The 56,027-nt window shown below is 74.8% G+C and carries 58 protein-coding genes, 1 tRNA gene and 1 riboswitch (2 of these 60 cut by a window edge); of the genes, 15 read left to right on the top strand and 44 right to left on the bottom strand.

Going from position 1 to position 56,027, the window contains the following annotated elements; translation table 11 throughout:
* On the top strand, positions 1-107 hold the end of the coding sequence (locus tag ACA361_RS16825) for an aldolase (protein WP_375012907.1). Its footprint begins 1,120 nt before the window's first position; the window shows 107 of its 1,227 coding nt (coding positions 1,121-1,227); its start codon lies beyond the left edge, outside the window; it ends in the stop codon at positions 105-107.
* Positions 108-132: 25 nt separating this feature from the next.
* Here ACA361_RS16825 and ACA361_RS16820 read toward each other — a convergent pair whose 3' ends face one another.
* The gene (locus ACA361_RS16820) at positions 133-1,023 is read right to left on the bottom strand and encodes a nitroreductase/quinone reductase family protein (protein ID WP_375012906.1); all 891 of its coding nucleotides are present in this window, start codon (positions 1,021-1,023) and stop codon (positions 133-135) included.
* 91 nt (positions 1,024-1,114) lie between these two features.
* Here ACA361_RS16820 and ACA361_RS16815 point away from each other — a divergent pair, with 91 nt between their 5' ends.
* Positions 1,115-1,579 (top strand): MarR family winged helix-turn-helix transcriptional regulator, encoded by a 465-nt coding sequence (locus ACA361_RS16815; protein ID WP_375012905.1) that lies wholly within the window; start codon positions 1,115-1,117, stop codon positions 1,577-1,579.
* Here the strand turns inward: ACA361_RS16815 and ACA361_RS16810 are convergent.
* From ACA361_RS16810 to ACA361_RS16765, 10 genes are all read right to left on the bottom strand, one after another.
* A complete protein-coding gene (locus ACA361_RS16810) occupies positions 1,557-2,150 on the bottom strand; it encodes an NTP transferase domain-containing protein (protein WP_375012904.1) in 594 nt (197 codons plus the stop codon). The two genes, ACA361_RS16815 and ACA361_RS16810, sit on opposite strands and share 23 nt — an antisense overlap.
* An 18-nt stretch (positions 2,151-2,168) precedes the next feature.
* A complete protein-coding gene (locus ACA361_RS16805; RefSeq protein WP_375012903.1) occupies positions 2,169-3,287 on the bottom strand; it encodes an XdhC family protein in 1,119 nt (372 codons plus the stop codon).
* Positions 3,280-4,395, bottom strand: a complete 1,116-nt coding sequence (locus tag ACA361_RS16800; RefSeq protein WP_375012902.1) for a VWA domain-containing protein — start codon at positions 4,393-4,395, stop codon at positions 3,280-3,282. Before ACA361_RS16800 ends, ACA361_RS16805 begins: the two co-directional genes overlap by 8 nt.
* Positions 4,396-4,397: 2 nt before the next feature.
* Positions 4,398-5,285, bottom strand: a complete 888-nt coding sequence (locus ACA361_RS16795) for an AAA family ATPase (protein WP_375012901.1) — start codon at positions 5,283-5,285, stop codon at positions 4,398-4,400.
* Between the two features lie 129 nt (positions 5,286-5,414).
* Positions 5,415-5,861 (bottom strand): PH domain-containing protein, encoded by a 447-nt coding sequence (locus ACA361_RS16790; RefSeq protein ID WP_375012900.1) that lies wholly within the window; start codon positions 5,859-5,861, stop codon positions 5,415-5,417.
* Between the two features lie 10 nt (positions 5,862-5,871).
* Positions 5,872-6,747 (bottom strand): ATP phosphoribosyltransferase, encoded by an 876-nt coding sequence (hisG, locus tag ACA361_RS16785; protein WP_375012899.1) that lies wholly within the window; start codon positions 6,745-6,747, stop codon positions 5,872-5,874.
* Positions 6,748-6,959: 212 nt separating this feature from the next.
* A complete protein-coding gene (gene ribH / locus ACA361_RS16780; RefSeq protein WP_375012898.1) occupies positions 6,960-7,445 on the bottom strand; it encodes a 6,7-dimethyl-8-ribityllumazine synthase in 486 nt (161 codons plus the stop codon).
* Positions 7,442-8,686, bottom strand: coding sequence for a bifunctional 3,4-dihydroxy-2-butanone-4-phosphate synthase/GTP cyclohydrolase II (locus tag ACA361_RS16775; RefSeq protein ID WP_375012897.1), 1,245 nt, complete (start codon positions 8,684-8,686; stop codon positions 7,442-7,444). The genes ribH and ACA361_RS16775 overlap by 4 nt, the downstream gene beginning before the upstream one ends.
* 104 nt (positions 8,687-8,790) lie before the next feature.
* Positions 8,791-9,438 (bottom strand): nicotinamide riboside transporter PnuC, encoded by a 648-nt coding sequence (locus ACA361_RS16770; protein WP_375012896.1) that lies wholly within the window; start codon positions 9,436-9,438, stop codon positions 8,791-8,793.
* A gap of 13 nt (positions 9,439-9,451) precedes the next feature.
* Complete coding sequence (locus ACA361_RS16765) at positions 9,452-10,045, bottom strand: riboflavin synthase (protein ID WP_375012895.1); 594 nt, start codon at positions 10,043-10,045, stop codon at positions 9,452-9,454.
* An 84-nt stretch (positions 10,046-10,129) separates the two neighbouring features.
* Positions 10,130-10,260, bottom strand: a riboswitch (FMN riboswitch).
* Positions 10,261-10,450: 190 nt separating this feature from the next.
* Here ACA361_RS16765 and ACA361_RS16760 point away from each other — a divergent pair.
* On the top strand, positions 10,451-10,858 hold the full coding sequence (locus ACA361_RS16760) for a DoxX family protein (protein ID WP_375012894.1): 408 nt from the start codon (positions 10,451-10,453) through the stop codon (positions 10,856-10,858).
* A 24-nt stretch (positions 10,859-10,882) separates the two neighbouring features.
* On the opposite strand, the gene ACA361_RS16755 is transcribed toward ACA361_RS16760, so the two are convergent.
* Both ACA361_RS16755 and ACA361_RS16750 read right to left on the bottom strand, forming a co-directional pair.
* Entirely contained in the window at positions 10,883-11,596 is a 714-nt protein-coding gene (locus ACA361_RS16755; RefSeq protein ID WP_375012893.1) for a hypothetical protein, read from the bottom strand.
* A 16-nt stretch (positions 11,597-11,612) separates the two neighbouring features.
* On the bottom strand, positions 11,613-12,029 hold the full coding sequence (locus ACA361_RS16750; protein ID WP_375012892.1) for a DUF6069 family protein: 417 nt from the start codon (positions 12,027-12,029) through the stop codon (positions 11,613-11,615).
* A 77-nt stretch (positions 12,030-12,106) separates the two neighbouring features.
* Here ACA361_RS16750 and ACA361_RS16745 point away from each other — a divergent pair, with 77 nt between their 5' ends.
* Positions 12,107-12,574 carry a MarR family winged helix-turn-helix transcriptional regulator gene (locus ACA361_RS16745; protein ID WP_375012891.1) on the top strand — a complete coding sequence of 156 codons (468 nt, stop codon included), beginning with the start codon at positions 12,107-12,109 and terminating at the stop codon, positions 12,572-12,574.
* A gap of 30 nt (positions 12,575-12,604) precedes the next feature.
* Here ACA361_RS16745 and ACA361_RS16740 read toward each other — a convergent pair whose 3' ends face one another.
* From ACA361_RS16740 to ACA361_RS16705, 8 genes are all read right to left on the bottom strand, one after another.
* A complete protein-coding gene (locus tag ACA361_RS16740; RefSeq protein WP_375012890.1) occupies positions 12,605-13,258 on the bottom strand; it encodes an HAD-IA family hydrolase in 654 nt (217 codons plus the stop codon).
* Positions 13,255-13,917: a ribulose-phosphate 3-epimerase gene (gene rpe / locus ACA361_RS16735; RefSeq protein WP_375012889.1), complete on the bottom strand. Its 663-nt coding sequence runs from the start codon at positions 13,915-13,917 to the stop codon at positions 13,255-13,257. Before rpe ends, ACA361_RS16740 begins: the two co-directional genes overlap by 4 nt.
* Positions 13,918-13,929: 12 nt before the next feature.
* On the bottom strand, positions 13,930-14,886 hold the full coding sequence (locus ACA361_RS16730) for a phosphatase PAP2 family protein (RefSeq protein ID WP_375012888.1): 957 nt from the start codon (positions 14,884-14,886) through the stop codon (positions 13,930-13,932).
* Between the two features lie 115 nt (positions 14,887-15,001).
* Complete coding sequence (locus ACA361_RS16725) at positions 15,002-16,435, bottom strand: RsmB/NOP family class I SAM-dependent RNA methyltransferase (protein WP_375012887.1); 1,434 nt, start codon at positions 16,433-16,435, stop codon at positions 15,002-15,004.
* Positions 16,435-17,364 (bottom strand): methionyl-tRNA formyltransferase, encoded by a 930-nt coding sequence (gene fmt / locus ACA361_RS16720; protein WP_375012886.1) that lies wholly within the window; start codon positions 17,362-17,364, stop codon positions 16,435-16,437. Before fmt ends, ACA361_RS16725 begins: the two co-directional genes overlap by 1 nt.
* A complete protein-coding gene (gene def / locus ACA361_RS16715; protein WP_375012885.1) occupies positions 17,365-17,910 on the bottom strand; it encodes a peptide deformylase in 546 nt (181 codons plus the stop codon).
* Between the two features lie 82 nt (positions 17,911-17,992).
* Entirely contained in the window at positions 17,993-19,855 is a 1,863-nt protein-coding gene (locus tag ACA361_RS16710) for a hypothetical protein (RefSeq protein WP_375012884.1), read from the bottom strand.
* Positions 19,856-19,872: 17 nt separating this feature from the next.
* Entirely contained in the window at positions 19,873-21,951 is a 2,079-nt protein-coding gene (locus ACA361_RS16705; protein WP_375012883.1) for a primosomal protein N', read from the bottom strand.
* Between the two features lie 279 nt (positions 21,952-22,230).
* On the opposite strand from ACA361_RS16705, the gene ACA361_RS16700 reads away from it, so the two are divergent.
* Complete coding sequence (locus ACA361_RS16700; protein ID WP_375012882.1) at positions 22,231-23,790, top strand: ankyrin repeat domain-containing protein; 1,560 nt, start codon at positions 22,231-22,233, stop codon at positions 23,788-23,790.
* 13 nt (positions 23,791-23,803) lie between these two features.
* Positions 23,804-23,875: transfer RNA gene (locus tag ACA361_RS16695), tRNA-Arg, on the top strand.
* A 74-nt stretch (positions 23,876-23,949) separates the two neighbouring features.
* Here ACA361_RS16695 and metK read toward each other — a convergent pair.
* From metK to pyrR, 13 genes are all read right to left on the bottom strand, one after another.
* Positions 23,950-25,155: a methionine adenosyltransferase gene (gene metK / locus ACA361_RS16690; protein WP_375012881.1), complete on the bottom strand. Its 1,206-nt coding sequence runs from the start codon at positions 25,153-25,155 to the stop codon at positions 23,950-23,952.
* A 219-nt stretch (positions 25,156-25,374) separates the two neighbouring features.
* On the bottom strand, positions 25,375-26,595 hold the full coding sequence (gene coaBC, locus ACA361_RS16685; protein WP_375012880.1) for a bifunctional phosphopantothenoylcysteine decarboxylase/phosphopantothenate--cysteine ligase CoaBC: 1,221 nt from the start codon (positions 26,593-26,595) through the stop codon (positions 25,375-25,377).
* A 70-nt stretch (positions 26,596-26,665) separates the two neighbouring features.
* A complete protein-coding gene (gene rpoZ / locus ACA361_RS16680) occupies positions 26,666-26,920 on the bottom strand; it encodes a DNA-directed RNA polymerase subunit omega (RefSeq protein ID WP_026405772.1) in 255 nt (84 codons plus the stop codon).
* Positions 26,921-26,964: 44 nt separating this feature from the next.
* Positions 26,965-27,513, bottom strand: a complete 549-nt coding sequence (gene gmk / locus ACA361_RS16675; protein ID WP_375012879.1) for a guanylate kinase — start codon at positions 27,511-27,513, stop codon at positions 26,965-26,967.
* 136 nt (positions 27,514-27,649) lie between these two features.
* On the bottom strand, positions 27,650-27,976 hold the full coding sequence (gene mihF, locus ACA361_RS16670) for an integration host factor, actinobacterial type (RefSeq protein ID WP_197011061.1): 327 nt from the start codon (positions 27,974-27,976) through the stop codon (positions 27,650-27,652).
* A gap of 369 nt (positions 27,977-28,345) precedes the next feature.
* Positions 28,346-29,056: an orotidine-5'-phosphate decarboxylase gene (pyrF, locus tag ACA361_RS16665; RefSeq protein WP_375012878.1), complete on the bottom strand. Its 711-nt coding sequence runs from the start codon at positions 29,054-29,056 to the stop codon at positions 28,346-28,348.
* Positions 29,053-30,084 carry a dihydroorotate dehydrogenase gene (locus ACA361_RS16660; RefSeq protein WP_375012877.1) on the bottom strand — a complete coding sequence of 344 codons (1,032 nt, stop codon included), beginning with the start codon at positions 30,082-30,084 and terminating at the stop codon, positions 29,053-29,055. The genes pyrF and ACA361_RS16660 overlap by 4 nt, the downstream gene beginning before the upstream one ends.
* Before the next feature lie 22 nt (positions 30,085-30,106).
* Positions 30,107-30,994 (bottom strand): dihydroorotate dehydrogenase electron transfer subunit, encoded by an 888-nt coding sequence (locus ACA361_RS16655; protein WP_375012876.1) that lies wholly within the window; start codon positions 30,992-30,994, stop codon positions 30,107-30,109.
* A 50-nt stretch (positions 30,995-31,044) separates the two neighbouring features.
* Positions 31,045-34,374, bottom strand: a complete 3,330-nt coding sequence (gene carB, locus ACA361_RS16650; protein WP_375012875.1) for a carbamoyl-phosphate synthase large subunit — start codon at positions 34,372-34,374, stop codon at positions 31,045-31,047.
* Complete coding sequence (carA, locus tag ACA361_RS16645; RefSeq protein WP_375012874.1) at positions 34,374-35,513, bottom strand: glutamine-hydrolyzing carbamoyl-phosphate synthase small subunit; 1,140 nt, start codon at positions 35,511-35,513, stop codon at positions 34,374-34,376. The genes carB and carA overlap by 1 nt, the downstream gene beginning before the upstream one ends.
* Positions 35,510-36,799, bottom strand: coding sequence for a dihydroorotase (locus ACA361_RS16640; RefSeq protein ID WP_375012873.1), 1,290 nt, complete (start codon positions 36,797-36,799; stop codon positions 35,510-35,512). The genes carA and ACA361_RS16640 overlap by 4 nt, the downstream gene beginning before the upstream one ends.
* Positions 36,800-36,902: 103 nt before the next feature.
* Positions 36,903-37,844 carry an aspartate carbamoyltransferase catalytic subunit gene (locus tag ACA361_RS16635; RefSeq protein ID WP_375012872.1) on the bottom strand — a complete coding sequence of 314 codons (942 nt, stop codon included), beginning with the start codon at positions 37,842-37,844 and terminating at the stop codon, positions 36,903-36,905.
* A complete protein-coding gene (gene pyrR / locus ACA361_RS16630; RefSeq protein ID WP_375012871.1) occupies positions 37,841-38,425 on the bottom strand; it encodes a bifunctional pyr operon transcriptional regulator/uracil phosphoribosyltransferase PyrR in 585 nt (194 codons plus the stop codon). The genes ACA361_RS16635 and pyrR overlap by 4 nt, the downstream gene beginning before the upstream one ends.
* A gap of 477 nt (positions 38,426-38,902) precedes the next feature.
* Between pyrR and ACA361_RS16625 the strand changes: the two genes are divergently transcribed.
* The gene (locus ACA361_RS16625) at positions 38,903-39,397 is read left to right on the top strand and encodes a transcriptional regulator (protein ID WP_366622183.1); all 495 of its coding nucleotides are present in this window, start codon (positions 38,903-38,905) and stop codon (positions 39,395-39,397) included.
* An 89-nt stretch (positions 39,398-39,486) separates the two neighbouring features.
* Here the strand turns inward: ACA361_RS16625 and ACA361_RS16620 are convergent, their stop codons facing one another.
* The 7 genes from ACA361_RS16620 to ACA361_RS16590 all read right to left on the bottom strand — a co-directional run bounded on the left by ACA361_RS16620 (position 39,487) and on the right by ACA361_RS16590 (position 46,884).
* Positions 39,487-41,586 carry an MMPL family transporter gene (locus ACA361_RS16620; RefSeq protein ID WP_375012870.1) on the bottom strand — a complete coding sequence of 700 codons (2,100 nt, stop codon included), beginning with the start codon at positions 41,584-41,586 and terminating at the stop codon, positions 39,487-39,489.
* 2 nt (positions 41,587-41,588) lie between these two features.
* On the bottom strand, positions 41,589-41,825 hold the full coding sequence (locus ACA361_RS16615) for a hypothetical protein (RefSeq protein WP_375012869.1): 237 nt from the start codon (positions 41,823-41,825) through the stop codon (positions 41,589-41,591).
* 120 nt (positions 41,826-41,945) lie between these two features.
* Positions 41,946-42,605: a response regulator gene (locus ACA361_RS16610; RefSeq protein WP_375012868.1), complete on the bottom strand. Its 660-nt coding sequence runs from the start codon at positions 42,603-42,605 to the stop codon at positions 41,946-41,948.
* Positions 42,602-43,657, bottom strand: a complete 1,056-nt coding sequence (locus tag ACA361_RS16605) for a sensor histidine kinase (RefSeq protein WP_375012867.1) — start codon at positions 43,655-43,657, stop codon at positions 42,602-42,604. The genes ACA361_RS16610 and ACA361_RS16605 overlap by 4 nt, the downstream gene beginning before the upstream one ends.
* A gap of 10 nt (positions 43,658-43,667) precedes the next feature.
* Entirely contained in the window at positions 43,668-45,068 is a 1,401-nt protein-coding gene (locus ACA361_RS16600; RefSeq protein WP_375012866.1) for an MFS transporter, read from the bottom strand.
* Positions 45,069-45,434: 366 nt separating this feature from the next.
* The gene (locus ACA361_RS16595; protein ID WP_375012865.1) at positions 45,435-45,926 is read right to left on the bottom strand and encodes an SAV_6107 family HEPN domain-containing protein; all 492 of its coding nucleotides are present in this window, start codon (positions 45,924-45,926) and stop codon (positions 45,435-45,437) included.
* 193 nt (positions 45,927-46,119) lie between these two features.
* Positions 46,120-46,884, bottom strand: coding sequence for a L,D-transpeptidase family protein (locus ACA361_RS16590; protein ID WP_375012864.1), 765 nt, complete (start codon positions 46,882-46,884; stop codon positions 46,120-46,122).
* Positions 46,885-46,956: 72 nt separating this feature from the next.
* Here ACA361_RS16590 and ACA361_RS16585 point away from each other — a divergent pair, with 72 nt between their 5' ends.
* Genes ACA361_RS16585 through ACA361_RS16565 form a run of 5 tightly spaced genes read left to right on the top strand, consistent with a single transcriptional unit; the run spans position 46,957 to position 49,624 of the window.
* Positions 46,957-47,430, top strand: coding sequence for a YbaK/EbsC family protein (locus tag ACA361_RS16585; protein ID WP_375012863.1), 474 nt, complete (start codon positions 46,957-46,959; stop codon positions 47,428-47,430).
* Positions 47,427-47,786 carry an arsenate reductase family protein gene (locus ACA361_RS16580; RefSeq protein ID WP_375012862.1) on the top strand — a complete coding sequence of 120 codons (360 nt, stop codon included), beginning with the start codon at positions 47,427-47,429 and terminating at the stop codon, positions 47,784-47,786. The genes ACA361_RS16585 and ACA361_RS16580 overlap by 4 nt, the downstream gene beginning before the upstream one ends.
* Positions 47,787-47,828: 42 nt before the next feature.
* Positions 47,829-48,680: a hypothetical protein gene (locus tag ACA361_RS16575; RefSeq protein ID WP_375012861.1), complete on the top strand. Its 852-nt coding sequence runs from the start codon at positions 47,829-47,831 to the stop codon at positions 48,678-48,680.
* Position 48,681: 1 nt separating this feature from the next.
* A complete protein-coding gene (locus ACA361_RS16570) occupies positions 48,682-49,014 on the top strand; it encodes a hypothetical protein (RefSeq protein ID WP_375012860.1) in 333 nt (110 codons plus the stop codon).
* A gap of 10 nt (positions 49,015-49,024) precedes the next feature.
* A complete protein-coding gene (locus tag ACA361_RS16565; RefSeq protein WP_375012859.1) occupies positions 49,025-49,624 on the top strand; it encodes a GNAT family N-acetyltransferase in 600 nt (199 codons plus the stop codon).
* Here ACA361_RS16565 and metF read toward each other — a convergent pair.
* Complete coding sequence (metF, locus tag ACA361_RS16560) at positions 49,561-50,496, bottom strand: methylenetetrahydrofolate reductase [NAD(P)H] (RefSeq protein WP_375012858.1); 936 nt, start codon at positions 50,494-50,496, stop codon at positions 49,561-49,563. The two genes, ACA361_RS16565 and metF, sit on opposite strands and share 64 nt — an antisense overlap.
* Positions 50,497-50,614: 118 nt before the next feature.
* Between metF and ACA361_RS16555 the strand changes: the two genes are divergently transcribed.
* From ACA361_RS16555 to ACA361_RS16545, 3 genes are all read left to right on the top strand, one after another.
* The gene (locus ACA361_RS16555) at positions 50,615-51,673 is read left to right on the top strand and encodes a polyprenyl synthetase family protein (protein WP_375012857.1); all 1,059 of its coding nucleotides are present in this window, start codon (positions 50,615-50,617) and stop codon (positions 51,671-51,673) included.
* A gap of 131 nt (positions 51,674-51,804) precedes the next feature.
* Entirely contained in the window at positions 51,805-54,105 is a 2,301-nt protein-coding gene (locus ACA361_RS16550; RefSeq protein ID WP_375012856.1) for a beta-glucosidase, read from the top strand.
* A 91-nt stretch (positions 54,106-54,196) separates the two neighbouring features.
* Positions 54,197-55,573, top strand: a complete 1,377-nt coding sequence (locus tag ACA361_RS16545; RefSeq protein WP_375012855.1) for a protein kinase — start codon at positions 54,197-54,199, stop codon at positions 55,571-55,573.
* Between the two features lie 67 nt (positions 55,574-55,640).
* Here ACA361_RS16545 and ACA361_RS16540 read toward each other — a convergent pair whose 3' ends face one another.
* Both ACA361_RS16540 and thiE read right to left on the bottom strand, forming a co-directional pair.
* Positions 55,641-55,805 (bottom strand): hypothetical protein, encoded by a 165-nt coding sequence (locus ACA361_RS16540; RefSeq protein ID WP_375012854.1) that lies wholly within the window; start codon positions 55,803-55,805, stop codon positions 55,641-55,643.
* 38 nt (positions 55,806-55,843) lie between these two features.
* On the bottom strand, positions 55,844-56,027 hold the final stretch of the coding sequence (gene thiE, locus ACA361_RS16535) for a thiamine phosphate synthase (protein ID WP_375012853.1). 491 nt of this gene lie beyond the right edge of the window; 184 of the gene's 675 nt are visible here — the last part of the coding sequence; its start codon lies off the right edge, out of view; its stop codon occupies positions 55,844-55,846.

Raw genomic sequence — 56,027 nt, 5'->3', positions numbered from 1 at the left:
TGCTCGACGAGCCCGCGACGATCCGGGCGCTGACCGCCCGCCTCCAGCGCGCCGTCGACTGCGGCGCCCTGGACCCGGGCGTCCTCCCCGCACCCGCCGAACACTGACCGCCCGGACGGTCCGCGACGGGGGTCAGAGCCGGAGCGCGTTGAGGGCGGTGACGAGTTCGGCCTCCTCGTAGGCGTAGTGGGCCTCCAGGCCGGCCGTCACCCGGTCGAGCTCCGCGCGGACCCGGGCGGGGTCGGCCGTCCCGGTCGTCCCGATGTCCTCGAACAGCGCGGCCAGCTCGTTCTTCATGCCGGTCACGGCGGTGTGCTCGCGGCGGAGCCGGTCCAGGACGGGGGCCAGCTCGGGGTGGTGCTTCTCCAGCAGCGGGAAGCCGCGGGCCTCCTCGTTGCCGTGGTGCTCGCCGAGGACGTCGCAGAATCCGACGCAGCGGGCGCGCAGCTGGTCGGCCAGATCCGGCCGCGGCCGTTCGGTGCCGCCGCCGAGGTACGCCTCGGTCTCGGCGCGGAGCGCGGCGAGGTCGCGGCGCAGCGTCTCGTGGATGCGGACCAGCTCGTCCCCGATCGCGGGGGCGTTCCCGGGGGCGGCGCGGCGCAGCGACACGACCGGGATCGTGCGCGCGGTCATCCGCTGGTACTCGGCGTACGCGGGGACGAGCGCGCTCTGCTCGGCGTAGAGCCGGTCGCGCTCCTCGCCGTGGACGGCGAGCGCGACGGCGTCGTACGACTCGACGCCGCCGCCCGCGCCGATCTCGACGGTGACGCGCGGATGGGCCAGGACGTTGGCGTACCAGGCGGGGTCGCGGTCGGAGCCCGCGTTGGAGGCGAAGACGAGCAGGCGGTCGCCGCCGTCCATGTAGGTGAGCGGTGTCGTGTGCCGGCGGCCGCTGCGGCGGCCGGTGGTGGTGAGCAGGACGAGCGCCGCGCCCTCGAACATGCCGCCGACGCGGCCGGCGTTCGCGCGGAACTCCTCGATGATCGCCCGGTTGAGGTCAGCGGGCGAGAACTCCTCCGCCATGGCGGTCCCCTTATCCTTGAGCAGGCCGAAGAAAGACTTTGCTTTGCAAGCAAAGTAACTTTAGATGCAAAGGTATTGGAGGTGCGCGCGCGTGTCAACGGACGGCGGGCTCAGCGTGGACGACGGCGTCCGGACGATGCTGCTGCTGATGCCGCGGCTGGTCGGCCGGGCGAAGAAGATCAAGGTGCCCGCGGCGCTGCGGGCGTTCGACCTGGCCCCCCGCCACCTGTCGCTGCTGTCGTACCTGCTGTTCGACGGGCCCCTCGGGGTGAACGAGCTGGCCGCGCGGCTGGAGGTCGCCCCCGCCACGGTCAGCCTCATGGTCAGCGACCTGAACCGGCAGGGCATCCTCGACCGCGGCGCCGACCCCGCCGACCGGCGCCGCGCCATCGTCAGCATCGCGCCGGCGCACGAGCCCGCCATCAAGGACTGGCTCGCCCAGGGCGCGGGCGCGTGGCGGACGGCCCTGGCGCCGCTCACGCCGGAGCAGCGCCGGCTGGTCGCCGACACGCTGCGCGCTTACGAGGAGGCGGTCACCGGGGAGGCCGGCGGGTGAACGCCTCCAGGTCGGCGGGCGTGTCGATGTCGTCGGGCGCCGCCACGTCCGCGCACGGCACCGGCGTCACCAGCTCCGGGTGCGCGCGCAGGAACGTCCGCGCCCCCGCGTCGCCGCGCGCCGCCTCGGCCACGGCCGCGAAGTGCTCCCGCGCGATCAGCACCGGGTTGCGCGGCCTGCCCGCGTAGGTCGCCACGGCCACCCGGGCGCCCTCGCCGTACGCCTCGATCAGCCGCCGCACCGCCTCCGGCGTGATCCGCGGCTGGTCGACCAGCGCGACCACCACCGCCGGGCAGCCGGGCGGGAGCGCCGCCAGCCCGGCGCGCAGCGACGACCCCATGCCGGTGCGCCAGCCGGGGTTCGGGACGACCACCGCGCCGATCACCTCGACGGGGGCCGCGCCCGCCACCACCAGCACCGGCCCGCAGCCGCCGTCGCGCAGCGTCCGCACGCCGCGGTCGACGAGCCGCTCCCCGTCCAGCTCCAGCAGGGCCTTCGGCCGGCCGAGCCGGCTCCCCGCGCCCGCGGCCAGCAGCAGGCCGGCCGGGCCGTCCGCGCCACGCAAGGTCATCCCGCGAGCGTAACCCGGTCAGCCGTCCCCGCCGTGGATGCGGCCCGCGGTGTCGGTCAGCGGCCGGCCCGACCCGCCCCAGCGCAGCTGGATCAGCTCCGCGGCGATCGACACCGCCGTCTCCTCCGGCGTGCGGGCGCCCAGGTCCAGCCCGATCGGCGAGCGCAGCCGGGCCAGCTCCTCCCCGGTCAGCCCCGCCTCGCGCAGCCGCGCCATCCGGTCGTCGTGCGTGCGCCGCGACCCCATCGCGCCCACGTACCCGGCGGGCGTGCGCAGCGCCGCCTCCAGCAGCGGCACGTCGAACTTCGGGTCATGCGTCAGGACGCAGATCGCGGTCCGCTCGTCGACGTCGGTGCCGTCCAGGAACTTGTGCGGCCACTTCACCACGACCTCGTCGGCCTCCGGGAACCGCTTGGGCGTCGCGAACACCGGCCGGGCGTCGCACACCGTCACGTGGTAGCCGAGGAACTTGCCGACCCTTGCCACCGCCGCGGCGAAGTCGATCGCGCCGAACACCAGCAGCCGCGGCGGCGGCGCGAACGCGTGCACGAACACCGCCAGTTCGTCCAGCCGCCGCTCCCCCTCCCGGCCGTAGTGCCGCCGCCCGGTGAGGCCCTGCGCGAGCATCCCGCGCGCGTCGTCGTCGGCCGCCGCGTCGAGCCGCTCCGCGTACGGGGCGCCCGGGGCCAGCGAGCCGCTCGCCCGGTCCGGCCAGATCACCCGGCGGGCGCCGACCGTCCCCGGCCCGGACACCACCGTCGCGACCGCGACCGGCTCCCGCGCCGCGATCGACGCCGCCACCTCCGCGAACTCCGGGAACGTGGCGGGGCCGACCGGCTCGACCAGCACGTCCAGGATCCCGCCGCAGGTCAGGCCGACGGCGAACGCGTCGTCGTCGCTCACCCCGTACCGCTGCACGACCGGCCGCCCCGACTCCATCACCTCGCGCGCCAGCTCGTACACCGCGCCCTCGACGCAGCCGCCCGACACGCTCCCCGTCACCTCGCCGGACGGCGCCACCGCCATCGCCGCACCGGCCGGGCGCGGCGCGCTGCGGAACGTGCCGACCACGGTCGCCAGCCCGAACGTCTCCCCCGCGGCGTACCACGCCGCGATCTCGTCGAGCACGTCACGCATGGGGGCCTCCGATCAGCCGGGCCAGGTCCTCCAGTGCACCGAGGCTGTGCCCGGAGGTGAAGTCGTCGACGTACGGCAGCGCCGCGGCCATCCCGGCCGTCAGCGGCTCGTACCCGGGCCGCGCCTTGTGCGGGTTGGCCCACACGACGCGGTGCGCGAGCCGGTGCAGCCGCGCCATCTGCGCGCCCAGGAGGCCGGCGTCGCCGCGCTCCCAGCCGTCCGAGGCGATGACGACGATCGCGCCGCGCGCCAGGCCGCGCTGCCCGAACCGGTCGAGGAACTCCTTCAGCTCCTCCCCCAGCCGGGTGCCGCCGCTCCAGTCGGGGATCGCCGCCGACGCCGCCGCCATCGCCGCGTCGGGCTCGCGGTGCCGCAGCTCGCGGGTGATCCGGGTCAGCCGGGTGCCGGCGCTGAACACCTCCACGTTCCGGCCGCCGGAACGGGCGGCCGCGTGGGCGAAGCGGAGCAGGGCGTCGGCGTACGGGCTCATCGACCCGCTCACGTCCACGATCAGCACCACCCGCCGCGGCCGAGACCGGTGCGCGCGGTACTTCGGCAGGGACATCTCGCCGCCGCGCCGCAGCGTCTCCCGCACGGTACGGGCCGCGTCCGGCCGCCCCCTCGGCGCGGGCGCGAACCGCCGCGACCGGCGCCGCTCCGCCGTCGCGTCCAGCACCGCGATGAGCCGGTCGACCTGCGCGCGCTCCTTGGGGCCGAGCCGCGCCACGTCCCGGTGCCGCAGCACCTCCACGCCGCTGGCGGTCACGGCCTGGACCTCCCGCTCCTCGCCGTCCCCGTCCTGCCGCACGGGATCGGCGGCCACGACGGGCGTCCGCCGCACGACCACGGCCGGCGGCCGGGGCGCGGGCCTCGGCAGGGCGCCGGAGAAGTACGCGGCGAAGCAGCGGTCGTACCGGGGCAGGTCGCCGGGGTCGGCGCACAGCGTCAGCCGTCCCGCCCAGTACACGTCGGAGCGGTCGAGGACGTCGAGATGGCCGAGGGCGGCGACCATCGCCTGGACCCGCTCGGGGTCGGCGGTGCCGCCCGCCGCGCGCAGCGTCCGCGCGAAGCCCACGATCGTCTCCGTGGCGTCCCGCCCCGCGGCCACCGTCACCCCCCGTTGAGGAGGGCGGCCAGCCCGCCGGCGACCACCCGCTCCTGGTCCTCGCGGTACTTCAGGACCGTGCCGAGCGTCGCCGCCGCGACGTCCGGGGCCAGCTCGCGGACGCCCAGCGCGACCAGCGCCTCCGTCCAGTCCAGGCTCTCGGCCACGCCCGGCGGCTTGAGCAGGTCGGCGGCCCGCAGCCGCTGCGCCGCGCCCGCCACCTGCCCCGCCAGCCGCTCGGCCGCCCCGGGCAGCCGCCGCCGGATGATCGCCACCTCGCGGTCGAACGTCGGATGCTCCAGCCAGTGGTACAGGCACCGCCGCTTCAGCGCGTCGTGCACCTCGCGGGTGCGGTTGGACGTCACGACCACGACCGGCGGGCGCTCGGCGCGGATCGTCCCCAGCTCCGGCACCGAGATCGTGAAGTCGCTCAGCACCTCCAGCAGGAACGCCTCGAACTCGTCGTCCGCCCGGTCGATCTCGTCGACGAGCAGCACGCTGGGCGCGGTCTCCAGCGCCTGGAGCAGCGGCCGCGCCAGCAGGAAGCGCCGGTCGTACAGCTCCCCCTCCAGCCGCGCCACGTCGGTGACCCCGGCGGCCTCCGCCGCCCGCAGGTGCAGCAGCTGGCGCGGGAAGTCCCAGTCGTAGAGCGCCTGCGACGCGTCGAGCCCCTCGTAGCACTGCAACCTGATCAGGGGCGCGCCGAGCACCGCCGCGAGGGTCTTGGCCAGCTCGGTCTTCCCGACCCCGGCCTCCCCCTCGAGGAACAGCGGCCGGCCCATCCGCAGCGCCAGGAACCCGGCCGTGGCCAGCCCCTCGTCGCACAGGTAGGCGTGCCGGTCGAGCAGCTCCGCCAGCTCCGCGGGCGACGCGATCTCCGGAGACGTCCGCACGCTCACAGGCTACTCACCGATCCGCCACTTCTCACGGCCGGGAAGCACCGATCTCGCGGACGGGCTCCACCGCTCCGGTCCGATCGCCCGCCCTCCTCCGCGGAGGACCGCCGCGGACCGGCGGTCGGGTCAGGACGGGTCGGGGGTCTCGCCTCGGGCGGTGACCAGGGTCTTGAGCTCCTCCAGCTGGCGGGCGGCCAGGCGGCGCTCGGTGCCGTTGATGCCCATCGCGCCGAGGGACGTGCCGTCGGCCAGGTCGAGGGTGGGCCAGGGCTCGCCGGTGTTCATGTTCACGTCGACGATCTCGGCCCATTCGAGGCGGCGGGTACGGAACGCGTTGACGACCGTGACGCCGGCGTCGTCGGCGGTGATGCGGCAGCGGGCCAGCATGTGCAGGATCCAGGCCAGGAACGCGCCGAACGCGACCATGAGGATCCGGTCCCAGAGGCCGAACGGGGGCGCCACCACGATGGCGAGCACGACCATGGCGACCATGATCGTGCCCGCCGTCGCGTAGGCGACCACGCGGGTGGTGCGGGGACGCCACACCGCGGGAAGGGCCGGTACGTCGGTCAACGGTCGCCCGTCAGTCGACGATCTTGGAGATGGGGAGTTCGAGGATGTCGTGGGCGCCGGCCGCCTTCAGCGCCGGGATCAGCGTGTTGACCCCGCGCTTGGCGACCACGCTCTCCACCGCGTTGCTCTCGCCGCCCGCCAGCGAGGTGACGGTGGGCGCCGACATCGACGGCAGGATGTCCACGACGGCCTGGAGGTCGGCGGCGGCGACGTTCAGCTTCAGCAGGACGTTGCCGCGGGCGCGGATGGCGCCCTGGAGGAGGAGCGCGATGTCCTCCATGGCGGCGCGCTTCTCGGGGTTCTCGTACGCCTCGCGGTTGGCGACCAGCTCGGTGTAGCTGGTGAGGAGGGTGTCGAGGATGCGCAGGCCGTTCTTGCGCAGCGAGGAGCCGGTCTCGGTCAGGTCGACGATCGCGTCCACGATGTCGGGGACCTTCGCCTCGGTCGCGCCGTACGAGGGGACGACCGTGGCCTTGACGCCGTGCTGCTCCAGGAAGCGGCGGGTCATGGCCGGGAACTCGGTCGAGATCCGGACCCCCTCGGGCAGGTCGGAGACCTTCTGCCAGGGGGCGTCGTCGGGCACCGCCATGATGACCCGGACCGGGTTGCTGGTGGCCTTGGAGTACTTCAGCTCGCCGAGGGAGACCACGTCGGAGTCGGTCTCGGTGATCCAGTCGCGGCCGGTGATGCCCAGGTCGAACAGGCCCTGCTCGAGGTAGGTCGGGATCTCCTGCGGGCGCAGCACCCGTACCCGGTCGACGCGCGGGTCGTCGATCTGGGCGCGGTAGTCGCGGTCCGAGGTCCGCCGGACGGTGAGGTCCGCGGCGTCGAACAGCGCCATCGTGGCCTTTTCCAGGGAGCCCTTGGGCAGGACGAGAGACAGCACGGTGAAGCCTTTCGTGATGGGAAGCGTACGGAGTGCCGGGGGCGTGCTCAGGAGCTCGGATGCTCCACGCCATGCCCGGCGTGACCGTGATGCCGCGGGCCTCGCAGGGTCAGTGCCAGGTCGAATGCGGCCACCATCGCCTCCCATCCCGTTCTCGCCTTCGCCGCGCCCGTCCGGCGCGGATACCGGAAAGAGCCTACCCGGTCCCCGGCCTAGGCCCGCGCAGGGGAGCGCAGGCGGCGCAGGGTCAGGGCGGTGTCGAGCGCGGCCACGACCGACTCCCAGCCCTTGTCCTCGCTGCTGCCGGGGAATCCGCTGCGGGCCAGCGCCTGCTCCAGCGTGTCGCAGGTGAGGACGCCGTTGCCGACCGGCGTGGCCTCGTCCAGCGAGACGCGGGTGATGCCGGCGGTGACCGAGTCGCAGACGTAGTCGAAGTGAGCGGTCTCACCCCGGACGACCGCGCCCAGGCACACGACGGCGTCCAGGTCGCGGGCCAGCTGCTGGGCGACCACGGGCAGCTCCAGCGCCCCGGCGACGCGCGCCACCGCCGGCTCCTGGACGCCGCACGCCTTGGCCGCGGCGACGGCACGTTCCAGGAGCCGGTCGGTGACCTGGCCGTGCCACCGCGTGCACGCGATGCCGAGCGTCAGCCCGGCCGCGTCGACGACGGTGTCCTCGGGACGTCCCGTTCCGCTCATGAGATCTCCCCGATCTGGTGTCCGAGACGGTCGCGCTTGACCGTCAGGTAGCGGCGGTTGTGCTCGGTGACGACGACGGGCATCGCCTCGCGGCCCCGCACGTCCAGGCCGAAGCCGTCCAGGCCCTTGAGCTTGGCCGGGTTGTTGGTCAGCACGCGGATCGAGCGCACGCCCAGGTCGCGCAGCATGTGGGCGGCGTTGGAGTACTCCCGCGCGTCGGCCGGCAGGCCCAGCTCCAGGTTGGCGTCCACGGTGTCGGAGCCGTTGTCCTGGAGCGCGTACGCGCGCAGCTTGGCCAGCAGCCCGATGCCGCGGCCCTCGTGCCCGCGCAGGTACAGGATCACGCCGCGGCCCTCTTCGGCGATCCGTTCCATGGCGGCGTCCAGCTGGGTGCCGCAGTCGCAGCGCTCGGAGTGCAGGACGTCACCGGTCAGGCATTCGGAGTGGGCGCGGACGAGGACGTCCTCGCCGGTGCCGATCTCGCCGAGCACGAGCGCGACGTGCTCGCCGCCGTCGATGGCGCTGGAGAAGCCGACCGCGCGCCACGCCCCGTACCGGTTGGGCAGCCGGGTCTCCACGACCCGCTCGACCAGCGGCTCGCTGCGCCGGCGGTACTCCACCAGCTGCTCGATCGAGATCAGCTTGAGCCCGTGCTCCTTGGCGAACACCTGCAGCTCGGGCAGCCGGGCCATGGTGCCGTCCTCGTTCACCACCTCGGCCAGCACGCCCGCGCCCGGCAGCCCGGCCAGCCTGGCCAGGTCGACGGCGGCCTCGGTGTGGCCGCGGCGGCGCAGCACGCCGCCCGGGTGGTAGCGCAGCGGGAAGATGTGGCCGGGCCGGACCAGCTCGTACGGCTCCGTCGCCGAGTCGCACAGCGTGCGGATCGTCTTCGCGCGGTCGGCCGCCGAGATGCCGGTGGTGACGCCGTCGCGGGCGTCCACGCTGATCGTGTACGCGGTGCGCATCCGCTCGGTGTTCTGCGCCGTCATCAGCGGGATCTGCAGCCGGTCCAGGTCCTCGCCCAGCATCGGCACGCAGATCACGCCGCTGGTGTAGCGGATCGTGAACGTCAGCAGCTCCGGCGTCGCCTTGGCGGCGGCGAAGATGATGTCGCCCTCGTTCTCCCGGTCCTCGTCGTCGACGACCACGACCGGCCGGCCGGCCGCGATGTCGGCGACCGCCTCCTCGATCGGATCGAAGATCCCATCACTGCCGTCGTTCACACCGTGCACCCCGCTCATACCGTGCACCCCGCTCGCCTCCAGTGCGCCTTCGAGGCGGCGCCTTCCCTCCTCGCTCGTACCTCGCTCGTCAGTCCAGGCGCCGCCGCGCCCCTCCGGCTCGCTCATACCGATACCGCCTCGGGTAGGGGGTCGCGCGCGATCCGAGCCCGGGACTCCCGGTGCCAGTCGCGGAACCCGATCATCACCATCACGAAGAAGACGCCGTACACCGCGGCCGAGACGTACAGCCCCGACTTCAGCGCCAGCGGGACGCCGACCAGGTCGACCAGCACCCAGACGATCCAGAAGTCGACCAGCGCGCGGCTCTGGGCGAACGTCGCCACCGCGCTGCCGACGAAGATGTAGGCGTTCGCCCACGGCGACCAGGCGATCTTCAGCCAGTCGAGGTGGACGAACAGCTGCGCCACCAGCGCCGTGCCGCCCGCCAGCACGGCCAGCAGCACCAGCCGCTCGCGGGCCGTTGCCCGCCGTACGGCGAGCTCACCGCCGGAGCGCCGGCCGCGCGTCCAGCTCCACCAGCCGAACCCGGCCAGCCCGATGAACAGCACCTGCTTGAGGGCGTTGCCCGGGGCGGCGGCGTGCAGCGACGCGGCCAGCAGGAGCAGCGCGCCGGTCAGCTGGACGGGCCAGGTCCAGATGGTCTTGCGCATGGCCAGCCACACGACGGCGAGGGAGAGCACGTTGCCGGTGAGATCGGTCCAGAGGACGTGCTCGCCGAAGAGTTCGAAGCCCGCGTCCAGCCAGCCCATCAGTGTCCCCCGCTCACTTCCGGTCGCCCAGCATGCGCTCGACGTACTTGGCGACCACGTCCACCTCCAGGTTGACGGGGTCGCCGGGGCTCTTGTGGCCGAGGGTCGTCAGGGAGAGCGTGGTGGGGATGAGCGCGACGCTGAACCGGTCGGCGCCCGCCTCGGCCACGGTGAGGCTGATGCCGTCGACGGTGATCGAGCCCTTGTCCACCAGGTAGCGGGCGAGTTCGCCGGGGAGGGAGATCGTGACGACGTCCCAGCGCTCGCCGGGCTCGCGGGAGAGGATCCGGCCGACGCCGTCGACATGGCCCTGGACGAGGTGGCCGCCGAGCCGGTCCTGGAGCCGGACGGGGCGCTCCAGGTTGACCTTGGAGCCGGACTCCAGCGCGCCCAGGCTGGAGCGGTCGAGGGTCTCCTTGATGACGTCGGCGGTGAAGGTGCCGTCCTTGACGTCCACCACGGTGAGGCAGACCCCGTTGACGGCGATCGAGGCGCCGTGCACGGCGTCCTGGGTGACGAGCGGGCCGTGGACGGTGAGCGCGGCCGAGTCGCCCGCGGGCTCGATCGCCACGATCTCGCCGAGCTCCTCGACGATGCCGGTGAACATCTCCCGGGCCTCCAAATCCGTGGGTACGGAGGCTCCGGGGGGTCGTGACGGGTCGAACACACGTCCCCGCCACGCAGGGACGTCTTGCGCGCTGCCTCCCATCCGGACTTTCACCGTCGGTCCCGGAATTCCACCGGATCAACCGGCCGATGGCTTCGGCCGGGTCGCGGACTGTCACCGCCGGTTCGGAATTGCACCGACCCCGGAGCACGCGTTTACTGCTGCCAACCAGTGTGCCATGCCGGGCATTCCCGGTCCTTGTGAGGAACGCCACGGCCACGACAAGCAACCAAGCACTTGCTAGGTTAGCACGTTCCCAACGTTTTAATGTTCAACGAACCGCGGCCCTGGGTAGAGATCCCGCATCGGGGCGGTGCCTGACGGAGACCCACACGGAGGTGTGTCATGGACGTCATCGCTTTGATCGGGCGCATCGTCTTCACGGCCATATTCATCGGGGCGGGGATCGGCCACCTGACCGCCACCGAGGCGATGAGCGGCTACGCGGCCAGCAAGAAGCTGCCCCAGCCCAAGCTGATGGTGCGGCTGTCCGGGGCCCTGATCCTGGTCGCCTCGGTCATGCTCGTCCTGGGCGTCTGGCCGGACCTCGCCGCCCTCGGGCTGGTGCTGTTCCTGCTGCTCACGGCGTTCCTCTTCCACGACTTCTGGACGCAGACCGACCCGGCGGCCAAGCAGAACGAGCAGCTCCAGTTCCTCAAGGACCTCTCGCTCGCCGGCGCCGCACTGTTGATCTTCGCCGTGTACGCCGCCGACCCGCACCCCGGCCTCAACCTGGTCGGGCCGCTCTTCTGACCCGTCCGGCGGGCCGCGCCGGGGTCAGCCCTTGGAGGAGGCCCCGGCCACGCCCCATGCCGCGGGCGAGCGGTAGTGGTTGCGGTGGCCCGCCGCCAGCACGGCACGGAGCGCGTCCAGGTGCTCCGTGCCGGGCGGGAGATCCAGGCTCCGCAGCAGCGCGAGGGCCTCGTCCGGGACGAGGTCGCCGTAGAAGTCGTGGTACGCGGCGAGCAGCGCACGGAAAACGGAGTCCCGCAGAGCGGGATCGGCGGCCGCGGCCCGCAGCACGGGGAGCTTCGTCTCCCACGGCACGGGCCCCGAATGCCTCAGGACGCGCCGCATGCGGCGCTCCCCCGGCGTCCCGGCGAGCACCTCGGCGAACGCCTCGGCGACCGTCTCGCGGTCCTCGAACCAGTCGACCCACAGCGAGTACGTGACGGCGTCGGGCTCGGCGGCCGCCTCCAGCCGGCGGCGGTAGCCGTCCCAGAGCACCGCGCGCGGCACCTTGCCGTTCAGCACGGCGAAGCGCATCTCGCAGGTCACCCAGTACTCGTCGACCAGGTCCAGCAGCCCGAACGCGAGCTCCAGCCGCCCCGCGGGGTCGAGGTCGGGGTCCTCCAGCATCGCGAAGGCGCACTCGTGGGCGAGTTCGCCAGGGGTGAGCGGCCGCCCCTCGGGATCGGTCCAGCCGCCTTCCCAGGTGATGCCCTCCTCGGCCAGCCAGCGGCGCGCGCGCTCCTTCTCGTCCGGTTTCACCGGACGATTCTCGCGCCTACCGGGTGCGCCGGAAACCGAGTATCAGCACGGCCCCCACCACCAGGTGCAGCAGTCCAAGGGTCACCTTGGTGCTGCCCGCCGCCTCAACCTGGAGGACCGGCGAGAACGAGAGCACCAGGACGGCGGCCGCGACGGCCGTCCAGACGACCATGGCGCGGGCCCGGGCCACCAGTTCGAGCAGGGCGAGCAGGGCCCAGCCGGCGAGCGAGGACAGCACCGAGGACACCAGCACCATCGTGATCCCGACCGTCGCCGGCTCCCGGCCGGGGAAGGCGGTGTCGAGTTCCTGGCCGAGGACCGGCACCGCGACCAGCCACACCGCCGCCGCGGCGGCCACGGCCGCGCCCACCGCCGCCGCCCGGCCCCGCAGGCGGGCGCCCCGCCCCGTACGCTCCTGGACTTCTGCCACCATGGGTTGCCTCCATTGTTGAGGTGCTCAAGTAATTACCGTAGCGCGAATACTTGAGAACCTCAACTATGATCGGGAGCATGGACGACCGCCTCGCCGACGAGCTGATGGAGCTGGCCTTCCGCCTCGCCGGGCGGATCCGCACCGGGATCGACCGCACCGCGACCGGCCTCGACCTGCCGCCCGCCCAGGCGCAGGCCCTCATGCACCTGCGCTCCCCCGCCCCCATGCGCGAGCTGGCGGACATCATGGCCTGCGACGCCTCCAACGTGACCGGCATCGTGGACGGCCTGGAGCGCCGCGGCCTCGTCCAGAGGCGGCCCGACCCCAGGGACCGGCGGGTCAAGAACCTCGTCCTGACCGAGGAGGGCGAGGCCAAGCGCGACGCCCTCCGCGCCGGGATCAGCGAGGTCGCCGCCGAGGTCTTCCACCTCCCGGCGGCCGACCGCCGCGCCCTCCGCGACCTCTTCCGCAAGATGCTCGACGACCCCGCCGACGGCCCCGTCGGCGCCCCCACCGGCGCCTCCGCCCTCTCCCGCCCGGAGTAGCGCGAGCGGGCCGCCGGCCGCCAGGCGGGATCAGCGGTCGCGGATGGCGATCCGGAGGCCCTCGGGAACGGGAGTGAACGGCGTCAGGTCGGCCACGATCAGATCGGCGGCGGTGAGCTCGGCGCGGTCGTGGCTGGTGGTGACGGCGACGACCGTCGCCCCGGCCGCCCGGCCCGCCGCGACGCCCGCCGGGGCGTCCTCCACGACGACGCAGGCGCGGGGGTCCACGCCCAGCCGGCGGGCGGCGAGCAGGTAGCCGGCCGGGTCCGGCTTGCCCACATGGACGTCGGAGGCGGTGACGACCACCTCCGGGAGCGGGATCCCGGCGGCCCCGGTACGGGACTTGAGCTGGTCCGGGTCCATCGAGGTGACCACGGCCCACGGCAGGCCGCCCATGGCCGCCAGGAGCTCGCGGGCGCCCGGCAGCGCGGTGACCCCGTCCACCCCGGCCGCCTCCAGGGCGTCGAGGTGCTCGGTGGCCGCGCGGACGCGCTCGGGCGGCAGGAAGTCGGCGATCCGGTCGCTCGTCCGGCGGCCGTGGGCCCCGGCGAGGAACTCGTCGGGGTCGATGTCGTAGTCCGGCGCCCACTGCCGTGCCGCCCGTTCCACCAGGGGCGTCGAGTCGACCAGCGTCCCGTCCACGTCGAACAGGACCGCCGGGCACGGCAGCGTCAGCGTCGTCACGAGGAGGCGGCCCCCTCGGCCTGGGCGCGCAGCTTGCGGACGGCCTCGGCGGGGTCGTCGGCGCCGTACACGGCGCTGCCGGCCACGAAGACGTCCGCGCCCGCCTCGGCGCAGCGCTCGATGGTCTCGGCGCTGACGCCGCCGTCGACCTGGAGCCAGACGGCGCGGTCGCCGATCAGCCGACGGGCGCGGCGGACCTTGGGGAGCACGACGTCCAGGAACTTCTGGCCGCCGAAACCGGGCTCCACCGTCATCAGCAGCAGCATGTCGATCTCGCCGAGCAGGTCCTCGTACGGCTCGATCGGCGTGGCCGGGTTGATGCCCAGCCCGGCGCGGGCGCCGGCGGCGCGGATCGTGCGCAGCGTGCGGATCGGGGCCTTGGCCGCCTCGGCGTGGATGGTCACGCTCCCGGCCCCGGCCTCGGCGTACTGCGGCGCCCACCGGTCCGGGTCCTCGATCATCAGGTGGCAGTCGAGCGGCAGCGCGCTGGTCTTCAGCAGCGCCTCGACCACCGGGAGACCGAGGGTGAGGTTGGGCACGAAGTGGTTGTCCATCACGTCGACGTGGACCCAGTCGGCCGCGTCGGAGATGCGCGCGACGTCGTCGGCGAGCCGGGCGAAGTCGGCGGACAGGATGCTGGGTGAGATCTGCGGAGCCATGATGCCCCGAGTCTATTGCCGCGCCCGCACGGCCTCCTCACCCGCCCGGGTGAGGGAACGGGGGGCACGGGAGGAACGGCCCGCCAGCCGGAGCCGGACGAACAGCTCGGGCGCCCCCGCGGTGGCCCACAGCCCGAGCAGCGCGTGCACGGCGAACGCCTGCGCCGGCTGCGTGCCCAGGAACAGGCCGAGCACGTAGAGGCCCAGCGCGCCCGCGGCGCCGACCGGGATCCGGGCCAGCCGCCGCCACGGCTCGCCGCCCGCGTCGAAGCCGATCCGGTGCGCCGCGTACGAGAGCCCGGCGAGCAGCCCGAACAGCCCGCCCGCGGCGGCCGCCCCCTCGCCCAGATCGATCGGCTCGACGCTGCCGCCCGCCTGCACGATCTCGCGGACCCAGGTGGCCGGCCAGCGCCAGCCGTCCAGCGACTGGACCGCCGCCCACATCCCGGCCAGGAACGCCAGCCCGACCGCCAGGCTCAGCGCCAGCTGCACCGGCAGCGTGCGCCGGAACCACCAGGGCACCACGTACGGCTCCAGCCGCAGTACGAGGACGAGCACGGCCGCGCCGATCCCCCAGCCCGCCAGCACCTGCCCGGCCGAGTGCACGCCGAGGGCGACCCGGGAGACGCCGATGCCGAGGACCAGCAGCAGGGCGCCCGCCCACAGCAGCCGGCGGCGCGTGCGGCTCGCGAGGAACCCCCAGGTCACCGCGGCGTTCTGGGCGTGCCCTGACGGCATCCCGAACGAGTCGCGCGGCTCGTGGCCGGTGACCGACGGGTCGGTCCAGAACGGCCGCGGATCGTGGAACAGCAGCTTCAGCCAGGTGTTGACGATCGAGCCCAGCGAGAGCACGACCGCCGCGCGGGCGCCCAGCCGGGCGTCCACGCACCAGTAGAGGACCACCAGCAGCGGCAGGTAGAAGGCGGCGCTGCCGATGAAGGACAGGACGTGCATCGCGCCCGTGAGCACGAGTCTCCCCCGGGGTGGTTCTGCGGACAGGGCCGGTCAGCCGCCGACGAGGCTACTGACGTACCCCAGGAATACGAGCGTGCGACACGTAAAGGTTCCCGGCCCGCCGCCGGGGTCAGGTACGGCGCAGCAGGGCCAGGAACATCGCGTCGGTGCCGTGCCGGTGCGGCCAGAACTGCGCGTACGGCCCGTCGCCGACCCCGGTCAGGCCGGGCGCGACGGCCGCGAGCGCGGCGGGCGAGTCCAGCGGCTCGACGCCGTCCCGCTCGCGCAGCACGTCGTCGACCACCACGCGCGTCTCGGCCAGGTGCGGCGAGCAGGTGACGTACGCCACCACCCCGCCGGGCCGGACGGCGTCCAGCGCCCGGCGCAGCAGCTCGCGCTGGAGCGGGCCCAGCTCGGCGACCGCCTCCGGGCCGCGCCGCCAGCGCGCCTCCGGGCGCCGCCGCAGCGCGCCCAGGCCGGTGCACGGCACGTCCAGCAGCACGCGGTCGAACGCGCCGGGCCGCCAGGCGGGCGCGGTGCCGTCGGCGGCGACCACCGCGGCCCGGTCGTCGACGGCGCGGGCGACCAGGCCGGCGCGGTGCGGCTGGACGTCGGCGGCCAGCAGCCGGGCGCCGCGCTCGGTGGCCAGCGCCGACAGCAGCCCGGCCTTGCCGCCGGGCCCGGCGCACAGGTCGGCCCACCGCGCGTCGCGGCCGTCGGAGGGCGCGACCGGCGCGGCGGCCAGAGCGAGCGCGACCAGCTGGCTGGCCTCGTCCTGGACGGCCGCGCGCCCCTCCCGTACGGCGGCGATGGCGGCCGGGTCGCCCTCGGGCAGGATCGCGGCGTACGGCGAGTACGGCGCGGGCTCGGCGCCCGCCTCCGCCAGCTCGGCCACGGTGGCGCGGCCGGGCCGGGCGGCCAGCGTGACGCGGGGCCGCAGGTTGTCGGCCTCCAGCAGCGCGGCCAGCTCGGCGCGGTCGGGGCCGAGCGCGTCGCCCAGCGCGTTCACGATCCAGCCGGGGTGGCTGTAGCGGGCCGAGAGCCGGGCCGACTCGCTGCCGCCGGGCGGGGCGATGATCTCGAACCAGCCGTCCAGGTCGCGGCCGGCGACCTTGCGGAGGACGGCGTTGGCGAACTTGGCCTGGCCGGGCCCGGCGACGGTGCGGGCCAGGTCGACGGCGGTGCCGACGGCCGCGTGCGGCGGGATGCGGGTGGCGAGGACCTGGTGCGCGCCCAGCCGCAGCACGTCCAGCAGCGGCGGGTCGATGCGGCGCAGCTCGCGGTCGCTGCACAGCGCGAGGACGGCGTCGTAGGTGCCGCGGCCGCGGAGCGTGCCGTAGGTCAGCTCGGTGGCCAGGGCGGCGTCGCGGCCGGTGAGCTCGCGGTCGCGGAGGCGGGCCGGCAGCAGCAGGTTGGCGTACGCGTCGCGGGTCTCGACGGCGCGGATCACGTCGAACGCGGTGCGCCTGACCAGGTCCTCGGGACGGCCCGTGCGGCGCGGCCCGCCGGGCCTGCGGTTGCGGGACGGGTGGCCGTGGCCGTGGCGGCGGGGTGCGGGAGACATCAGGCGAGCGCGTCCTCACCGGTGAGGGCGGCGCCGCGGGCCCAGTCGAGCGCGCTCATCATCCGCTTTCCCTGGGGCTGGACCTGGCCGAGCGCGACCGGGTGGGTCGCGGTGCCGGCCAGCACCTCCTTCTTGGACGCGCGCAGCTCGCCGGGCTTCAGCGGCCCGGCGCCCGCGGCGAGCCGGACCGGGCCGAGCTTGAGCCGCTCGCCGCGGAACGTCGTCCAGCCGCCGGGCGCGGGCGTGCAGGCCCGCACGAGCCGGTCCACGTGCTGCGCGGGGGCGTTCCAGTCGACCCGGGCGGTCGCCGCGGTGATCTTGGCGGCGTGCGAGACGCCCTCCTCGGGCTGCGGCCGCGGCTCCAGCACGCCGGACTCGATCCCGTCCATCGTGTCGGCCAGCAGCCGGGCGCCCGCGACGGCGAGCCGGCCGAGCAGCTCGCCGGTGGTGTCGTCCGGCCGGATCGGCTCGGTCAGCACCCCGTACACCGGGCCGGTGTCCAGGCCCTCCTCGATCAGGAACGTGGCCGCGCCGGTCACGTCGTCGCCGTGCAGGATGGCGCGCTGGACGGGCGCCGCGCCGCGCCAGGCGGGCAGCACCGAGAAGTGCAGGTTCACCCAGCCGTGCCGGGGGATGTCGAGGGCCTCGCGCGGGAGCAGCGCCCCGTACGCGACGACCGGGCAGCAGTCGGGCGCGATCGCGCGCAGCCGGTCCAGGAACTCGGGGTCGCGCGCCTTGGCGGGCTTGAGCACCTCGATCCCGGCCTCCCGGGCGCGCGCCGCGACCGGGCTCTCCGCCGGCTTCCGGCCCCGCCCGGACGGCGCATCCGGCCGCGTCACCACGGCCGCGACCTCGTGCCGGGGCGACTCCAGCAGCGCCTCCAGCGGCGGCAGCGCGGTCTCCGGCGTGCCTGCGAACACCAGCTTCATCTACAGGGCCTTCCCGAACGTGCGGTGGGGGGACTCCTTGACCACCGGGGCGGGCTCCCCGAACCACTCGGCCTCGCGGATCGCCTTCATCGCCGCCTTGCGCTGCTCGGGGTCCATCCGGTCGATGAAGATGATCCCGTCGAGGTGGTCGGTCTCGTGCTGCACGCAGCGCGCCAGCAGGTGGGTGCCCTCCAGCGTGATCGGCTCCCCGTGCATGTTGAAGCCCTTCGCGACCGCCCGCACGGCGCGCGGGGTCGGGAACGACAGGCCGGGCAGGGACAGGCAGCCCTCGTCGCCGGTCTCCCGCTCGTCCGACAGGTCGAGGGTGGGGTTGACCACGTGCCCGAGCCGGTCGTCGACGTAGTAGGTGAACACGCGCAGGCCCACGCCCAGCTGCGGCGCCGCCAGCCCCGCGCCCGGCGCGTCGATCATCGTGTCGGTGAGGTCCTTGACCAGCTGCCGCAGCTCCTTGTCGAAGTCCTTGACAGGGTCGGCCGCGGTGCGCAGTACCGGGTCGCCGAAGAGGCGGATGGGCTTGACGGCCAACGAGACTCCAATTCCTGATGATCCCCGGCGTTCCCTGAATGATCGGGGACGGACGTCCAGTGTACGAAGGGCGCGGGTCTCCTCAGCCGCCCGAGCGCGCCGAACGCGCCTTGTAGGCGGCGGTGCGGGCGGCCTTGGCGATCGCCTTCTCGGGGTGGTGGTCGCCGAGGGCCTCCAGGACCGCGCCGGCGCCAGGGTGGCCGGTGCGCCACATCTCGTCGACCATCCCGGCCAGGTCGGAGCCGGCCGGCGCGTCGGCGACGGCGGCCGCCACCGCGTCCCGGGGCTCGGCGGTCTCCAGCATCCCGGCGACGGTGTCGACGAACAGCCACAGGAAGTCGTCGCGTTCCAGGTCGGGCGTGCCGTCCAGGCCCTGGAGGCGGTGCAGCCACAGCAGCGCGTACGGCCGTACGGGACGGTCGGCGGCCGCCTCCCGCACGGCGTCCTCGGCCGCCGGGCCGACGCGCTGCAGGACGGCGGCGGCGAGGTTGCGGGCGCCGGGCCCGCCGTCGCGCATGACCGCCAGCAGGTCGCGGGCGGCGGCCGGGGCGTCCCGGCCCTCCAGCCAGCCGTCGATCTCCTCGTCGGCGGTGTCCTGCCGGTGCCAGGTCAGCCCCGCCACCAGGTCGGCGGCGGGCGCGTCCGCGAGGTCGCCGACGACGGGCGCGGTGAAGCCGTCGGCCAGCAGCAGCTCCCGCACGCCCCACACGCCGAGCGGGGTGAGGGCGATGCCGTCGCCCCCGGCGGGCGCGAGGACGCCCCAGCGGGCGAGGTCCTCGACCTCCAGGGCGACCGCCTCCCCGATCGCGGCGGCCAGCCCGCGCGGGTCGGTGACCTCGTACGCCTCGGTGACGTGGCCGGTGAGCGCGGCGGCCAGCTCGGCCGGGCGCGCCGGGGCGTCCTGCTCGTACAGGTGGATCAGGACGCCGGTGAGCTCGTTCTGGACGAGCCGGATCGGGTCGAGGCCGTCGGACGGGTCGTGCTCGGGCACCGCCACGCCGTCGAACAGCCGCAGCCAGGCGTCCAGCGCCGCCCCGTCATCGGCGCCGTCCGCGCCTTCCGCATCGTCGCCGGCGCCGTCGAGCCGGGCGGCGGCCGGGCCGGGCGCCGCGGCGCCGTCGGCGACGGTGATCACCTCGGCGTCGACGGCCGCCCACCACAGCCGGTCCAGCTCGGGCAGGTCCGCCAGCGACTCGACACCGCCGTCCTCGCCGTCCGGGGTGCGGCGCGGGGACGGCAGCTCCATGGCCGCGACCGCGGCCAGCGCGTCGGCGGCGGGCGGCTCGTCGTACTCGTCGACGGCCCGGCCCCCGCCCAGCCAGGAGACCAGCGCGCGGGCCTGCGCGGCCAGCCCCGACGCGCGCGCCGCGGCGGCCAGCTCGGCCCGGGGCGCGAGCCGCACCGGCGGCACGGCGCGGTCGCCGCTCTCGCGCAGGTACTCGTCGGTGCGGGCGAACCGCTCCTCGTCCGGCAGCGCCTCGAAGTCGCTGATCCACCGGCCGACCGCGTCCTCGTCGCCGAGCGGGACGCCCTCGGCGCGCATCATCCCGGTGAGCAGCTCCGCGGCCGCCTGCCGGTCCTCCTCGTCGACCGCCGCGATGACCTCGGTGAACTCCGGGACGATCAGGTCCAGCTCGGCCTCCAGCTCCGCCGCGGCCGGCGCCCCGGCCGCGCCGGTGTCGCGCAGGAAGGCGATCAGGTGGCGGGCGGCGGCGACCATCGCGGGCACCTCGCCGGGCCCCGCGACGACGGACTCGGGCACCGCGTCCAGCATCAGCTCGCGCAGCGCGCCGGGGGTCAGCGCGTCCGGCCCGGGGAGCCGCAGATCCTCCCGGGCGAGGTCGAGCAGGAGCCGCACGCCCCCGGCGTCGACCCGGTCGCCGTCCTGCTTCCCGGCCCAGCTCTCCAGCTCGCCGGCGATGGTGTCCACCCAGTTGTCGGCCACCCGGGAAACCCTAATGGTCAGATCAGTTCCAGGGGGTCGATCTGCACACGTACGCTCTCGGGCGCCTTGCGCGCGCTGCGCACCCCCTGCGCCTCCCGCAGGGCCTTCGCCAGCGCCTGCCCGGCCGGGCGCGGCACCCGGACGAGCGCGCGCTCCTTGTCCGCCGCCGGCACGGGGCCGAGCACCTCCGCGCCCTCCGGCAGCCGGGCGCCCGACAGGAACTCCCGGATGGCGGCGGGCGTGCCCGTCAGCGACGCCATCCGGGCGGCCGGCGGGAACCCCACCTCGCGGCGCTCGTCCAGCTCCCGCTCGGCGTAGGTGACGGGGTCCCAGCGGACGAGCGCCTGCACGGGCGCGAGCGCCCCGTCCGCGGCCACGACCACGGGCGCGGACGGCCGCACCAGGGCGGCGGCGTTCATCCAGCGGCGCAGGGTCTCCTCCCCCGCCCGCAGGTCGGCGCGGCCCAGGAGCACCCAGCCGTCCAGCAGCAGCGCGGCCGCGTACCCGCCGCCGCGCTCGGCGGCGGGCTCCGCTCCCGGCGTCGCCACCACGAGCGCGCGCTCGTCGTCGATCCGGTCCAGGACGGCCTCGCGCCCGGAGGTCCGCACCGGGACGCCCGGGAACGCGCGCCCCAGCTCCTCGGCCGTACGGCGCGCGCCCACCACCACCGCCCGCACGTGGAGGAACCCGCACTCGGGGCAGTTCCAGTCCCCGGCGATGCGCCCGCACCAGCGGCAGTAGGGGGCGGCGTGCGCGGACGTCATCGACAGCGGCCCCTGGCACGCGCCGCACCGCGCCGGCGTGCGGCACCGCCCGCACGCCAGCCCCGGCAGGTAGCCGCGGCGCGGCACCTGCACCAGGACCGGGCCGTGCTCCAGGGCCTGCCGCGCCGTCTGGAACGCCAGATGCGTCAGCCGGGCCGTCCGCGCGGCGCCGTCGCGGGCCAGCTCGGCGTCGTCCCCGGCGGGCCGGACCCGCGGCATCACGGCGCGGACGCGCGCCCGTTCGGCCGCCAGCGCGTGCGCCCACCCCGCCTCCACCAGCTGCGTGGCCTCGGTCGTCCGGGTGAACCCGCCGATCAGCGCGGCCGCCCGCGCCCGGTGCGCGCGCAGCGCCAGCACCTCGCGGGGATGCGGGTACGGGGCGTGCGGCTCGGCGTGCACGTCGTCGCCGTCGTCCCAGAGCACCACCAGGCCGAGGTCCTCGACGGGGGCGAACATCGCCGCCCGCGTCCCGACGGCCGCCCGGACCGTCCCGCGGCGGACCGCCAGCCAGCGGCGGTAGCGCTCGGCGGGGCCCAGCTCGGCCGTCAGCGCGATGTGACGGCCCTCGCCCAGCTCGGCCTTCAGCGCCTCGTCCATCCGCGCGACGTCCCGGCCGTCGGCCATGACGACCAGCGCGCCGCGCCCGCTCGCGAGCGCGACCGCGACGGCCCGCGCGATCGCCGCCCGCCACGCCGGTCCCGGGAGGGCCGTCCACACCGCGCGCGGCGCCCGCCCCTCCCCCAGCGCCTTCAGGAACGAGGGCCCGGCCGGATACTCCGCCCACGGCCCCGGCCCCTCCCCGGAGCCCCCGCCGGCGGCTCCGGCGTCCCCGGCGGGGCGTTCCGGCGGCTCCTCGGCCTCCACGCGGGCGTGGCGCGGCGGGATGGCGAGGCGCAGCACGTCGGCGAGCGTCCCCGCGTACCGGTCGGCCACCTCCCGGGCCAGCGCCGCGATCTCCGGGCTCAGGACCGGCTCGGCCGAGGTCACCCGCTCCAGGTACGACAGGCGGCCCTCGTGGTCGCTCTCGGCGGCGCGTTCCAGCACCAGCCCGTCCACGAGCTGCCCGGCGAACCGCACCCGCACCCGGCACCCCGGGACGGCCTTCCCGGCCAGCTCCGCCGGGACGAGGTAGTCGAACGGCCGGTCCAGGTGCGGCAGCGACATGTCGACGGCGACGCGCGCCACCGGCAGCGCCTCGGCCGGCCGCCGCGCCCCCTTCTTCGCGGCGCCCTTGCTCTTCTTGCCGTCCTTCCTGGTGCCGTCGTTCTTGGCGGGCGCGCGCGGGACGTCCCCCAGCCCCGGTATCAGCTCCGCTTCCCCGCCCTCGCTCACGCCCCCGTCCTACCAGATCAGGCCGACAGCGGCGGAATCCCGGCGGCCCCGCGGATCATCTTCCGCTAGAGTGCCGCCCGGCGGGCGGTAGCGCAGAGGTCGTCGCGCCTGGCTGTCACCTAGGAAGACGCCGGTTCGAATCCGGCCCGTCCCGCCACCTCGCCCCCGGAGTGCACAGTGAGTCCGCCGCCCCGGCCGGGAACGCCCGGACGTCCCCCCGTCCCTCCGCGGCTCGCCGGATGGTGGACGCGGCCGCGGATCCACGAGGTCCCGCGCGACATGATCGAGCAGGCGGCCGGACGGCGGCTGGCCGGCGACTGGCGGGGCGCCTGCGCCGCCGCCCGCGTGGACGTCGCGTTCGACCTGCCCGGCGTGGCCCGCGAGTACGGCGGCGCGGTCGCGGCGGCGCTGGAGGACGACCTGCGCCACCTCGTCCCCGACCTGCTCCGCTGGCACCTGCCCGGGGAGACCTACGAGTACCGCGACGACGGACCGGCACGCATCCCGGAGACCCTGGTCCTGGCCGTTCACGGGGGCGCCTCCCTCCAGGTCCGCACCGGCGCCTGGCCGCGGCTCGGCCTGTTCTTCGGCCCCTCGGCGGCGCATCGCGTCCGGTCCGACTGGACGGGGGTGCGCCACCTCTGGGACGCGCGCCGCACCGCCGAGCTCCTGGCCCGCCACGGCGGGACGGACCGGGCGCCGTTCTTCGAGCCCGACGGCACCCCGCGGGACGCGCGCCGCCTGCCCGCCGCCGACCCTGGCGCGGCCGACCCGGCCGCCCGCGCGGAATGGATCACGCTGCTGCACGAGCGGGGCGAGATCGCCGAAGCCTTCCGGGCCGCCGGCATCGCCCTCGTCATCGCGGAGGAGGACCGCCGGCACTCCTGGCACCACTCGTTCCTCGGCCGGTTCCCGCTCGCCCTCCACCGCCTCGTCCCGGAGGCGCGGGCGGTGGGCGCCCGGCGGCCGGGCGCCCGCGTCCTCGTCTCCAGGGACAGCCCGCAGTTCTGGTCCCTGTACCTGGAACCCGGCCCCGGGGAGACGATGCGGGCCCGCCTGCTCCAGAACGCCGGCCGCCACGACGGCCACCTCGAACTCGCCGAGCCGTACTGGAGGAGGCTCCCGGACCTCGACGCCGTGCGGGCGGGACGGCTCACCCCCGAGGAGCTGCACCCTCTCGTCCGGGAGGCGCTGTTCCCCCGGAGGCCCGCCCCGGACGGCCCCGTGGGGCCTCCGCCACCGCGTCCGCCGCGCACCGCCAGGGTGCGGTGCGGCGGCGAGTGGCACGAGGTCTCCATGCGGAACGGCGTCCTGGTCGCGCACCGGCACGGTGAGGACGAGCAGCGGCGCGAGGTCGCCCTGGGAACGCTCGGCGGGGCCGTCCAGGGATGCTTCGCCGTGCGGCAGAGCTGGACGTCCGGGCGGGGCCGGCTGCTCACCCCGTTCCGCGAGCAGCGGCGCGCCCTGTTCGACCGGGCCTGGCACGGCGACACGGCGGGAGTGCTGCGGATGCTGGACCTCGGTTACGACCCCCACACGCGCCGCGGGGACGGTCTCACGCTCCTGCACCTGCTGGACCGCCTCGACCCCGACCCGCTGCTCCGCCGCGTCCTGGACGCCGGCCTGGACGTCGACACGCCCGACGGCGACGGCAACACGCCCCTGGCGCACGCCGTCCGGAGGGGCGCCGCCGAAACGGCCGTGAGGGCGCTGCTGGCCGCGGGCGCGGACCCGCACGTCCGCTGGCACGACCCGTCCGAACCGGGCCCGGCGCCGCCCCTGGCGGAGCTGGTGCGCGCCCCCGAACGCGCGCATCTGGCGTTCCTCGCGACGCTGTAGGGTGCCGCCTGGTGGGCCGTAGCGCAGAGGTCGTCGCGCCCGGCTCCGATCCGGGAGGACGCCGGTTCGATTCCGGCCGGCCCCACCGCCCCTACCTCCGCGCCCCCGAACGTGCGAAGGCCCCGGGGGCGCGCCCCGGGGCCCTTCACTCACGCGCGATCAGAGACCGGCGGCCTTGGCCAGGTCGGGGGCGCGGTCGGTGGACTCCCAGGAGAAGTCCGGCTCCGACCGGCCGAAGTGGCCGTACGCGGCGGTCTGCGAGTAGATCGGCCGCAGCAGGTCCAGGTCGCGGACGATCGCGGCCGGGCGCAGGTCGAAGACCTCGTCCACGGCCTTCTCGATCTGCTCGACGGCGACCTTCTCGGTGCCGAACGTCTCGATGAACACGCCCACCGGATGCGCCTTGCCGATCGCGTACGCGACCTGCACCTCGGCGCGGTCGGCGAGGCCGGCAGCGACGATGTTCTTGGCCACCCAGCGCATCGCGTACGCGGCGGACCGGTCGACCTTGGACGGGTCCTTGCCGGAGAACGCGCCGCCGCCGTGCCGGGCCATGCCGCCGTACGTGTCGACGATGATCTTCCGGCCGGTGAGGCCGGCGTCGCCCATCGGGCCGCCGATCTCGAACCGCCCGGTCGGGTTGACCAGCAGCCGGTAGCCGGAGGTGTCGATGTCCAGGCCGGCCAGCACCGGGTCGACCACGTGCTCCTTGATGTCCGGGGTCAGCAGCTCCTTGAGGTCGATGTCCGGAGCGTGCTGGGTGGACACGACCACGGTGTCCAGGCGGACCGCGCGCTCACCGTCGTACTCGATGGTGACCTGGGTCTTGCCGTCGGGGCGCAGGTAGGGGACCTTGCCCTCCTTGCGGACCTGCGACAGCCGCTGGGACAGCTTGTGCGCCAGCGTGATCGGCAGCGGCATCAGCTCGGGGGTCTCGTTGGTGGCGTACCCGAACATCAGGCCCTGGTCGCCGGCGCCCTGCCGGTCCAGGTCGTCGCCCCGCTTGTCGCGGTCGTCGCCGTCGCGGGTCTCGTAGGCGTCGTCGACGCCCTGCGCGATGTCGGGCGACTGCGCGCCGATCGACACCGAGACGCCGCAGGAGTGGCCGTCGAAGCCCTTCTTGGACGAGTCGTAGCCGATCTCGAGGATCTTCTCGCGGATGATCCGGGGGATGTCCACGTAGGTCTCGGTCGTCACCTCGCCGGCCACGTGCACCTGGCCGGTGGTGATCATGGTCTCGACGGCGACCCGGCTCTTGGGGTCGTCCTTGAGCATCGCATCGAGGATCGCGTCACTGATCTGGTCCGCAATCTTGTCCGGATGCCCTTCGGTGACGGACTCGGAGGTGAACAGGCGGCGAGACACGTACGTGAACTCCTTGCAGCGGCTGCTGACTGACGTCGCAGAACGGACATGTGGATGTCGGTCCGGCGGGAAACGCGCTGTCCCGCGCGGGCCTTTATCGGTTTTCGCTTGGCGCGGCGGACCCCCGCCCGGCGGATTTCCACGCGAGTCTATCGGGAAAGGCCCGGACGACAGGTATACCGAACCTTTGCCCGCGGCGCAGCCCCGGGGGGCGTCCGGTCAGTCCGGCGGCCGCGGCGCCAGCCGCGCCGCGACCAGGTCCCAGACCGCCTCGGAGAGGGCCTCCTTGGCGCCCCGCGGGATCTCGGTCGACGAGCCGTCGGCCCCCAGGACGACGGCGGCGTTGTCGGGCCGCCCGAACCCCAGCTCCTCGCCGACCTGGTTGACCACGAGCAGGTCGCAGCCCTTGCGGGCCAGCTTCTCGCGGCCGTTGGCGAGCACGTCGTCGGTCTCGGCGGCGAACCCCACGATCACCTGGCCCGGATGGGGCCGGGCGCCCAGCTCGGCGAGGATGTCGGGGTTCTTGACCAGCCGGATCGGCTCGGGCTCCGCGCCCTGCGCCTTCTTGATCTTCGAGCCCCGGTAGTCCGCGGGCCGGAAGTCGGCGACCGCGGCGGCCATCACGACCGCGTCGGCGGCGCCGGCCGCCTCCAGGACGGCCTTGCGCATCTCCTCGGCCGACCCCACCCGCACGACCGCGGCGCCGGCCGGGTCGGGCAGCGCCACGTTCGCCGAGACGAGCGTCACCCGGGCGCCCCGCGCCGCCGCCGTGCGCGCCAGGGCGTACCCCTGGAGGCCGGACGAGCGGTTGCCGAGGAAGCGCACCGGGTCGAGGGGCTCGCGCGTGCCGCCGGCCGACACCACCACGTGGCGGCCGTCCAGGTCGCGGCCGTCCGCGCCGCGGGCGAGGACGTGCCGCGCCACCTCGAACAGCTCGGCCGGGTCGGGCAGCCGCCCGGGGCCGGTGTCCCTGCCGGTGAGCCGCCCGGACGCCGGGTCCACCACGACCGCGCCGCGGGACCGCAGCGTCGCGACGTTCGCCTGGGTGGCCGGGTGCTCCCACATCTCGGTGTGCATCGCGGGCGCGAACACCACCGGGCACCGCGCGGTCAGCAGCGTGTTGGTGAGCAGGTCGTCGGCGAGCCCGTGCGCGGCCCTGGCCAGCAGGTCGGCCGTCGCGGGCGCCACGAACACCAGGTCGGCGCCCTGCCCGAGCCGCACGTGCGGCACCTCGGCGACGCCGTCCCACACCTCGGGCGAGACCGGATGCCCCGACAGCGCCGCCCACGTCGGCTCCCCGACGAACCGCAGCGCGTCCGCGGTCGGAACGACCCGCACGTCATGCCCGGACTCGGTGAACCGCCGCAGCAGCTCGCACACCTTGTACGCGGCGATCCCCGCGCCCACACCCAGAACGACCCGCGGCCGGGAGGAGTTCATTGCTTCAGGTCGCCTTCCCGAGGCTCGGTTGATTCAGGCTTCCCCGCCCTCGGGGGGCTCCGTGCCGGTCCTAGCCTTCGATGGGCTCCGCGTTGAGGAGGCCCTCGCGGGTCTCGCGCAGCGCGATCGACAGCGGCTTCTCCTGGACCTGGGTCTCGACGAGCGGGCCGACGTACTCCAGCAGGCCCTCGCCCAGCTGGGCGTAGTAGGCGTTGATCTGCCGGGCGCGCTTGGCCGCGATGCTCACGAGGCCGTACTTGGTGTCGACGACCTCGAGGAGCTCGTCGATCGACGGGTTGGTGATGCCTTCGCTGCTGGCTGCCACTCCGTGGCCTTCCACTCGGTACTTGACTTCGACGCTCGTTCTGATTAACGAACAGCCATCAAGGCTAGCAGCTCATGGCACACGTCCTGCACGGCCGTGTTGACCAGCGTGACGTCGAACTCCTTCTCGGCGGCCAGCTCGACGCGGGCGGCGTCCAGCCGGCGCTCGATCACCTCGGGGGGCTCGGTGCCGCGGCCGACCAGCCGGCGGACCAGTTCCTCCCAGGAGGGCGGGGCCAGGAACACCAGGAGGGCGGCCGGGTCGGACGTGCGGACCTGGCGGGCACCCTGGAGGTCGATCTCCAGGAGCACCGGCTCGCCGCGGGCGAGCCGGTCCTCCACGGGGCGGCGCGGGGTGCCGTAGCGGTTCCCCGCGAACTCCGCCCATTCCAGGAGCTCTCCCTCGGCGACGAGCCGGTCGAAACCGGCGTCGTCGACGAAGAAGTACTGCACCCCGTCGGCCTCGCCCGGTCGGGGGGCACGGGTGGTCACCGAGACCGACAGCCACACCTCGGGGTGGGCCCGCCGGATCTCGGCGACGACCGTGCTCTTGCCGACGCCCGACGGTCCGGACAGGACCGTCAGCCGCCGCATGAGCGAGTCCTTCGGGGGGGAGCCGTCCGGCGCAGGAATGGGTGCGCCGGAGAGGGGCGGGATGGTGCCGGCCGGTTCGGGTACGTCCGAGCCGGCCGCGGCGGAAGAACCGCCGCGCCCGCCCGTGAATCGCGGATCAGCGGTTTCCACCGCCGCCGAACTCACGCTCCAGGGAGGCGCGCTGGTTGGCGCCGAGGCCCCGCACGCGGCGGGACTCGGCGATGCCCAGGCGCTCCATGATCTGCTTGGCACGGACCTTGCCCACGCTGGGCAGCGATTCCAGGAGGGCCGACACCTTCATCTTCCCGATGACGTCGTCGGTCTGCCCCTCCTTGAGGACCTCGGCAAGCGAGAGTCCCCCGTGCTTGAGCCGGTTCTTAACCTCGGCCCGCTCCTTGCGGGCCTTGGCAGCCTTCTCAAGGGCTGCGGCGCGCTGTTCGGGGGTTAGGGGCGGAAGAGCCACGCCGGGTCACCTCAGGTTTCCACTCGACGGAGTCGGACGAGGGTGGAAACTAGCGAGTTCACGCCCCATAAGGCAACGTGAAGTGCCGTTTAGCCCACCACAAAATCACGAAATTCACTCCTCGAAGTGTCCTGAATACGGAGTGTACCCAACTCGACCGCGTTCCGCGACCATCCCGCCCCCTTCCTGCGCTCTTGCATGATCGTGAAAAATCGCCTTTCAGGGCCCCGATGGCGTCACTCGCCACCCCGGTCACCGGACCGTCCGGTACGGGGCGAGACGTGACGCTCATCACGCCGGGGCCGTATCTCCGGCACGGGCGCCGGGAAGCGGCGATGCTGGAGTTCGAACAGCCCTTCTACGGGGCGCTCACGGGGTGCCCGCGGACGTGCGGCGCAGCGCGGTGGCGATGGCGGCCGCGGCGGCGCCCGGGTCCGGGGCGCCGGTGATCGGGCGGCCGATCACGAGCAGGTCGGCGCCCGCGGCGAGGGCCTGCTCGGGGGTCGCCACCCGGGCCTGATCCTGGACGTCGGCGCCCGCGGGCCGCACGCCCGGGGTGATGAGCGTGATGCCGGGGCCGACCTCCGCGCGGACGGCCGCGGCCTCCTGCGGGGAGCACACGAGCGCCTGCGCGCCCGCGTCCACGGCGAGGGCCGCGAGCCGCCGGACGGCGTCGGAGGCGGGCCCGGCGACGCCGAGCGCGGCGAGGTCGGCGTCGTCGAGCGAGGTGAGAACGGTCACGGCCGCCACCTTGGTGGCCGGCGCGGCCTCCACCGCGGCGCGGATCATCGCCGGGCCGCCGGCCGCGTGCACGGTCAGGTAGGCGGGCTTGAGCCGGGCCACGGCGCGCGCGGCGCCCGCGACGGTGGCCGGGATGTCGTGCAGCTTGAGGTCCAGGAAGACCTGGACGCGGCTGGCGCCGCGGACGCTCGCGACCACGTCCGGCCCGTACCGCAGGTAGAGCTCCAGGCCGACCTTGACGGTGCTGACGTGCGGCGTGACCAGGGTGGCCCAGCGCGCGGCCGTCTCCAGGTCGGGTGCGTCCAGGGCGACGGCGATGGGGGCGGGTGCGGCGGTCACGAGGTCTTCTCCTTCACTTCCCCGGCCTCGGGCTCGGGGGCGGGCGGCTCGGGCCGCACCTGGGGCGGTACGTACCCGGCCGGCTTGTGGGCAAGCCCCACCACGTCGCCGATCCGGCCGATCCGGCGGGCGGCCAGCGCCTCGTCCAGCTCGCGCAGGATCCGCGGCACGGCGGTGGGGTCGTGGAACAGGGTGGTGCCCACCCCGACGGCGGACGCGCCGGCGAGGACGAACTCCAGGGCGTCCAGGCCGGTCGCGACGCCGCCGACCCCGACGATCGGGACGTCGGGCAGCGCGGCGTGCACCTGGTAGACGCAACGGAGGGCGACCGGCCGGATCGCGGGGCCCGACAGGCCGCCGGAGACGCCGGACAGGGCGGGCCGGAGGGTGCCGGGCCGGCCGGCGGCGCCGGTGTCGATCGCCATCCCCTCCATGGTGTTGATCAGTGTGAGCCCCTCGGCGCCGGCGTCCACGCAGGCCAGCGCTATGGTGACGATGTCGGTGACGTCGGGGGCGAGCTTGGCGAGGACGGGGACGCCGGGACGCGCGTGCGCCCGCACGGCCCGCACGACGGACGCGGCGGCGCCGGGGTGCCAGGCGAACATGCGGCCGCGGTCCTCGACGTTGGGGCACGCCACGTTCACCTCGATGGCGGCGATCCCGGACGCGCCGCGCAGCCGCCGGGCCAGCTCGCCGAACTCCTCGACGCTGCCGCCGGCGACCGACACGACGGTGCGGACGCCCTGCTCGGCCAGCCAGGGCAGGTCCCGCTCCAGGAACCCCTCGATGCCCGGCCCGGGCAGCCCCATCGCGGTCAGCAGGCCGCTGGGCGTCTCGGTCATCCGCGGCGTGGGCCGCCCCGCGCGGGGCCGCGCCATCACCGACGTGGTGACGAACGCCCCCAGCCGGTCGAGATCGAAGAACTGCGCCAGCTCCCGCCCCGTACCGCCGCACCCGGAGGCCGTCAGCACCGGATTGGGCAGCTCCAGCGCCCCCAGCCGCGTCTCCAACCGGGAACCCGTGCTCATCGCCTCGCCTCCGCTCGCCCGCTCACGAGTTGCCGCCTTCCGTGAGGCTCAGGGCGCGGGGGGCGCCCAGGGCGTCGAACGGGATGGTGCCGAGATCGCCCCAGCGGACGCGGTCGCCGCGCAGGACCGGGCCGTCGGCGCAGGCCCGCACCATGCGGGTGACGCCGTCGTCGCCGTGCATGGGGAGCATGCAGGTCATGCAGACGCCGATGCCGCAGGCGCCGGTCTCCTGGAGGAACGACTCCACCGAGACCTGGGACGGCAGGCCGTAGTCGCCGGCCACCTGGGTGACCGAGCGGAGCAGGGCGGTGGGGCCGCAGCCGTACACGACGTCGGCGCCCGTCTCCTGGATCACGCGGGGCAGCACGTCGCGCACCGCGGCCTCCTCCCCCAGCGTGCCGTCCTCGGTGGTGACGGTGGCGGAGTCGCCGATGCGCTGGGCCATCCGGGAGCCGAACACCTGCCGCGCGGACGGGCCGCCGAGGACGAAGTGGACCTGGCAGTCGCGGCGGCGCAGCGTGTCGGCCAGCGCGAACAGGGCCGCTCCCCCGGGACCGCCGCCGACCAGCAGGCAGCTGACGGGGTCCCTGGGGAGGCGGAACGGGCGGCCGAGCGGGCCGACGAGGTCGAGCTGGTCGCGGGAGCGGCGGCCCGCGAGCCAGGCCGTGCCCGGCTCGCGGTCGGCGAAGACCAGCTCGACCGTCCCGCCGTAGTCGGACTTGACCTCGTACACCCCGAAACACCGGCGGACCAGCCGGCCCGTGTGCTCACCGCCCACGGCCAGCGCCACGAACTGCCCCGGCCGGAACCGCTCGGCGATCGCCGGGGCCACCAGCGTCAGCGCGTGGTAGTCCTGCACCTGGCGGACCGTCAGAACGGTTGCCGACGTCTGCACCGGTGTGTCGGACACCCGTCTCCCTCTCCTCGTCGTGCACGGGGCCCGGTCGTGCCCGGCCGGGCTTACCCCCGGCCGTGCGCGCCGCGCAGCCGCTCGGCGTGCTCCTGCAGCGACCGCACGCCGACGTGGCCGCCCGCGATGGCCTCGACGCCCTGCACCGCGGCGGCGAGTCCCTGGACGGTGGTGACGCACGGTACGCCGCGCAGCACGGCGGCCGTGCGGATCTCGTAGCCGTCCAGCCGCGGCCCGGACTGGCCGGGCCCGCCGAACGGAGTATTGACGATGAGGTCCACCTCGCCGTCGAGGACGCGCCGCACGATCGTGGGTTCGCCGTCGGGTCCGGGTCCCTCGCTGTGCTTGCGCACGATCTTGGCACGCACGCCGTTGCGCCGCAGGACCTCGGCGGTCCCCTCCGTGGCAAGAATCTCAAAGCCCAGGTCAGCGAGGCGCTTGACCGGGAAGATCATGTGCCGCTTGTCCCGGTTGGCGACCGACACGAACGCCCGGCCCTTGGTCGGCAGCACGCCGTAGGCGGCCTGCTGCGACTTGGCGTAGGCGGTGCCGAAGACCTCGTCGATGCCCATGACCTCGCCGGTCGAGCGCATCTCGGGGCTCAGGATCGTGTCGACGCCCTGGCCCTGGGCGTTGCGGAACCGGTCGAACGGCAGCACCGCCTCCTTGACCGCGATCGGGGCGTCCAGCGGCAGCGAGCCGCCGTCGCCGCTCTCGGGCAGCAGGCCCTCGGCGCGCAGCTCCGCGACGGTGGCGCCGAGCATGACGCGGGCGGCCGCCTTCGCCAGCGGCACGGCGGTGGCCTTGGACACGAACGGCACGGTACGCGAGGCGCGCGGGTTGGCCTCCAGGACGTACAGGACGCCGGCCGACAGCGCGTACTGGACGTTCATGAGGCCGCGCACGCCGATGCCGCGGGCGAGGGCCTCGGTGGACTCGCGGATGCGGCGGACGTCGTCGTGGCCGAGGGTGATCGGCGGGAGCGCGCAGGCCGAGTCGCCGGAGTGGATCCCGGCCTCCTCGATGTGCTCCATCACGCCGCCGAGGTAGAGCTCCTCGCCGTCGAACAGGGCGTCCACGTCGATCTCGATGGCCTCGTCCAGGAACCGGTCGACCAGCACCGGGTGCTCCGGGCTCGCCTCGGTCGCCTTGGCCATGTACGACTCCAGCGTGGCGTCCTCGTACACGATCTCCATGCCGCGGCCGCCGAGCACGTACGAGGGCCGCACCAGGACCGGGTAGCCGATCTCGGCGGCGATCTCGCGGGCCTCCTCGAACGAGGACGCGGTGCCGTGCTTGGGCGCCAGCAGCCCGGCGCGGCCGAGGACGCGGCCGAACGCGCCGCGCTCCTCGGCGAGGTGGATGCTCTCCGGGGAGGTGCCGACGATGGGGACGCCGGCGTCCTTGAGCTTCTGCGCCAGCCCCAGCGGGGTCTGCCCGCCGAGCTGGACGATCACGCCCGCGACGGTGCCGGTGGCCTGCTCGGCGTGCACCACCTCCAGGACGTCCTCCAGGGTGAGCGGCTCGAAGTAGAGCCGGCCGGAGGTGTCGTAGTCGGTGGAGACGGTCTCGGGGTTGCAGTTGACCATCACGGTCTCGTAGCCGGCCTCGGCCAGCGTGAACGAGGCGTGCACGCAGGAGTAGTCGAACTCCACGCCCTGGCCGATCCGGTTGGGCCCGGAGCCCAGGATGATGACCTTGGGCCGGTCGCCCGGCGGCACCTCGGTCTCCTCGTCGTAGGACGAGTAGAGGTACGGGGTCTGGGCGGCGAACTCGGCGGCGCAGGTGTCGACGGTCAGGTAGACGGGGCGGACGCCGAGCGCGTGCCGCAGCTCGCGGACGACCTCCTCCGACAGGTTGCGCAGCTGCCCGATCTGGGCGTCGGAGAAGCCGTGCCGCTTGGCGCGCAGCAGCTTGTCGCGGGTGAGCGCGTCGTCGGCGGTGCGGATCCCGTCGGCGATCTCGTTGATCGCGGCGATCTGGTCCAGGAACCAGGGGTCGATGCGGGTCGCCTCGTACGCCTCCTGGACGGTCGCGCCCGCCCACAGCGCCCGCTGGACGGCCCGGATCCGCCCGTCGGTGGGCCGGGCCGCCGCGGCCAGCAGCTCGGCCGGGTCGCCGCGCTCGCCGTCCCAGGAGAACGAGGAGCCCTTCTGCTCCAGCGACCGCAGCGCCTTCTGCAGCGCCTCGGTGAAGCAGCGGCCGATGGCCATCGCCTCGCCGACCGACTTCATGTGGGTGGTCAGCGTGGTGTCGGCGCCGGGGAACTTCTCGAACGCGAACCGCGGCACCTTGACCACCACGTAGTCGAGCGTCGGCTCGAACGAGGCGGGGGTCTCGGCGGTGATGTCGTTCGGGATCTCGTCGAGGGTGTAGCCGACCGCCAGCCGGGCCGCGATCTTGGCGATCGGGAAGCCGGTGGCCTTGGACGCCAGCGCGGAGGACCGCGACACCCGCGGGTTCATCTCGATGACGATCATCCGGCCGGTGCCGGGGTGCACGGCGAACTGGATGTTGCAGCCGCCGGTGTCGACGCCGACCTCGCGGATGACCGCGATGGCGACGTCCCGCATGTTCTGGTACTCGCGGTCGGTGAGGGTCTGCGCGGGCGCGACGGTGATCGAGTCGCCGGTGTGCACGCCCATCGGGTCGAGGTTCTCGATGGAGCACACGATGACCACGTTGTCGTTGCGGTCCCGCATGACCTCCAGCTCGTACTCCTTCCAGCCGAGGATGGACTCCTCCAGGAGCACCTCGCTGGTCGGGGACGCGTCGAGCCCGGCGCCGGCGATGCGGCGCAGGTCGTCCTCGTCGTGGGCGAAGCCGGAGCCGGCGCCGCCCATGGTGAACGAGGGCCGCACCACGACGGGGTAGCCCAGCTCGCCGGCGGCGGCGAGGACCTCGTCCATGGTGTGGCAGATCCTGGAGCGGGCGGACTCGGCGTTCAGGCCCTGCTCGCGGGCGACCTTGGCGACGACCTCCTTGAACCGCTCGCGGTTCTCGCCGGCCTGGATCGCCTCGACGTCGGCGCCGATCAGCTCGACGCCGTACTTCTCCAGCACGCCGCTCTCGTACAGCGCGATCGCGGTGTTGAGCGCGGTCTGGCCGCCCAGCGTGGGCAGCAGCGCGTCCGGGCGCTCCTTGGCGATGATCTTCTCGACCACCTCGGGGGTGATCGGCTCGACGTAGGTGGCGTCGGCCATCTCCGGGTCGGTCATGATCGTGGCGGGGTTGCTGTTGACCAGCGTGACCCGCAGGCCCTCGGCCTTGAGCACCCGGCACGCCTGGGTGCCCGAGTAGTCGAACTCGGCGGCCTGGCCGATCACGATCGGCCCGGAGCCGATCACCAGTACGGACTCGATGTCCTGGCGGCGCGGCATTACTCGGCCACCTCCTTCCGCGACCCCTGCATCAGCTCGCAGAAGCGGTCGAACAGCCCGGAGGCGTCGTGCGGGCCGGCCGCGGCCTCCGGGTGGTACTGGACGCTGAACGCGGGCCGGTCGATCAGGCGCAGGCCCTCGACGCAGCCGTCGTTCAGGTTGACGTGGGTGACCTCGCCGGGACCGTACGGCGTGTCGAAGGGGCCGTCCACCGGCGCCTCGACGGCGAAGCCGTGGTTGTGGGCGGAGACGTCCACCCTGCCCGTGCCGCGGTCCTGGACGGGCTGGTTGATGCCGCGGTGGCCGAACCTCAGCTTGTACGTGCCGAGGCCGAGCGCCCGCCCGAAGATCTGGTTGCCGAAGCAGATGCCGAAGAACGGCTTCCCGGCGTCGAGGACGCCGCGCAGGGCGTCCACCGCGTACGTGGCGGCGGCCGGGTCGCCGGGGCCGTTGGAGAAGAACACCCCGTCCGGGTCCAGCCGCAGGATGTCCTCGGCGCTGCTGGTGGCCGGGAGCACGTGCACCTCGACGCCGCGCTCGGCCATCCGGTGCGGCGTCATCGACTTGATGCCCAGGTCGACGGCCGCGACGGTGAAGCGCTTCTCGCCGATCGCCGGGACGACGTACGGCTCCGGCGTGGACACGTCGCGGGCCAGGTCGGCGCCCTCCATCGACGGGCTCGCCTTGACCCGCTCGACCAGCTCGGCCTCGGGCGCGGCGGCCGCGGCGCCGCTGAAGATCCCGGCGCGCATCGCGCCGCGGTCGCGCAGGTGCCGGGTCAGCGCCCGGGTGCCGGGGATCGCGATGCCCACGACGCCCTGCTCGCGCAGCGCCGCCCCCAGCGAGCCGGTGGCCCGCCAGCTGGACGCCACCCGGGCGGGCTCGCGCACCACGTACCCGGCGACCTGGATGCGCCGCGACTCCGGGTCGTCCTCGTTCACTCCGGTGTTGCCGATGTGCGGGGAGGTCATCGCCACGATCTGGCGGGCGTAGGACGGGTCGGTGAGCGTCTCCTGGTACCCGGTCATGCCGGTGTTGAAGACCATCTCCCCGAAGGTCTCCCCCTCGGCGCCGTACCCGGCACCGCGGAACACCCGCCCGTCCTCCAGGACGAGGAGTGCTGAATCTTGCGCGCTCACTGAAGCTTCCCTTCCAGGACGGTGGGCCGGCCGCGCAGGAACGTGGCGACGATCCGCCCCGGCAGCTCCAGCCCCACGTACGGGGTGTTGCGGCTCTTGGACGTCATCCCCAGCGGGTTCACGGGGCGGCGCGGCGCCGGGTCGTACAGCGTGATGTTGGCGGGCTCGCCGGCCTCCAGCGGGCGGCCCTGGCCGGACAGCCGGCCGATCCGCGCCGGGCGGAACGCCATCCGGTCGGCGACCCCGGCCCAGTCCAGCAGCCCGGTCTCGACCATCGCCTCCTGCACCACGGGCAGCGCCGTCTCCAGGCCGATCATCCCCATGGCGGCCACGGCCCACTCGGTCTCCTTGGCCTCGACCGGGTGCGGCGCGTGGTCGGTGGCCACGCAGTCGATCGTGCCGTCGGCGAGCGCGTGCCGCAGCGCGGTCACGTCGTCGGCGGTGCGCAGCGGCGGGTTGACCTTGTAGATCGGGTCGTAGGTCTCGGCGCAGGCGTCGTTCAGCAGCAGGTGGTGCGGGGTGACCTCGGCGGTGACCCGGCAGCCCTTGCTCTTGGCCCAGCGGATGATCTCCACCGAGCCGGCCGTGGACACGTGGCAGACGTGCAGGCGGGAGTCGACGTGCTGGGCGAGCAGCACGTCCCGGGCGATGATCGCCTCCTCGGCGACGGCGGGCCAGCCGCCCAGGCCGAGCCGGGCGGAGATCTCGCCCTCGTTCATCTGCGCGCCCTCGGTCAGCCGCGGCTCCTGCGCGTGCTGGGCGACCACGCCGTCGAACGCCTTCACGTACTCCAGCGCCCGCCGCATGATCACCGCGTCGGAGACGCAGTGGCCGTCGTCGGAGAACACCCGCACGCCGGCCGCCGAGTCGGCCATCGCGCCCAGCTCGGCCAGCTGCTCGCCGCGGATGCCGCGGGTGACCGCGCCGACCGGCTGGACGTCGCAGTACCCGGCCTCGCGCCCCAGCCGCCACACCTGCTCGACCACGCCCGCCGTGTCGGCGACCGGGTCGGTGTTGGCCATGGCGTGGACGGCCGTGTAGCCGCCCATCGCGGCCGCCTTGGTGCCGGACTCGACGGTCTCGGCGTCCTCGCGGCCCGGCTCGCGCAGGTGCGTGTGCAGGTCGACCAGCCCCGGCAGCGCGATCAGCCCGGCGGCCTCGACGGCCTCCGCGCCGGCCTCGTCGAGCCCGGTCCCGATCCGCTCGATCTGGCCGTCCCGGACGAGGATGTCGGCGGGCTCCCCGCCGAGGATCCGGGCACCCTTGATGATGTAGCTCTTGTTCACGCTGTGTACCCCACTCGCCTCCGGGGCGCCTTCCGGCGCCGCCTTCCCTCCTCGCTCGTGCCTCGCTCGTCGGTCCAGGCGGCGCCGCGCCGCTCCGGCCCGCTCATTCCTCGACCTGCTTGCCGAACGCGGGCTCGGAGCCTCCGAGGAGGAGGTACAGGACGGCCATCCGGGCGCTCACGCCGTTGGCGACCTGCTCGACGATGGTGGAACGGGGCGAGTCGGCGACCCCGGCGGCGATCTCGACGCCGCGGTTCATCGGCCCCGGGTGCATGACGATGGCGTCGTCGGACATGCGGGCGAGCCGCTCGTCGTCCAGGCCGTACCGGCGGCTGTACTCGCGGACCGTCGGGAAGTAGGCGGCGTTCATCCGCTCGGCCTGGACCCGCAGCATCATGACCACGTCGCTCTTGGGGAGCACCGCGTCCAGGTCGTACGAGACCTGGCAGGGCCAGGTGTCGACGGCGACCGGGAGCAGGGTCGGCGGGGCGACCAGCGTCACGTCGGCGCCGAGCGTGTGCAGCAGCAGGACGTTCGAGCGGGCGACCCGGCTGTGCAGGACGTCGCCCACGATGGTGATCTTGCGTCCCTCCAGGTCGCCGAGGCGGCGGCGCATCGTGAACGCGTCGAGCAGCGCCTGGGTGGGGTGCTCGTGGGTGCCGTCGCCGGCGTTCACGACGCTGCCCTGCACCCAGCGGGCCAGCCGGTGCGGCGCGCCGGACGCGCCGTGCCGGATGACCACGCCGTCGGCGCCCATCGCCTCCAGCGTGAGCGCGGTGTCCTTGAGGCTCTCGCCCTTGGAGACGCTGGAACCCTTCACCGAGAAGTTGATCACATCGGCGGACAGCCGCTTGGCGGCGGCCTCGAACGAGATCCGGGTCCGCGTCGAGTCCTCGAAGAACAGGTTGACCACGGTCATGCCGCGCAGCGTCGGCAGCTTCTTGATGGAGCGGCCGGAGATCTGCGCGAGCTCCTCGGCGGTGTCGAGGATCAGCAGCGCGTCGTCGCGGGTCAGGTCGGCCGCCGAGATCAGATGGCGCTTCACTTCCCGCCCCCTTCCTCGGCGGCGCGCGGTCCCGCCGCGGGGCCGAGCACGACGGCGTCGCGCTCGTCGTTCTCCGCCAGCAGGACCTTGACGTTCTCGCGCATGGAGGTGGGCAGGTTCTTGCCCACGTAGTCGGCGCGGATCGGCACCTCGCGGTGGCCGCGGTCCACCAGGACCGCCAGCTGGACGGCGCGCGGCCGGCCCAGGTCGTTGAGGGCGTCCAGCGCCGCGCGGACGGTGCGGCCGGAGAACAGCACGTCGTCGACCAGCACCACGATGCGGTCGTCCACCCCGGTGGCCGGCAGCTCGGTGCGGCCGAGCGCGCGGGCGGGCTTCATCCGCAGGTCGTCGCGGTACATCGTCACGTCGAGCGAGCCCCAGGGAACGGGCCGGCCCTCGACCTCCTCCAGCTTGGCGGCCAGCCGGCGGGCCAGCGTCACGCCGCGGGTCTGGATGCCGAGCAGCACCACGGCCTCGCCGCCCTTGGTGCGTTCGAGGATCTCGTGCGCGATGCGGGTGAGCGCGCGCCGGATGTCGGGGCCTTCGAGAACGGCCTTCTGCCGGGGGTCACCGTCTGCCACACGCGCCGCGCCCGGACCTTCCGGCCGGGAGGCAGCATTCACCACCGAAACCTCCTTTCCCGCCTCACGGGACGGGCCTTAAAGGACGTCTTGTCCGTCTCACCGTAGCAGTCCGGCGCCGCTGCCCTGTACCCGGCCCGCCCGCGTCTTCGCTGGTGAGAGGGGTCACACCGCGGGTACGAACGGGGATAGGGCGCGGGGGCCGCACCGGGCCTGAACAGGCTCGGACAAGGCGGAAAAGGCCCGCCGGGACGGGGGCCGCGGGCCGTCCGGGGCGCGAACGGGCCCCCATTCGAGACCTGCGGATTCGACCGCTTTTTTCCAATCGGCTTGACCTGGGGCCGTACCCGTTTTACCGTCACTGTCCGTAACCATCCCTGGAGACAGAGTCCCACGGCGTCACAGCCTGAAGAACCTGACTCCCCCCGGGAAAGTCCCGGGGCCGACGACAACGACGAAAAGAGCCTGGGGGCCACAATGCCGTCTGAATACGCCAAGGCTCTGGGTGGGCGCCTGCGCGCCATCCGCACCCAGCAGGGTCTGTCCCTGCACGGCGTGGAAGAGAAGTCCCGGGGCCGCTGGAAGGCCGTCGTCGTGGGTTCGTACGAGCGGGGCGACCGCGCCGTCACCGTTCAGAAGCTGGCCGAGCTCGCCGATTTCTACGGCGTGCCGGTTTCCGAGTTGCTGCCCGGCGGTGCCGCGCCGAGCCCGCTCGGGCCTACACCGAAGCTCGTGATCGACCTCGAGCGGCTGCAGGCGCTTCCGAAAGACAAGGCCGGTCCTCTCGCCCGCTACGCCGCGACGATCCAGAGCCAGCGGGGCGACTACAACGGAAAGGTCCTGTCCATCCGCCAGGAAGACCTGCGCTCGCTCGCGGTCATCTACGACAAGTCGCCGACCGAGCTCACCGAGGAGCTCATCGGCTGGGGCGTCCTCGACCCCGAGGCGCGCCGCGCGGTCGAGTCCTTCTGACGGAGGACCGGACGACGACGGCTCAGGGCGTTCCCGCGGTGGCGGGAACGCCCTGAGCCGTCTCTGGGGGCCGCCGGCCGGCGGGCGGGTCAGCCGGTGCGCGCCGGCTCCGCCGGGCGCTCCAGCGACACCTCAGGGATCCGCCGGGCCAGCGGGGCGGGCAGCCACCACGCGTACCGGCCCAGCAGCCGCAGCACCGCCGGGACGATCAGGCAGCGGATCACCACGGCGTCCAGCAGGATGGCCACCGCCAGGCCGAGCCCGAACTGCTGCAGCATCCGGCTCGGGCTGAGGACGAACGCGGCGAACACCACGATCATGATGGCCGCGGCGGCGGTGATGACCTGCCCGGTGGACGCCAGCCCCTCGCGCACCGCCGCGGCCGGGTCCCGCGTCCGGACCCACTCCTCGTGGATCCGCGACAGCAGGAACACCTCGTAGTCCATCGAGAGCCCGAACACGATCGCGAAGATCATCACCGGGATGAACGCCTCGACCGGGCCCGCGGGGACGCCGAACCACCCGTACTGGAACACCGCCGTGATCACGCCCAGCGCGGCGCCGATGCCCAGCAGGTTCAGCACCGCGGCCTTGACCGGGATGAGCAGCGACCGGAACACCACCAGGAGCAGCAGCGAGGACAGCCCCACCACGATCGCGGCGAACAGCGGCAGCCGCTTCGACACCGTCTCGGAGAAGTCCAGCGCGGCGGCCGTCGAGCCGCCGACCACGGCCCCGGCGGGCAGCACGTCCGCACGGAGGGTGTGGACCAGGTCGGCCGTCCGCTCGTCCTGCGGCGCCGTATCGGGGATCACCAGGACGGTGTAGATCCGCCCGTCCGCGGACGGGATCGGCGGGGTGGCCGAGGCGACGCCGTCCGTGCCGGCCAGGGCGCCGCGGACCTGCGCGCCCGCGGCCGCGCCGCCCTCGCCGACGACGATCAGCGGCCCGTTCACGCCCGGCCCGAAGCCCTCGGCCAGCAGGTCGTACGCCTGGCGGCTGGTCGACGACTCCGGGTCGTTGCCCGCGTCCGCGAAGCCCAGCCGCATGTCCAGCGCCGGGGCCGACAGGGCGAGCAGCCCCAGGACGGCCACCGCCAGCGCCGGCACGGGCCGCCGCTGCACGGCCGTGGCCAGCCGCCGCCACCCGGCGCCCGGCTCCCGGCGGCTCTTGGCCGCGCGCCTGCGCACCGTCCGCTCGATCCGGCCGCCGAAGATCCCCAGCAGCGCGGGCAGCAGCGTCAGCGAGGCGAGCATGGTGACCAGGACGGTCAGCGCGACCGCCAGCGCCACGCCCTGCAGCGCGCCGAGCCCGAGCACGACCAGCCCCAGCAGCGCGATGATCACCGTGCAGCCGGCGACGAAGACCGTGCGGCCCGCGGCGTCCAGCGCCCGTACCGTCGCCTCCCTGGGGGCCGACCCCGCCAGCAGCTCGTGCCGGTAGCGGTAGAAGACCAGCAGCGCGTAGTCGACGCCGACGCCCAGCCCGACCAGCATCATGATCGGCGGGGTGAAGTCGGCGACCGTGGCGGCCCGCGACGCCAGCACGATCAGCCCCATCGCGCCGCCGACCGCGAACAGCGCGGTGACCAGCGGCAGCGCCGCCGCCAGCAGCGAGCCGAACAGCAGCACCAGGACCACCAGCGCCGCCAGCATGCCCGCGCCCTCGGCCCCGCCGCCCTCCTCCTCGGCGCCGCGCACCGCCTCGCCGCCGATCTCGACCCGGGTGCCGGGGCCCTCGGCGGCGCGGGCGGCGTCCATGATCGCCTTGACGTCGTCCTTCGGGACGCTCTCGGCCTTCCCGGTGAGGGTCACGGTCGCGTACCCGATCGTGCCGTCCCCGGAGACCGCCCCCGGGTCGTCGTACGGGAGGCGCACGCCGGCCACGCCCGGCAGGCCGCCGACCTCGCCCATCGCGGCGCGGAGCCCCCGCTCCACGGCGGGCGAGCGGAGCCCGTCCCGCGCCTGGACGACGACCTGGAGGCTGTCGCCGGCCTGCGGCGCGCCGTGCGCCTTCAGCAGCTCGGTCGCCCGCTGGGACTGCGTCCCGGGCAGCGAGAAGTCGTTGCGGTAGTCGGAGCCGGCCGCCTGCGAGCCCGCCGTGATCGCGACGAGCACCAGCACCCAGGCGCCCAGCGCGTACCAGCGGTGCCGGTACGCCCAGGACGCCAGCCGCGCGAAGACGCCCATCCTCACCGCCCCCTGCGCGCCGCGAAGCGGTGGAGGCCGAAGGCGCCCGCGACGGCGCACAGCAGCGGCACGCCCGTGAAGACGGCGATGAGCGCGGGCGTGCCCTCCACGTCCGGCGTCATGTCCAGAACGAAGTGGAAGAACGCGGCGAACGCCTCGGTGAGCACGAAACCGGCGATGCCGCCGGCGAGGAATCCGGCGACGGCGGCGCCGGCCTTGTTGGGAGGTGAATCGTCCATGCCTCCACGGTGCGGCGCCGGCACCGGCGGCCACATCGGCCCGCGGTCCCGACCGGCGTACCCCCGTTGTTGCGCCCGGCCGCCCGGCGCCTGCACCCCGTGTTGCGCGGGGGCCGCGGGTCAGCCGATCCAGCCCGGGCTGACCAGGCCGCTCTCGTACGCGAGCACCACCAGCTGCGCCCGGTCCCGCACCCCCAGCTTCGTCATCAGCCGGCTCACCGCGCTCCGGGCCGTCGCCGGGCTCAGCCCCAGCCGCGCCGCGATCTCGCCGTTCGACAGGCCCCCCGCGACCAGCGCCATCACCTCCCGCTCGCGCGGCGTGAGGCCGTCCAGCCGCGGATCGGGCGCCGGCCGGGCCGCCCGCCCGGCGTACTCCGCGATCAGCCGCCGGGTCACCGGCGGGCTGATCAGCGCCTCGCCGCGGGCCGCGACCCGCACCGCCCGCAGCAGCTCCCCCGGATCGGTGTCCTTGACCAGGAACCCCGACACGCCCGCGCGCAGCGCCGCGTACACGAACTCGTCCAGATCGAACGTCGTCAGGATCACGATCCGCACCGCGGTGTCCGCGGCCAGGATCCGCCGGGTCGCCTCCAGCCCGTCCATCCCCGGCATCCGGACGTCCATCAGGATCACGTCCGGCCGCGCCGACCGCGCCGCCTCGACGGCCCCCGCCCCGTCCGCCGCCTCCGCCACCACCGCGATGTCGTCCTCGTCGTCCAGCAGCGAACGGAACCCCGCGCGCACCAGGGCCTGGTCATCGGCGAGCACGACCCTGATCATGCGTCCTCACCGTAGGGCAGCCGCGCCCGGACGCGGAAACCGCCGCCCGGCACCGGGCCCGCCGCCAGCTCCCCGCCCAGCGCCCGCGCCCGCTCCCGCATGCCGCGGATGCCCGCGCCGCCCTTGCCGCCGCCGGCGCCCGTCCCGTCGTCCCGGACCTCCAGCCGCAGGTCCGCGGGGCCGTAGGCGATCGTCAGCCGGAGGCTCTCCGCCGCCGCGTGCCGCGTCACGTTCGTGATCGACTCCTGGAGGATGCGGTACGCGGCCAGATCGACGCCCTTGGGCAGCTCCCGCACCGCGCCCTCGGTCTCCCGCGCCACCTTCAGGCCGGCCAGCTCGGCGTACCGCACCAGCTCGTCCAGCCGGTCCAGGCCCCCGGCCGGCGGATCGACCTGCCGCAGCACGCCCAGCGTCGAACGCAGCTCGCGCAGCGTCTCCCGGCTCGCGTCGCGGATCACCGTCAGCGCCGGCGCCGGATCGCGCGGCAGCCGGTACAGCGCCGTCCCCGCCTGCACGTTGATCATCGACAGATGGTGGCCGACCGCGTCGTGCACCTCCCGCGCGATCCGCAGCCGCTCCTCCACGGCCCGCAGCCGCGCCTCCTCCTCCGCCCGCCGCACCGCCTCCCGCAGCGCCTCCCGCCGCCCGTGCCGGACGCCGCCCAGCGCCACCAGCGCCACCACCCAGCCGGTCATCATGAACAGCGCGATCGCGTTGATCTCGTCGTTGCCGGCCAGCGTGCCCAGCGCCGTCGAGAGCACCGTCGCCGCGCCCAGCGCGCCCGCGGCCACCAGCCGCCCCTCGGCCGCCACCCGGTACAGGCCCAGCATCACGACCACGAGCAGCGGCCCGTCGACCGGGCTCAGCACGTAGTAGGTCACGCTCAGCACCACGGCCGCCGCGCACGCCGCCACCACCCGGCGCCGCACGAACAGCGTCCCGCACACCGCGAGGAGCAGCGCCCAGTCGGCCAGCGGGCGGCCCGGCGTCGCGAGCCACGCCGGCACGGTGCCGGCCACCACCAGCGCCGTCACACCAGCGGGGAAGAGCATCGCCCCAGGATCACACGGTGGACGCGTGCCGTTCCACCGGAGGCCGCCGCGCGCCGCGCCGCCGCCCCGGCGCGATCAGCGCCAGCGCCATCACCGCGACCATCGCCGCCGCGCTCACCGCGAACCCGAGCGTGTACCCGCCCTCCGCCGTCGCCGCCACGGCGACCAGCACCGCGCTCGCCTGCGCCCCGACCGAGTTGCCCGCGTTCCGGATCAGCGTGTTCACCCCGGTCGCCACGCCCGTCCGCGATACCTCCACCGAATGCACCACCAGGTTCGCCACCGCCGCGTACGCCAGCCCCAGCCCCACGCCCCGCGCGACGCCTCCCGCGTACAGCTGCCACATGTGATCGTGCTGGAGCGCGACGTACCCGTACCCCGCGCCCGTCAGCAGCGCCCCGGCGAACAGCACCGCCCGCGTCCCGACCCGCCGGTCGAGCAGCCCGGCCGTCATCCCGGCGACCGCCATCGCCGCGCTCGCGGGCAGCTGCAGCAGGGCCGCCTCCGTCGCCGTGCCGCCGAACCCGAACCCGTCCTCCTCGGGCAGCTGCACCATCAGCGGGAACAGCAGGCCGCCGGCCATCAGCGCGTACCCGGAGAGCAGCGATCCCAGGTTGGCCGTCCACACCCCGCGCCGCCGCATCAGCCGCAGATCGACCAGCGGCTCCGCGACCCGCCGCTCCACGACCAGCCAGACCCCGAGCACGGCGACGCCCCCGGCCACCAGCGCCAGCACCCCCGGGGAGGCCCAGCCCCACTCCATCCCCTGGGTCAGCGCCGTGAGGAGGGCGACAAGCCATCCGGCGAAGAGCAGCGACCCCCACCAGTCGATCCGCGCGTCCCGCGTCCCCCGCGTCGCTGGAACGATCCACCACGCCGCCACGATCCCCGGCACCAGCCCCGCCACCGGGAACCACAGCAGCCACCGCCACCCCAGATGGTCGATGACCGGCCCGGCCAGCACCCACGAGACCGCCCCGCCCAGCCCCAGCATCGACGACATCAGCCCGACCGCCGACGCGGTCCGCTCCGGCGGGTACACCTCGCGGATGATCGTGTACGCCAGCGGGAACACGCCCCCGCCCACCCCGCTCAGCGCCCGCCCGGCGAGCATCACCCCGAGCGAGGAGGCCGACGCCGCCACGACCATCCCCGCCACCGCGACGACCAGCACGGCCAGCAGCACCCGCCGCGGCCCGTACAGGTCCCCGAGCCGCCCCGCCACCGGCGTGCAGACCGCCGCCGACAGCGTCATGGCCGTCAGCGTCCACACGGCCCCCGCCGCCGTGGTGTCCATCGACCGCTGCAGGAGCGGCAGCGCGGGCGTCATCACGCCCATCGCCAGCGAGTAGGCCATCACCCCGAGAAAGGCCAGCAAAGGCACCAGCCCCCGCCCGCCACGCGCCGTCAACGCCCCTCCTCGCAACCGCCCCCAACATTCTCATACCGCCGATTTCCCCACCGCCCCATCCCACTGACCGACACCGCCCCTCCTGGGAGGGAACGGAGCGGGCCGGGGCGCCGGGGCCTGGGGAAGGGAGGAGGCTCGGCGCCCCGGCGTGGTGCGGCCGGGGTCGAAGGGGAGGAGACCGCGGCCGCTGGGGGCGGGCCGTGTTGGCGGGCCTACTTCAGCGGGTCCTCTTCGCGGTCGGGCGCGAAGCGGTTTCGGGTCTGCGAGAGAACGATCGCGGAGGGGCCGTCTAGGCGAGGCGATGCTGGCGCGGGGCGCGGCCGGGGATCGTTACGGCCTGGCGCCAAGGCGTCTCAAGAACTCTCCTCAGCTGGCTTCGGGGATGGGGAGGGTCGGCTGGCCGGGGACGCCCAGGGTGTCTTCGACCAGGGTGACGAAGACCTCGGCGTCGTGGAGGAGCTCGTCGGCCTCGCGGGGGGTGACGGCGCGGGGCAGGCCGGCCTCGGCGGCGGCGCGCTTGTCGGCGCCGGCGGCGAAGAACGCGGCCCATTCGCGCAGGGCGGGCTCGGCCTCGGGGAGCAGCACCCAGACGCTGCGGGGGCGGCCGCGGTGATGGGTGTCGCGGGGCTCCTTGGACGCCAGCACCGCCGCGGCGGCGCGCAGCGCGGACAGGTGCGCGCAGACGTAGCGGACGGCGGGCGTGGTGGCCTCGGCGGCCTCGGCCAGGCCCATGCGGGCGGCGTGCAGCTGGCCGACCGCGGTCTGGGCCGGGCGCGGCGCCGGCACCGCGCGCGGGCGGGGACCGGGCATGCGCTGCGCAGAAGAGTGGAGACCGTGTGCGGTCATCGTTCCGGACATGACTGCCTCCTTCCGGGCTCGGGCCGGCCGGGCGGAGAGCTTCCCCTCACTCCGCCCGGCCGTCCGTCCCGCCGTCTCTGGCGGGGACGTCGCCCTGGCACGGTCCGCGAGTCCCGTACCACCTCGAACATAAGTTCGACGCATTCACAGTAAACCGCCCTGACGCCGATTCGTCAACGTGTTCGAACGAGTGTCACTTCGGGCGCCGGACGTGGACGGGCGCGCCGGTCCTCACCAGGTCGGGGAAGTACTCGGCGATGTGCATCGGCAGGCGGACGCAGCCGTGCGAGGCCGGGTACCGGGGGACGTCGAGGGCGCCGTGGAACGCGATGCCGCCGTTGAAGTAGACGGGGTTGTAGAGGCGGCCGAGCGGCGAGACCTCCCAGCCGGAGGCGCGGCGGCCCGTGCGGAAGTCGCCGGTGCCGGTGGTGGCGTAGCGGCAGCGGGCGACCGTGGCGCCGCGGTCCTTGGCGCAGTAGTACTCGCCGGAGCCCGACGAGATGTGGGAGATCAGCTTCGGCCGGCCGTCCCGGTAGACGACGAGGTACTGGCGGCGCAGGTCGACGTCGACGCGGTCGGCCTCGCGCTTCCTGGCCATGGGACGCGGCGGGCGCGGCGCGTCCAGGGCGGCCCAGGTCCTCGCGCCGACGCCGCTGTTCACCTTGAGGCCGTTGACCTTCTTGAACGCCCACACGGCCATCTGGCTGGAGATCCCGTACTTCCCGTCGGCCTTGCCGGGGTCGTAGCCGAGGTCCTTGAGTCGTTTCTGCAGCCGTTCGACGTCGGGGCCCTTGGCGCCGGCCTTGAGGGTACGGGGCGGCGGCTTGGGGGCGGGGGACGCGGTCGTCGGGGAGGCGGTGGGGGTCTTCGGCCGTTCGGCGGCCGGCTCGCCGTCCGCGCAGCCCGCGATCAGCAGGGCTCCGCCGGTGAGCAGTGCAACGCCGCGCTTCATGCTCATGTGGCTCCTCGCGTCATCCCCTTTGGACGCGCGTGCCCGCGGGGAGGATTCCGACACTTTAGAGTGGTCGCCATGCATCCCAACGTCGAACGTGTCGCCCGCGCGCTGCGCGATTCGGGCGCGGCCGGGGAGGTCGTGGAGCTGCCCGAGCCGGTGCCCACCGCGAAGGCCGCCGCCGAGCAGGTCGGCTGCGAGGTGGGCGCCATCGCCAACAGCCTGGTCTTCGACGCGGACGGCGTGCCGCTGCTGGTGCTGACCAGCGGCGCGCACCGGGTCGACACGGCCAAGGTGGCCGCGCTCGTCGGCGCGGCGAAGGTGCGGCGGGCGAAGCCGGAGTTCGTCCGCGAGGCGACCGGGCAGGCGATCGGTGGCGTCGCGCCGGTCGGGCATCCGGCGCCGGTACGGACGCTGGTGGACGTGTGGCTGGCCAAGTACGACCGGGTGTGGGCGGCCGGCGGGATCCCGCACACGGTGTTCCCGACCTCGTACGATGAGCTGCTCCGGATCACCGGGGGCGAGTCCGCGGACGTGGGGATGGACGAATGAGCACCGAGCTGTGGCACAACCCGCGCTGCTCCAAGAGCCGGGCGGCGAAGGCGGCGCTGGACGAGGCGGGCGTGGAGTACGTGGAGCGCCGCTACCTGGACGAGCCGCCGACGGCCGAGGAGTTCACGGCGGTGCTGGAGCGGATCGGCGCCGAGCCGTGGGACGTGGCGCGGCTGAACGAGCCGGTCGCCAAGGAGCTCGGCCTGAAGGACATGGAGCGCGACCGGGCGCGGTGGATCGAGATCATGGTGGCGAACCCGTCGCTCATCCAGCGGCCGATCGTGCTGGGCGGGAGCGGCGCCGCGGTGGTGGCGCGCGACCCGGAGTCGGTCCGCAAGGCCCTCGACACCGCGTGACGCCGGTGTGATCCTGGGAGTCGCCGAGCTTCGGGAGGGTGGATGACCGGGCAGATGCGGACCGGCCCGGCCGCGCGCGACGCCGACTTCCGCGGGATCGATCCGCCCGCGCTCAACCATCTGATCCGGCAGATGCAGGACGCCGACAACGCGATCCGGGGCTGGCTGAACGGTCACCGGCCGCCGCCGGGCGTCCCCGCCACGGGGTACCGGGAGGCGCAGCGGGTGGCGGAGTGGACCGCCGGGCAGCTCGGCATGCTGACCCGGCGCTACAACTACGCCATCACGCATCCCGATCGCGGCGGCGGGGTGGAGGCGCCGGCGGTACCGGTGCTCCCGGGCACGCCGGGCACACCGGGCAATCGTTCGCCGGGCGATGCTTCGCCGGGGAACGGCTCGCCGTCCCCCGGCCCGAAGCCGGTGGAGGCGCCCGCGCGCCCGCGGCCGGTCACGCCGGTCGGGGCGGGGGGCGATCTCGGCAACTTCCCGACCCGGCAGGACGCGGCGAAGGCGGCCAGGACGGACGCGCTGGCGGTCGCGGCGGCCGTCCAGGACCGCGACCCCGTCCCGAAGGCCGTGTGGGAGCGGCTGCGGGCCAACGCCGGCGACCCCGACTACACCGAGAAGCTGTACGAGCGGCTCGGCCCGGCCGCGGCGGCCGACCTGCTCAAGGCGGCGGGCGGCGACGAGGCGCGGCTGGCGGCGGTGCGGGAGTCGCTCGGCACGGCCAGCCACCACGCGGCGATGGACGTGCGGTGGCTGCGGGCGTTCCTGGCACAGGCCGACCACGCGGAGATCCGGCCGGTGGCCGTGCAGGTGCTGGCGGGGGCGCCGCTGAGCGAGCGGACCCGCGAGGCCCTGAACCGGCTCGGCCTGGACCGGAAGGCGGGCTGACGTGGCCGCGCCGCCGCCTCCCGGGAGCGTTCCGCCGCCGCTGGACTCGGCCGCGGCGGCGCAGCTGCCGCCGACGGAGCGCCCGAACCCGGCGTACCGCGAGCTCTACCAGGCGTACGCCGACGCGTACGGCGGCATCGACCGGCTCCGCAAGGCGCTCGACCCGGCGGTGCGGACGCTGAACGGCACCGACGCGTGGCTCGGCCCGGAGGCGCGGCAGTGGGGCGGGCAGCTGGAGGCCACCCGGGGGTCGTTGCAGAAGGCCGCCGACAAGATCCTCTGGGACATCTACGACCGGCTGTCGGCGACGCGGCGGACCGTCGCGCGGGTCTAATCTCTAGCGGGTGAAGGAAGCGAAGCTGCGGGACATCGACCACCGGGCGTTCCAGCGGCGGCTGGGCCCGATCCTGGCGGTGTACGCGGCGGCGATGCGGCCGCCGGCCGAGCAGCTCCCCGGCCGGCACACGATCATGGAGCGGCACACCGCGCACCCGCGGTTCCGCGCGGTGGTGGCCGAGCGCCGCGGCGTGCTCCCCATCGGCGGAACGCTCCAGGGATTCGGGTACGGCTTCGCGGGCGAGCACGGCCAGTGGTGGCACGACGTGGTGTACGGGGCGCTGACCGAGGCCGGCGGCCCCGAGCACGCGGCGCGCTGGCTGGACGACTCGTTCGAGGTGGCGGAGCTGCACGTGCATCCGGACCACCAGGGCAGGGGGCTCGGGCGGCGGCTGCTCACCACGCTGTGCGAGGGCCGGCCCGAGCGCACGGTCGTGCTGTCGACCCTGGACCGCAGGCCGGACACGCCCGCCCGGCGGCTGTACCGCTCGGTGGGCATGGTCGACCTGCTGACCGGGTTCGACTTCCCCGGCGGCGGGCCGCCCTACGCGGTGATGGGGGCGGCGCTGCCGCTCGCGGCGTACGACGCGGCGTCCAGCAGCCCGTAGACCTCGCGGGTCGCGGTCGACTGGTTGAAGGTGATGAAGTGGATGCCGGGGGCGTCCTGCTCCAGCAGCTCCCGGCACAGCTCGGCGGCGTGCTCGATGCCCAGCCGCCGCACCGCCTCCGGGTCGTCGGCGACCGCGTCGAAGCGCTCCTTGACCTCGGGCGGGAACGGCGCGCCCGACAGCTGCTCGGACCGCTCGATCGTGCTCATCTTGGTGACCGGCATGATCCCGGGGATGATCGGGACGTCGCAGCCGGCCGCCTCGACCCGGTCGCGCAGCCGGAAGTAGTCCTCGGCGCGGAAGAACATCTGGGTGATCGCGTAGTCGGCGCCGGCCCGGCACTTCTCCACGAACCAGCGGGTGTCGCTCTCGATGTCGGCCGAGCGGGGGTGCTTGTACGGGAACGCCGCGACGCCCACGCAGAAGTCGCCGTACGAGCGGATCATGCGGACCAGCTCGGCGGCGTACTCGACGCCGTCGGGGTGCTTGATCCACTCCCCCATCGGGTCGCCCGGGGGGTCGCCGCGCAGCGCGAGGATGTTGCGGACCCCGGCGGCGGCGAACCGGCCGATGAGGTTGCGCAGCTCGGCCTGGGCGTGGTTGACGGCGGTGAAGTGCGCGACCGGGGTGAGGGTGGTGTCGGTGGCGATCCGCTCGACGATGTCGACGGTGGTGTCGCGGGTGCCGCCGCCCGCGCCGTAGGTCACCGAGACGAACGTCGGGTGGAGGGTCTCCAGCTCGCGGATGGTGCGCCAGAGGGTGCGGGCGCCCTTCTCGGTCTTGGGCGGGAAGAACTCGAAGGAGAAGGACCTGCCCCCGGCCGCGAGCAGCTCACGGATGGTGGGGGCGCGATCGGGGCGTTCGGGTCGCATCCCTCAAGGGTAGTGCCGTTCGGCCCGGCGCGGTCCTGCCCGGTCGCACCGGGTCTCACCAGGTCCCGCCCGGTCCGGGCGGTCCCGGCGGGCGGCACCGTGCGGATACGATCACAGCATGTCCACCAGCCGCGTCCGCAAGGAGGTCGACGACGCCCTGATGGCGTTCGTCGACCGGCAGCGTCCAGGTCTCCTCTCCATCTCCCCGGATCTCGCGCCCCTGATGGCGGCCCTGGACGTCCTGCTGGCCGGCGGGAAGCGGCTGCGTCCCGCGTTCTGCTACTGGGGATGGCGGGCCGCGGGCGGCACGCAGCCCCGCGAGGCGGTGGTCGCCGCCGCGGCGTCGCTGGAGCTGCTGCAGGCCAGCGCGCTGATCCACGACGATGTGATGGACTCCAGCGACACCCGCCGCGGCCAGCCGTCGGTGCACCGGCGCTTCCAGGCGATGGCCCGCGAGGAGGGCTGGGCGGGCGGCCCGGCCGGGCCGTTCGGCGAGGGCACCGCGATCCTGCTCGGCGACCTGTGCCTGTCCTGGTCCGGGGAGATGTTCGAGTGGAGCGGCCTGGACGAGGACGCCCGGCTGCGCGGCCGCGAGGTCTACGACCTGATGCGGACCGAGGTCATGTGCGGCCAGTACCTCGACCTGCTGGAGGGCGTGCGCGGTTCGGGCACCGTGGACGCGGCGCTGCGGGTGGTGGAGTACAAGAGCGCCAAGTACACGATCGAGCGGCCGCTGCACCTGGGCGCCGCGCTGGCCGGGGGCGCCCCCGGGGTGGTGGCGGCGCTGCGGGAGTACGGGCGGCCGCTGGGCATCGCGTTCCAGCTCCGCGACGACGTGCTGGGCGTGTTCGGCGACCCGGCGCAGACCGGCAAGCCCGCCGGGGACGACCTGCGCGAGGGCAAGCGCACGGTGCTGATCGCCCAGACCCTGGAACGGGCCGGTGCGGAGGGGGCGGCCACGGTCGAGCGGCTGCTGGGCGATCCCGGGCTCGACGCCGCGGGCGTGGCCGAGGTGCGTTCGATCATCGAGGGCACCGGCGGGCTGGCCGCCTGCGAGGCGATGATCGAGCAGTACGCGGACCGGGCCGCCGCGGCCCTGGCCGCCGCGCCGATCGACGGCGAGGCGCGGGCCGCGCTGGAGGAGCTCGCGGTCGCGGCCACCGCCCGGCAGGCATGAGGCGCTGAGGCCGCTGAGGCCGGTCGCCCCGGAGGCGACCGGGGCGACCTGATGTGGCGTGCGGTGGCGTGATGTGGCCAAATCGCCGCGACGCCTAGAACTCTCCCACCGGACGGTGGCAGAAAGGCGGCATGGCCGCCGACACGCCGCACGCCGCCACCGACGCCGCCGTACCCGCCACCGCGCGGAGGCCGTACTCGAAGCACCCGGAGTACCCGGAGCACCCGGAGTACTCGGCGGGGCGCGCGGGCGGGCGCCGGAAGCGGGCCGCGGCGGCGCTGGCCGCCGTCCTCGCCGCGGCCGCCCTCGGAACGGCCGCCGGCGTGCCCGCCGAAGCCCGGGTCCAGGCGCAGGTTCAGGCTCAGGCGCGCGCGGCGGCCCGCTGCGGCGACCCCGCCCAGCGGCCCTGGTGCGCGCCCTCCCTGGACGCGGACGAGCGCGCGCGGCTGCTGCTCAAGGCCATGACCGCGGACGAGAAGATCGCGCTGCTGGCGGCCGACGACCCGCTGGGCGGCCCGCTCGGCGGCTTCATCGAGACCGCGCACGCCGACACCGACCACGGCATACCGCGGCTGGGGATCCCGCCGCTGTACATGGCCGACGGCCCGGCCGGCGTCCGGCAGGGCAAGGCGACCGGGCTACCCGCCCCCATCGCGCTCGCCGCCGGGTTCGACCGCGAGGCCGCCCGGAAGTACGGCGGGGTCGTCGGCTGGGAGGCGCGGCACCGCGGCAACGACGTGATCTTCGGCCCGACCGTGGACGTCCTGCGCACGCCGCTCAACGGCCGCACGTTCGAGGGCTTCGGCGAGGACCCGTACCTGTCGGCCGGGCTGGGCGCGTCCTGGATCCGCGGCGCGCAGGACCAGGGCGTGCTGGCCGCGGTCAAGCACCTGGCCGTCTACACCCAGGAGACCGACCGGCTCTCCCTCGACATGAGGGTGGCCGAGCGCACGCTCCGCGAGATCTACCTCGTCCCGTTCGAGACGGCCGTCAAGGACGCGGAGCCGGCCGCCGTCATGTGCGGCTTCGGCAGGCTCAACGGGCGCTGGGCGTGCGAGGACGGCGCCGTCCTGAACGAGGTCCTGCGCGACGACTGGGGCTTCGGCGGCCTCGTCGCCTCCGACCACTTCGCCGCCAAGGACACCGCGACCGCCGCCAACGGCGGGCTGGACCTGGAGCTGCCGATCGGGCTCAAGTACAACGCGTTCCTGCTCAAGCGGGCGGTCTCCCAGAAGAAGGTCGCCCAGGCCACGATCGACGGCCACACGCTGAACATCCTGCGCACGATGTTCCGCCACGGCGTCTTCGACCGGGCCGCCCACCCCAACGACCTGTCGGCGGTCGACCGCACGGCGAGCGAGACCGCCGCGCAGCTGCTCGCCGAGGGCGGGATGACGCTGCTGAAGAACGACGGCGCCCTCCCGCTCTCCTCCCCCGGCTCGATCGCCCTCATCGGCAGGGGCGCCGACGCGGTCCCCAGCGGGTTCGGCTCGGCGAAGGTCGAGACGTTCACGCGCGTGTCGCCGCGGGCGGGCATCGCCGCGCGGGCGGGCGCCGGAACGCGGGTCACCTACCACGACGGCGGCGACCGCGGCGCCGCCGCCCGCGCCGCCCGGGACGCCGACGTGGCGATCGTCTTCGTCACCGACAGCCAGGGCGAGTTCTTCGACAAGTCCTGCCTCACCCTCCAGTGCGGCGACCCGCTGCGCGGCGACCAGGACGCGCTCGTCTCCGAGGTCGCCAGGGCCAACCCGAACACGGTCGTCGTCCTGGAGACCGGCGGGCCCGTCCTCACCCCCTGGGCGGACGAGGTCAGAGCCGTCCTCGCCGCCTGGTACCCCGGCCAGCAGGCGGGCCGCGCCCTCGGCCGCGTCCTGTACGGGGACGTCGACCCCGGCGGGCGGCTCCCCGTGACCTTCCCGGCGAACGCGGGCGACGCGCCCGCCGCGGGAAACCCGGCCCAGTATCCCGGCGTGAACAAGACGGTGACCTTCTCGGAGGGCGTCCTCGTCGGCTACCGGCACTACGACGCCAAGGGCCTCGCGCCGCGCTTCCCGTTCGGGCACGGGCTCTCGTACACGACGTTCCGCTACGGCGACCTTGAGGTGAGCCCCGGCTCGGTCCGGGTGCGGGTGACCAACACCGGGTCGCGTCCCGGCACCGCGGTGCCGCAGCTCTACCTGGGCCTGCCCTCTCCCGGCCGCGACGTCCCGCAGCCGCCGCGGCAGCTCAGGGGCTACCAGAAGATCACCCTGGCGCCCGGCGCGAGCGCGCGCGTCACGTTCCCGCTCACCGCGCGTTCCCTGGCGTACTGGGACGAGGAGGGCGACGCCTGGAACGTCGCACCCGGGTGCTACGAAGTGACGGTCGGCGGGTCCTCCCGGGACGCGGCGCTCCAGGGCTCCTTCGCCCAGGGCGGTGCCCGCTGCTGAGGCAAAGATCACTGTTCGCCTGCCGCGCCCCGAATGCGCGCGATACAAATAGAGGCCATCTTCGTCCGCCCCCGCCGAGCCGGAGCCCCCAGTGCCGCACGATCCCTCCCGCGGGAGGACGCCCTCCCGCTCCGCGCGCGCCGTACCGGTGCCCGCCGGAGCCCCCGCCCGCACCGCGGCCGACGCCGACCGCCCCGCCCGCGGGCGGGGCACGCGCCCCGGCGAGCGCACCACGGAGCAGGACGTCCCGTCCACGGCCGGCAGGGCCGGCCGCGGCGGCGCGCGCGATGACCGCGACGCGCCGCAGGACGGCCCCGTCCCGGCCGAGGCCGGCGGCACCGGCCGGCCCGCGCGGCGGCGGCGGTCGCGGGCCGGCGGCCCGCCGGCGGGCGAGCACGCCACGCCGCAGGACGCCCCGGCCGGTGGACGGCAGGGCGGGGACGCCGCGGACGCGCGGGAGGACGGGCCCCTCGCCGGGACCGGCCGGGACGGCGCGGGCCGATCGCGATCCGGGGCCGCGGGGCCCGACGGCGTGCGCGGCGCCTCGTCCGGGAGGGGGCCGCTGGCTCCCGGCGACCCGGCCAGGCTCGGGCCGTACCGGCTGGTCGAGCGGCTGGGCGCGGGCGATCGCAGCGTGCTTTTCCTGGGGCACGACGACGAGGACGGCGAGCGGGTCGTCGTGCGGATGCTGCGCGGCGGCCCTGGCGGCCGGGGCGGGCTCGACCGGCTCGCGCGGGAGGCCGAGGCGGCGATGACGGTCACCGGGCGGCACACCGCGCGGGTGCTGGACGCCGACCTCGCCGGCGAGCGGCCGTACGTCGTCAGCGAGTACGTCGAGGGCCCGACGCTGCGCGCCGCCGTCGAGGCGGACGGGCCGCTGGCCGAGGGGCCGCTGCGCAAGGTCGCCCTGCGGACGGCCGCGTCGCTGGCCGCCACGCACAAGGCCGGGGTCGTCCACCGCGGTTTCACGCCGGGGCACGTGCTGCTGGGGCGGGACGGCGCCAAGGTCGTCGGCTCGGGGGTGCCGCGGTCGCTCGACATCGCGCCGGTGATCGGGCGGCGCGGGACGGCGCCGCCGGCGACCGGCTACCTGGCGCCCGAGCAGATCGAGGACGAGCCCGTCGGGCCGCCCGCCGACGTCTTCGCCTGGGGCGCGACCATGGTGTACGCGGCGACCGGGCGGCCGCCGTTCGGGACCGGCACCGGCGCGGCCGTGCTGCGCCGGATCACCTCCCGGCCGCCCGACCTGGGCGACCTGGAGGGGACGCTGCGCGAGCTGGCCGCCCGCAGCCTGGACAAGAACCCGGCGGCCCGTCCCACCGCGCGGCAGCTGGTGCGGGCGCTGCGCGACGACCAGGCGCCGGCGCCGAAGGCGCGGCCGAGGCGGATCCCGCGCTACCGGTGGCGGATGATGGTCGCGCTCGGCATCGTGATGGCCGCCGGGTTCGTGGTCGGCGTCCTCTTCTGAGGCTTCCGAGACCTCCGAGAACTCCGAGAACTCCGGGGCCGCCAAGGCCGCCCAGGCCCCGCGGGGCTCACCAGTGCGGCGGCCGGTCCTCGATCAGCCGGTCGTCGTCGTCACCGCCGCCGCGCCACTCGCCCCAGCCGGTGTCGGTGTCGTCGGAGGTCTGGTCCGGCAGGATCTCCATGTCGTCGTCCGACAGATCCACCGGGCGCTCGTCGTCGGGTCCCTGGCTCATGCCCCCATTGTCGGCCATCCGGGCCGGTGATCGGTGCGTCAGGAGGCGTCGCGGAGGCGTCGGGAGAGTGACCGGGCGGCGGCGCGCGGGTCGGCCGCCTCGGTGATCGCCCGGACCACCACGATGCGGTGCGCGCCGGCGTCCAGGACCTCGTCCAGGTTGCCCTCGTCGATGCCGCCGATCGCGAACCAGGGGCGGCTCTCGCGCTGGGCCGCCACGTAC

It is taken from the genome of Actinomadura sp. 21ATH, from assembly GCF_041951345.1.
Lineage (GTDB): Bacteria > Actinomycetota > Actinomycetes > Streptosporangiales > Streptosporangiaceae > Spirillospora.
This window is presented reverse-complemented; position numbering and strand designations above follow the sequence as displayed.

Coding starts and splice junctions, on each gene's coding strand:
- ACA361_RS16615 (WP_375012869.1), bottom strand. CDS start 41,825: ATGGACGATTCACCTCCCAACAAGGCCGGCGCCGCCGTCGCCGGATTC.
- metF (WP_375012858.1), bottom strand. CDS start 50,496: ATGCGACCCGAACGCCCCGATCGCGCCCCCACCATCCGTGAGCTGCTC.
- ACA361_RS16555 (WP_375012857.1), top strand. CDS start 50,615: ATGTCCACCAGCCGCGTCCGCAAGGAGGTCGACGACGCCCTGATGGCG.
- ACA361_RS16590 (WP_375012864.1), bottom strand. CDS start 46,884: ATGAGCATGAAGCGCGGCGTTGCACTGCTCACCGGCGGAGCCCTGCTG.
- ACA361_RS16550 (WP_375012856.1), top strand. CDS start 51,805: ATGGCCGCCGACACGCCGCACGCCGCCACCGACGCCGCCGTACCCGCC.
- ACA361_RS16765 (WP_375012895.1), bottom strand. CDS start 10,045: ATGTTCACCGGCATCGTCGAGGAGCTCGGCGAGATCGTGGCGATCGAG.
- carB (WP_375012875.1), bottom strand. CDS start 34,374: ATGCCGCGCCGCCAGGACATCGAGTCCGTACTGGTGATCGGCTCCGGG.
- ACA361_RS16775 (WP_375012897.1), bottom strand. CDS start 8,686: ATGAGCGGGGTGCACGGTGTGAACGACGGCAGTGATGGGATCTTCGAT.
- ACA361_RS16580 (WP_375012862.1), top strand. CDS start 47,427: ATGAGCACCGAGCTGTGGCACAACCCGCGCTGCTCCAAGAGCCGGGCG.
- gmk (WP_375012879.1), bottom strand. CDS start 27,513: ATGCGGCGGCTGACGGTCCTGTCCGGACCGTCGGGCGTCGGCAAGAGC.
- ACA361_RS16745 (WP_375012891.1), top strand. CDS start 12,107: ATGGACGACCGCCTCGCCGACGAGCTGATGGAGCTGGCCTTCCGCCTC.
- ribH (WP_375012898.1), bottom strand. CDS start 7,445: ATGAGCGGAACGGGACGTCCCGAGGACACCGTCGTCGACGCGGCCGGG.
- ACA361_RS16625 (WP_366622183.1), top strand. CDS start 38,903: ATGCCGTCTGAATACGCCAAGGCTCTGGGTGGGCGCCTGCGCGCCATC.
- ACA361_RS16820 (WP_375012906.1), bottom strand. CDS start 1,023: ATGGCGGAGGAGTTCTCGCCCGCTGACCTCAACCGGGCGATCATCGAG.
- ACA361_RS16805 (WP_375012903.1), bottom strand. CDS start 3,287: ATGCGTGACGTGCTCGACGAGATCGCGGCGTGGTACGCCGCGGGGGAG.
- ACA361_RS16760 (WP_375012894.1), top strand. CDS start 10,451: ATGGACGTCATCGCTTTGATCGGGCGCATCGTCTTCACGGCCATATTC.
- ACA361_RS16770 (WP_375012896.1), bottom strand. CDS start 9,438: ATGGGCTGGCTGGACGCGGGCTTCGAACTCTTCGGCGAGCACGTCCTC.
- coaBC (WP_375012880.1), bottom strand. CDS start 26,595: ATGAACTCCTCCCGGCCGCGGGTCGTTCTGGGTGTGGGCGCGGGGATC.
- ACA361_RS16605 (WP_375012867.1), bottom strand. CDS start 43,657: ATGCTCTTCCCCGCTGGTGTGACGGCGCTGGTGGTGGCCGGCACCGTG.
- fmt (WP_375012886.1), bottom strand. CDS start 17,364: ATGAAGCTGGTGTTCGCAGGCACGCCGGAGACCGCGCTGCCGCCGCTG.
- ACA361_RS16700 (WP_375012882.1), top strand. CDS start 22,231: ATGATCGAGCAGGCGGCCGGACGGCGGCTGGCCGGCGACTGGCGGGGC.
- ACA361_RS16750 (WP_375012892.1), bottom strand. CDS start 12,029: ATGGTGGCAGAAGTCCAGGAGCGTACGGGGCGGGGCGCCCGCCTGCGG.
- ACA361_RS16575 (WP_375012861.1), top strand. CDS start 47,829: ATGACCGGGCAGATGCGGACCGGCCCGGCCGCGCGCGACGCCGACTTC.
- ACA361_RS16620 (WP_375012870.1), bottom strand. CDS start 41,586: ATGGGCGTCTTCGCGCGGCTGGCGTCCTGGGCGTACCGGCACCGCTGG.
- ACA361_RS16595 (WP_375012865.1), bottom strand. CDS start 45,926: ATGTCCGGAACGATGACCGCACACGGTCTCCACTCTTCTGCGCAGCGC.
- ACA361_RS16540 (WP_375012854.1), bottom strand. CDS start 55,805: ATGAGCCAGGGACCCGACGACGAGCGCCCGGTGGATCTGTCGGACGAC.
- rpe (WP_375012889.1), bottom strand. CDS start 13,917: ATGGCTCCGCAGATCTCACCCAGCATCCTGTCCGCCGACTTCGCCCGG.
- ACA361_RS16585 (WP_375012863.1), top strand. CDS start 46,957: ATGCATCCCAACGTCGAACGTGTCGCCCGCGCGCTGCGCGATTCGGGC.
- ACA361_RS16810 (WP_375012904.1), bottom strand. CDS start 2,150: ATGACCTTGCGTGGCGCGGACGGCCCGGCCGGCCTGCTGCTGGCCGCG.
- ACA361_RS16725 (WP_375012887.1), bottom strand. CDS start 16,435: ATGTCTCCCGCACCCCGCCGCCACGGCCACGGCCACCCGTCCCGCAAC.
- ACA361_RS16610 (WP_375012868.1), bottom strand. CDS start 42,605: ATGATCAGGGTCGTGCTCGCCGATGACCAGGCCCTGGTGCGCGCGGGG.
- ACA361_RS16660 (WP_375012877.1), bottom strand. CDS start 30,084: ATGAGCACGGGTTCCCGGTTGGAGACGCGGCTGGGGGCGCTGGAGCTG.